Source organism: Serratia sp. M24T3, assembly GCF_000257645.1.
GTDB lineage: Bacteria > Pseudomonadota > Gammaproteobacteria > Enterobacterales > Enterobacteriaceae > Rouxiella.
This window is the reverse complement of sequence record NZ_AJHJ01000008.1, coordinates 1-57,671: the sequence shown is the minus strand read 5'-3', so window position 1 is coordinate 57,671 and position 57,671 is coordinate 1. Positions and strand designations below refer to the sequence as shown.

Annotated in this window: 52 protein-coding genes, 1 tRNA gene and 2 pseudogenes (1 of these 55 running past the window's edge); 11 read left to right on the top strand and 44 right to left on the bottom strand. The window is 50.3% G+C overall.

Annotation, left to right across the window (positions count from 1 at the left end; translation table 11 throughout):
• The 14 genes from SPM24T3_RS09030 to SPM24T3_RS08965 all read right to left on the bottom strand — a co-directional run.
• On the bottom strand, nt 1–51 hold the 5' portion of the coding sequence (locus tag SPM24T3_RS09030) for an ABC transporter permease (RefSeq protein ID WP_009636437.1). The gene continues 666 nt to the left of window position 1, outside the view; only the first 51 of its 717 coding nucleotides appear in the window; the start codon lies at nt 49–51; its stop codon lies off the left edge, out of view.
• The gene (hisQ, locus tag SPM24T3_RS09025) at nt 48–734 is read right to left on the bottom strand and encodes a histidine ABC transporter permease HisQ (RefSeq protein ID WP_009636436.1); all 687 of its coding nucleotides are present in this window, start codon (nt 732–734) and stop codon (nt 48–50) included. Before hisQ ends, SPM24T3_RS09030 begins: the two co-directional genes overlap by 4 nt.
• A gap of 136 nt (nt 735–870) precedes the next feature.
• Entirely contained in the window at nt 871–1,653 is a 783-nt protein-coding gene (locus SPM24T3_RS09020) for a lysine/arginine/ornithine ABC transporter substrate-binding protein (protein ID WP_009636435.1), read from the bottom strand.
• Nucleotides 1,654–2,057: 404 nt separating this feature from the next.
• Nucleotides 2,058–2,630 (bottom strand): UbiX family flavin prenyltransferase, encoded by a 573-nt coding sequence (locus SPM24T3_RS09015; protein ID WP_009636434.1) that lies wholly within the window; start codon nt 2,628–2,630, stop codon nt 2,058–2,060.
• Between the two features lie 172 nt (nt 2,631–2,802).
• The gene (gene purF / locus SPM24T3_RS09010) at nt 2,803–4,320 is read right to left on the bottom strand and encodes an amidophosphoribosyltransferase (RefSeq protein WP_009636433.1); all 1,518 of its coding nucleotides are present in this window, start codon (nt 4,318–4,320) and stop codon (nt 2,803–2,805) included.
• A gap of 30 nt (nt 4,321–4,350) precedes the next feature.
• Nucleotides 4,351–4,842 carry a colicin V production protein gene (gene cvpA, locus SPM24T3_RS09005; protein ID WP_009636432.1) on the bottom strand — a complete coding sequence of 164 codons (492 nt, stop codon included), beginning with the start codon at nt 4,840–4,842 and terminating at the stop codon, nt 4,351–4,353.
• A 357-nt stretch (nt 4,843–5,199) separates the two neighbouring features.
• Nucleotides 5,200–5,967 carry a cell division protein DedD gene (dedD, locus tag SPM24T3_RS09000; protein ID WP_009636431.1) on the bottom strand — a complete coding sequence of 256 codons (768 nt, stop codon included), beginning with the start codon at nt 5,965–5,967 and terminating at the stop codon, nt 5,200–5,202.
• Entirely contained in the window at nt 5,957–7,234 is a 1,278-nt protein-coding gene (gene folC / locus SPM24T3_RS08995; RefSeq protein WP_009636430.1) for a bifunctional tetrahydrofolate synthase/dihydrofolate synthase, read from the bottom strand. The genes dedD and folC overlap by 11 nt, the downstream gene beginning before the upstream one ends.
• Nucleotides 7,235–7,462: 228 nt before the next feature.
• Entirely contained in the window at nt 7,463–8,383 is a 921-nt protein-coding gene (gene accD, locus SPM24T3_RS08990; RefSeq protein ID WP_009636428.1) for an acetyl-CoA carboxylase, carboxyltransferase subunit beta, read from the bottom strand.
• 283 nt (nt 8,384–8,666) lie between these two features.
• A complete protein-coding gene (locus SPM24T3_RS08985; protein ID WP_009636427.1) occupies nt 8,667–9,335 on the bottom strand; it encodes a DedA family protein in 669 nt (222 codons plus the stop codon).
• Nucleotides 9,336–9,355: 20 nt separating this feature from the next.
• A complete protein-coding gene (truA, locus tag SPM24T3_RS08980; RefSeq protein WP_009636426.1) occupies nt 9,356–10,186 on the bottom strand; it encodes a tRNA pseudouridine(38-40) synthase TruA in 831 nt (276 codons plus the stop codon).
• Complete coding sequence (locus tag SPM24T3_RS08975) at nt 10,186–11,196, bottom strand: aspartate-semialdehyde dehydrogenase (protein WP_009636425.1); 1,011 nt, start codon at nt 11,194–11,196, stop codon at nt 10,186–10,188. The genes truA and SPM24T3_RS08975 overlap by 1 nt, the downstream gene beginning before the upstream one ends.
• Before the next feature lie 103 nt (nt 11,197–11,299).
• Nucleotides 11,300–12,427 (bottom strand): 4-phosphoerythronate dehydrogenase PdxB, encoded by a 1,128-nt coding sequence (gene pdxB, locus SPM24T3_RS08970; RefSeq protein WP_009636423.1) that lies wholly within the window; start codon nt 12,425–12,427, stop codon nt 11,300–11,302.
• Nucleotides 12,428–12,561: 134 nt separating this feature from the next.
• The gene (locus SPM24T3_RS08965) at nt 12,562–13,356 is read right to left on the bottom strand and encodes a helix-turn-helix domain-containing protein (protein WP_009636422.1); all 795 of its coding nucleotides are present in this window, start codon (nt 13,354–13,356) and stop codon (nt 12,562–12,564) included.
• 149 nt (nt 13,357–13,505) lie between these two features.
• Here SPM24T3_RS08965 and SPM24T3_RS08960 point away from each other — a divergent pair, with 149 nt between their 5' ends.
• Both SPM24T3_RS08960 and flk read left to right on the top strand, forming a co-directional pair.
• On the top strand, nt 13,506–14,420 hold the full coding sequence (locus SPM24T3_RS08960; protein WP_009636421.1) for a DMT family transporter: 915 nt from the start codon (nt 13,506–13,508) through the stop codon (nt 14,418–14,420).
• Nucleotides 14,421–14,576: 156 nt separating this feature from the next.
• Complete coding sequence (gene flk / locus SPM24T3_RS08955) at nt 14,577–15,614, top strand: flagella biosynthesis regulator Flk (protein ID WP_009636420.1); 1,038 nt, start codon at nt 14,577–14,579, stop codon at nt 15,612–15,614.
• Nucleotides 15,615–15,617: 3 nt separating this feature from the next.
• On the opposite strand, the gene SPM24T3_RS08950 is transcribed toward flk, so the two are convergent.
• Entirely contained in the window at nt 15,618–16,073 is a 456-nt protein-coding gene (locus SPM24T3_RS08950; protein ID WP_009636419.1) for a rhodanese-like domain-containing protein, read from the bottom strand.
• Nucleotides 16,074–16,185: 112 nt separating this feature from the next.
• Between SPM24T3_RS08950 and SPM24T3_RS08945 the strand changes: the two genes are divergently transcribed.
• Nucleotides 16,186–17,790, top strand: a complete 1,605-nt coding sequence (locus tag SPM24T3_RS08945) for a PLP-dependent aminotransferase family protein (protein WP_009636418.1) — start codon at nt 16,186–16,188, stop codon at nt 17,788–17,790.
• Between the two features lie 18 nt (nt 17,791–17,808).
• Here SPM24T3_RS08945 and SPM24T3_RS08940 read toward each other — a convergent pair whose 3' ends face one another.
• The 4 genes from SPM24T3_RS08940 to fabB all read right to left on the bottom strand — a co-directional run bounded on the left by SPM24T3_RS08940 (nt 17,809) and on the right by fabB (nt 22,647).
• The gene (locus SPM24T3_RS08940; RefSeq protein WP_009636417.1) at nt 17,809–18,927 is read right to left on the bottom strand and encodes an SLC13 family permease; all 1,119 of its coding nucleotides are present in this window, start codon (nt 18,925–18,927) and stop codon (nt 17,809–17,811) included.
• A gap of 152 nt (nt 18,928–19,079) precedes the next feature.
• Nucleotides 19,080–20,591, bottom strand: a complete 1,512-nt coding sequence (locus SPM24T3_RS08935) for a PepSY domain-containing protein (RefSeq protein ID WP_009636416.1) — start codon at nt 20,589–20,591, stop codon at nt 19,080–19,082.
• Nucleotides 20,592–20,708: 117 nt separating this feature from the next.
• Nucleotides 20,709–21,242: a DUF2946 domain-containing protein gene (locus tag SPM24T3_RS08930; protein WP_009636415.1), complete on the bottom strand. Its 534-nt coding sequence runs from the start codon at nt 21,240–21,242 to the stop codon at nt 20,709–20,711.
• 184 nt (nt 21,243–21,426) lie between these two features.
• Entirely contained in the window at nt 21,427–22,647 is a 1,221-nt protein-coding gene (gene fabB / locus SPM24T3_RS08925; protein ID WP_009636414.1) for a beta-ketoacyl-ACP synthase I, read from the bottom strand.
• A gap of 169 nt (nt 22,648–22,816) precedes the next feature.
• Here fabB and mnmC point away from each other — a divergent pair, with 169 nt between their 5' ends.
• The gene (mnmC, locus tag SPM24T3_RS08920) at nt 22,817–24,919 is read left to right on the top strand and encodes a bifunctional tRNA (5-methylaminomethyl-2-thiouridine)(34)-methyltransferase MnmD/FAD-dependent 5-carboxymethylaminomethyl-2-thiouridine(34) oxidoreductase MnmC (RefSeq protein WP_009636413.1); all 2,103 of its coding nucleotides are present in this window, start codon (nt 22,817–22,819) and stop codon (nt 24,917–24,919) included.
• 74 nt (nt 24,920–24,993) lie between these two features.
• On the opposite strand, the gene SPM24T3_RS08915 is transcribed toward mnmC, so the two are convergent.
• The 5 genes from SPM24T3_RS08915 to prmB are packed head-to-tail and all read right to left on the bottom strand — an operon-like array spanning nt 24,994 to nt 28,831.
• On the bottom strand, nt 24,994–25,281 hold the full coding sequence (locus tag SPM24T3_RS08915) for a YfcL family protein (RefSeq protein WP_009636411.1): 288 nt from the start codon (nt 25,279–25,281) through the stop codon (nt 24,994–24,996).
• Nucleotides 25,271–25,831, bottom strand: a complete 561-nt coding sequence (locus SPM24T3_RS08910; protein ID WP_009636410.1) for an elongation factor P hydroxylase — start codon at nt 25,829–25,831, stop codon at nt 25,271–25,273. Before SPM24T3_RS08910 ends, SPM24T3_RS08915 begins: the two co-directional genes overlap by 11 nt.
• Nucleotides 25,832–25,876: 45 nt before the next feature.
• On the bottom strand, nt 25,877–26,713 hold the full coding sequence (gene mepA / locus SPM24T3_RS08905) for a penicillin-insensitive murein endopeptidase (RefSeq protein WP_009636409.1): 837 nt from the start codon (nt 26,711–26,713) through the stop codon (nt 25,877–25,879).
• A 43-nt stretch (nt 26,714–26,756) separates the two neighbouring features.
• On the bottom strand, nt 26,757–27,842 hold the full coding sequence (gene aroC / locus SPM24T3_RS08900) for a chorismate synthase (protein WP_009636408.1): 1,086 nt from the start codon (nt 27,840–27,842) through the stop codon (nt 26,757–26,759).
• A 56-nt stretch (nt 27,843–27,898) separates the two neighbouring features.
• Nucleotides 27,899–28,831 carry a 50S ribosomal protein L3 N(5)-glutamine methyltransferase gene (gene prmB / locus SPM24T3_RS08895; protein ID WP_009636407.1) on the bottom strand — a complete coding sequence of 311 codons (933 nt, stop codon included), beginning with the start codon at nt 28,829–28,831 and terminating at the stop codon, nt 27,899–27,901.
• Between the two features lie 300 nt (nt 28,832–29,131).
• On the opposite strand from prmB, the gene smrB reads away from it, so the two are divergent.
• On the top strand, nt 29,132–29,680 hold the full coding sequence (gene smrB, locus SPM24T3_RS08890; protein WP_009636406.1) for an endonuclease SmrB: 549 nt from the start codon (nt 29,132–29,134) through the stop codon (nt 29,678–29,680).
• A gap of 110 nt (nt 29,681–29,790) precedes the next feature.
• Here smrB and sixA read toward each other — a convergent pair whose 3' ends face one another.
• The 4 genes from sixA to SPM24T3_RS08870 form a co-directional block, all read right to left on the bottom strand.
• Nucleotides 29,791–30,276, bottom strand: a complete 486-nt coding sequence (gene sixA / locus SPM24T3_RS08885; RefSeq protein ID WP_009636405.1) for a phosphohistidine phosphatase SixA — start codon at nt 30,274–30,276, stop codon at nt 29,791–29,793.
• 380 nt (nt 30,277–30,656) lie between these two features.
• The gene (gene fadJ / locus SPM24T3_RS08880; protein ID WP_009636404.1) at nt 30,657–32,822 is read right to left on the bottom strand and encodes a fatty acid oxidation complex subunit alpha FadJ; all 2,166 of its coding nucleotides are present in this window, start codon (nt 32,820–32,822) and stop codon (nt 30,657–30,659) included.
• The gene (gene fadI / locus SPM24T3_RS08875) at nt 32,819–34,132 is read right to left on the bottom strand and encodes an acetyl-CoA C-acyltransferase FadI (RefSeq protein ID WP_009636403.1); all 1,314 of its coding nucleotides are present in this window, start codon (nt 34,130–34,132) and stop codon (nt 32,819–32,821) included. The genes fadJ and fadI overlap by 4 nt, the downstream gene beginning before the upstream one ends.
• A 179-nt stretch (nt 34,133–34,311) precedes the next feature.
• Nucleotides 34,312–34,653, bottom strand: a complete 342-nt coding sequence (locus tag SPM24T3_RS08870) for a YfcZ/YiiS family protein (RefSeq protein WP_009636402.1) — start codon at nt 34,651–34,653, stop codon at nt 34,312–34,314.
• Between the two features lie 429 nt (nt 34,654–35,082).
• Between SPM24T3_RS08870 and fadL the strand changes: the two genes are divergently transcribed.
• Nucleotides 35,083–36,360, top strand: a complete 1,278-nt coding sequence (gene fadL / locus SPM24T3_RS08865; protein WP_009636401.1) for a long-chain fatty acid transporter FadL — start codon at nt 35,083–35,085, stop codon at nt 36,358–36,360.
• Nucleotides 36,361–36,411: 51 nt separating this feature from the next.
• Here fadL and SPM24T3_RS25440 read toward each other — a convergent pair whose 3' ends face one another.
• From SPM24T3_RS25440 to ccmA, 12 genes are all read right to left on the bottom strand, one after another.
• The gene (locus tag SPM24T3_RS25440; protein WP_157135280.1) at nt 36,412–36,579 is read right to left on the bottom strand and encodes a hypothetical protein; all 168 of its coding nucleotides are present in this window, start codon (nt 36,577–36,579) and stop codon (nt 36,412–36,414) included.
• 38 nt (nt 36,580–36,617) lie between these two features.
• Nucleotides 36,618–44,048, bottom strand: coding sequence for a hypothetical protein (locus SPM24T3_RS08860; protein WP_083836228.1), 7,431 nt, complete (start codon nt 44,046–44,048; stop codon nt 36,618–36,620).
• A gap of 216 nt (nt 44,049–44,264) precedes the next feature.
• Nucleotides 44,265–45,158: a phospholipid-binding lipoprotein MlaA gene (gene mlaA, locus SPM24T3_RS08855; RefSeq protein ID WP_009636399.1), complete on the bottom strand. Its 894-nt coding sequence runs from the start codon at nt 45,156–45,158 to the stop codon at nt 44,265–44,267.
• A 34-nt stretch (nt 45,159–45,192) separates the two neighbouring features.
• The gene (ccmI, locus tag SPM24T3_RS08850) at nt 45,193–46,413 is read right to left on the bottom strand and encodes a c-type cytochrome biogenesis protein CcmI (protein WP_009636398.1); all 1,221 of its coding nucleotides are present in this window, start codon (nt 46,411–46,413) and stop codon (nt 45,193–45,195) included.
• Nucleotides 46,410–46,868, bottom strand: a complete 459-nt coding sequence (locus SPM24T3_RS08845) for a cytochrome c-type biogenesis protein (protein WP_009636397.1) — start codon at nt 46,866–46,868, stop codon at nt 46,410–46,412. The genes ccmI and SPM24T3_RS08845 overlap by 4 nt, the downstream gene beginning before the upstream one ends.
• The gene (locus SPM24T3_RS08840) at nt 46,865–47,416 is read right to left on the bottom strand and encodes a DsbE family thiol:disulfide interchange protein (protein ID WP_009636396.1); all 552 of its coding nucleotides are present in this window, start codon (nt 47,414–47,416) and stop codon (nt 46,865–46,867) included. Before SPM24T3_RS08840 ends, SPM24T3_RS08845 begins: the two co-directional genes overlap by 4 nt.
• Nucleotides 47,413–49,386 (bottom strand): heme lyase CcmF/NrfE family subunit, encoded by a 1,974-nt coding sequence (locus SPM24T3_RS08835; RefSeq protein WP_009636395.1) that lies wholly within the window; start codon nt 49,384–49,386, stop codon nt 47,413–47,415. Before SPM24T3_RS08835 ends, SPM24T3_RS08840 begins: the two co-directional genes overlap by 4 nt.
• Nucleotides 49,383–49,877 carry a cytochrome c maturation protein CcmE gene (ccmE, locus tag SPM24T3_RS08830; protein ID WP_009636394.1) on the bottom strand — a complete coding sequence of 165 codons (495 nt, stop codon included), beginning with the start codon at nt 49,875–49,877 and terminating at the stop codon, nt 49,383–49,385. The genes SPM24T3_RS08835 and ccmE overlap by 4 nt, the downstream gene beginning before the upstream one ends.
• Nucleotides 49,874–50,137, bottom strand: coding sequence for a heme exporter protein CcmD (gene ccmD, locus SPM24T3_RS08825; RefSeq protein WP_009636393.1), 264 nt, complete (start codon nt 50,135–50,137; stop codon nt 49,874–49,876). Before ccmD ends, ccmE begins: the two co-directional genes overlap by 4 nt.
• Nucleotides 50,137–50,871: a heme ABC transporter permease gene (locus SPM24T3_RS08820; protein ID WP_009636392.1), complete on the bottom strand. Its 735-nt coding sequence runs from the start codon at nt 50,869–50,871 to the stop codon at nt 50,137–50,139. The genes ccmD and SPM24T3_RS08820 overlap by 1 nt, the downstream gene beginning before the upstream one ends.
• A 250-nt stretch (nt 50,872–51,121) precedes the next feature.
• Nucleotides 51,122–51,781: a heme exporter protein CcmB gene (gene ccmB / locus SPM24T3_RS08815; protein ID WP_009636391.1), complete on the bottom strand. Its 660-nt coding sequence runs from the start codon at nt 51,779–51,781 to the stop codon at nt 51,122–51,124.
• Nucleotides 51,781–52,407 (bottom strand): cytochrome c biogenesis heme-transporting ATPase CcmA, encoded by a 627-nt coding sequence (ccmA, locus tag SPM24T3_RS08810; RefSeq protein WP_009636390.1) that lies wholly within the window; start codon nt 52,405–52,407, stop codon nt 51,781–51,783. The genes ccmB and ccmA overlap by 1 nt, the downstream gene beginning before the upstream one ends.
• A gap of 288 nt (nt 52,408–52,695) precedes the next feature.
• Between ccmA and SPM24T3_RS08805 the strand changes: the two genes are divergently transcribed.
• Nucleotides 52,696–53,616: a formate/nitrite transporter family protein gene (locus SPM24T3_RS08805; protein ID WP_009636389.1), complete on the top strand. Its 921-nt coding sequence runs from the start codon at nt 52,696–52,698 to the stop codon at nt 53,614–53,616.
• A 52-nt stretch (nt 53,617–53,668) separates the two neighbouring features.
• Here SPM24T3_RS08805 and SPM24T3_RS08800 read toward each other — a convergent pair whose 3' ends face one another.
• Nucleotides 53,669–54,244 (bottom strand): alpha/beta hydrolase, encoded by a 576-nt coding sequence (locus tag SPM24T3_RS08800; protein WP_009636388.1) that lies wholly within the window; start codon nt 54,242–54,244, stop codon nt 53,669–53,671.
• Between the two features lie 124 nt (nt 54,245–54,368).
• On the opposite strand from SPM24T3_RS08800, the gene SPM24T3_RS08795 reads away from it, so the two are divergent.
• Nucleotides 54,369–54,812 carry an Lrp/AsnC family transcriptional regulator gene (locus SPM24T3_RS08795; protein WP_009636387.1) on the top strand — a complete coding sequence of 148 codons (444 nt, stop codon included), beginning with the start codon at nt 54,369–54,371 and terminating at the stop codon, nt 54,810–54,812.
• 127 nt (nt 54,813–54,939) lie between these two features.
• On the opposite strand, the gene SPM24T3_RS08790 is transcribed toward SPM24T3_RS08795, so the two are convergent.
• The gene (locus SPM24T3_RS08790; RefSeq protein WP_009636386.1) at nt 54,940–55,416 is read right to left on the bottom strand and encodes a glutathione peroxidase; all 477 of its coding nucleotides are present in this window, start codon (nt 55,414–55,416) and stop codon (nt 54,940–54,942) included.
• A gap of 205 nt (nt 55,417–55,621) precedes the next feature.
• On the opposite strand from SPM24T3_RS08790, the gene SPM24T3_RS08785 reads away from it, so the two are divergent.
• Nucleotides 55,622–56,074, top strand: coding sequence for a GNAT family N-acetyltransferase (locus tag SPM24T3_RS08785; RefSeq protein ID WP_009636385.1), 453 nt, complete (start codon nt 55,622–55,624; stop codon nt 56,072–56,074).
• On the opposite strand, the pseudogene SPM24T3_RS24615 reads toward SPM24T3_RS08785, so the two are convergent.
• Together SPM24T3_RS24615 and SPM24T3_RS25875 are read right to left on the bottom strand one after the other, a co-directional pair.
• A pseudogene (locus SPM24T3_RS24615) lies at nt 56,073–56,291 on the bottom strand (ArsR/SmtB family transcription factor); the annotation flags it as partial. The gene SPM24T3_RS08785 and the pseudogene SPM24T3_RS24615 overlap by 2 nt on opposite strands.
• Nucleotides 56,288–56,462 (bottom strand): annotated as a pseudogene (locus tag SPM24T3_RS25875) (amino acid-binding protein); the annotation flags it as partial. The pseudogenes SPM24T3_RS25875 and SPM24T3_RS24615, both read right to left, overlap by 4 nt.
• Before the next feature lie 361 nt (nt 56,463–56,823).
• Between SPM24T3_RS25875 and SPM24T3_RS08780 the strand changes: the two are divergent.
• Together SPM24T3_RS08780 and SPM24T3_RS08775 are read left to right on the top strand one after the other, a co-directional pair.
• Nucleotides 56,824–56,898: transfer RNA gene (locus tag SPM24T3_RS08780), tRNA-Arg, on the top strand.
• A gap of 163 nt (nt 56,899–57,061) precedes the next feature.
• The coding region (locus SPM24T3_RS08775; protein WP_009636384.1) for an integrase arm-type DNA-binding domain-containing protein at nt 57,062–57,671 on the top strand (610 nt) is incomplete at its 3' end.

Sequence of the window (57,671 nt, the reverse complement as noted above, 5' to 3'; positions counted from 1 at the left end):
GCCGTCGCTGTACAGCAGCGACATACCGTATTGATGCAAGATATCAATCATAGCTCGGCCCTCTTCACACCCAGCGAATAGCGGCGGTTGAGCCACAGCAGCACGCCATTGGATAACGTGGTAAATATTAGATAAATCACACCCGCCACGATGGCGAAATAAAACGGTTGATAAGTGCCCTTACCCGCCAGCTGCGTGGCTTTAACCACATCATTCAGGCCAAGCAGTGAAACCAGCGCCGTCGCCTTGAGAATAACCTGCCAGTTGTTGGCAATCCCCGGCAGAGCAAAACGCATCATGGCCGGAAACAGAATACGACGGAATATTTGTGAACCACTGAAGCCAAAAGCGATAGCCGCTTCAATTTGCCCGCGCGGCACAGCCATAAAGGCTCCGCGGAAGGTTTCGGTGAAATAGGCACCATAAATGAAACCGAGGGTGATAATACCGGCGCTAAGCGGGTCAATATCAATCTGGTCCATGCCCACGGCTTCTGTCAGGCTGTTCAAAGCTATCTGCAAGCCATAGAAAATCAACAGCATTAATACCAGATCGGGAACACCGCGAATCAAGGTGGTATAAGCACCGAAAATGCTGGAAATGACACGATTTTTCGACAACTTGCCGCCAGCACCAATCAAACCGATGATGAGGGCCAGCAGCACTGAAGAAAGTGCCAGTTCTAGCGTGACCAACGTGCCCTGGATTATTACGTGGGAATACCCATATAACATGAAAATATCCTGCCTTAGACGGAAATCAGACTGCGTTTCGCAGGTTTTAAAATTCTTTTTTAGTAGCGGCTTGCCGCAATGTGCAAACCGCTGATTCGGAAACGACTACTGTTTTCCTACTGTCTTCAGTTAATGCTTAGCCGCCGTAAACGTCGAAATCGAAATATTTCTTCGCCAGCTTGTCGTAGGTGCCATCTTTACGCATGGAATCAAACGCTTTGTTCAAGGCAGACTTCAGGTCATCTTCGTTTTTACGCAGACCCATACCGGTACCCACGCCAAAGAATTTGTCGTCTTTCACGGAAGGACCGGCGAAGGCGTAACCTTTACCCGCAGCCTGTTTCAGGAAGCCTTCGCTACCCGCAACTTCGTCCTGGAATGCTGCATCAAGGCGGCCAGAAGCCAAGTCAGCGTAAATCAAATCCTGATTCTGGTAAGCCACCACGTTGATGCCTTTTGGCTGCCAGTTGGCGTTGGCGTAGGCTTCTTGAGTAGAACCCTGCAGCACGCCGACATTTTTACCTTTCAGACCGTCAAGCGTTGGCAGAACTTTAGAACCGGCAGGCGCAATCAAACGAGCGTTTGCGGCGTAGAGTTTCTCGGTAAAATCAATTTCCTGCTCACGTTTTTCGGTGATGGACAGTGAAGAGATGATGGCGTCGATTTTTTTCGCTTTCAAAGAGGGGATTAATGCATCGAAATCGCTTTCAACGAAAGTACATTTGATATGCGCACGTTTACACATTTCATTTGCCAGGTCGATATCGAAGCCGACCAGCTTACCGCTGGAATCTTTAGACTCAAAAGGAGCGTAGGTAGGATCTGTGCCGATGTTAATTGCTTTTGGCACCGCAGCAAAAGCGCTGCTTGCGCTGGCCAATACTAATACCAGAGGCAGAACCTTGAACAACTTTTTCATACATTACCCTCAGCCATTAATCGTGTGTGTGGTGGTTTGTTGTGTCTGGTTGCCGTAACAACCGTTTTATTGTTTTAGTTACCGGTCTATGTCGGTAACATTTTTTACTGCTTTCACTGCTTTAATCACAATTTTCAGACTGCTGGCAGGCGAATTATGACTGCCACCAAAAATATGCATTAATTATGCAATAGTTATGCAGCAATCGTGCCGACTTTGCAAAACAGTCTCTTTAGTGAACAAGGAGGCTGAAATTACATCCAGATTAGTCTGCAAAATCGCCGCATCAAGACGCATTGCCAGAAGATTGAAACAGAAATGCACCAAAATAAAACATAAAGAGTTCAATTTTGGTGCATCGTTATCATTCTGTGCAAAATTAGGGCAGAAAGGGTTGCAAAAACTTAATGGCTGCCCTGCCAGCGAACAAACAGGTCTTCGGGAAGTTCAATATCAAACTGGTCGATGACTCGATTAACGGTCTGATCAACGATATCTTCCACGCTGGTAGGGCGATGATAAAACGCGGGCACTGGCGGCATGATGATGGCACCGAGTTCGGCAGCTGAAGTCATCAGGCGCAAATGGCCAAGATGCAAAGGCGTTTCACGCACGCACAGCACCAGACGGCGGCTTTCTTTAAGCACGACGTCGGCGGCGCGGGTCAAAAGCCCGTCGGTATAGCTGTTGACGATGCCTGAAAGCGTTTTAATCGAGCACGGTAATATTGCCATACCTGCGGTCTTGAAAGAGCCTGAGGATATGTTGGCGGCAATATCTCGCGAATCGTGAACCACGTCCGCCAGAGCCTGGACATCGCGTAAACTTAAATCGGTCTCGAGGGCCAGAGTCTGCCGTGCCGCGTTACTCATCACCAGATGGGTTTCGACGTCGGGGACTTCGCGCAGAACCTGTAACAGGCGCACGCCATAGATTGCGCCACTGGCGCCGGAGATGCCGACTATGAGTCGTTTCATGAATACTGCCTCGGGGAGAACGAACTAAAACATTAGCACGTATGAATCGTCTGATGACTTTGCCGGATTGAAAAGCGAATGGCAAGTCACAGCGAAAAGCGGCAGAAATATCAGAAGAGTACCGCCTGCCCCGCCCCGCGTAGCAGGTCAAGACAGGCGGTAAGAAGGTCAATTAACCTTCGTTATGCATTTCGAGGTTTTCCGCTTCCTGCTGGCCGCGCAATGCCTGAGCATCGTCGTTACGCAGAGCGTCGAGGTATTCAAGGTAGTTCTGGTCAACGTCTTTGGTGACATAGATACCGTCGAAAACAGAGCATTCAAACTGCTCGATATCCGGGTTCTCTTCTCTCACCGCGTCAATCAGGTCGCTCAAATCCTGGAAGATCAGCGCGTCTGCACCAATCATCTGATTGATTTCGCTCACTTCACGACCGTGGGCGATCAACTCGTTGGCGGTTGGCATGTCGATACCGTAAACGTTCGGGAAGCGCACTTCCGGCGCAGCCGAAGCCAGGTAAACATTTTTTGCGCCTGCATCACGGGCCATCTCGACGATCTGCTGCGAGGTAGTGCCGCGTACAATGGAGTCATCAATCAGCAGCACGTTTTTATCACGGAACTCGGCGCGGTTGGCGTTGAGCTTGCGGCGAACCGACTTAACGCGCTCCTGCTGGCCCGGCATGATAAAGGTACGGCCAACGTAACGGTTTTTCACAAAACCCTGACGGTATGGCTTGTTCAGGATACGGGCGATTTCCAGGGCGATGTCGTTGGACGTCTCCGGAATTGGGATCACCGCATCAATTTCCAGATCTTCCCATTCGCGAGCAATTTTTGCGCCCAGTTTCTGGCCCATACGGCGGCGCGCGCTGTAAACCGAAATCTTGTCGATGAAAGAATCAGGACGAGCGAAGTAGACATACTCGAACAGGCATGGATTGTACTGAGGATTCTCGGCACACATGCGCGTAAACAGTTGGCCCTTCTCGGTGACATAAACGGCCTCACCCGGCGCTACGTCACGCAGGAACTCGAAGCCCAGCGTATCCAAAGCTACACTCTCGGACGCCACCATATATTCACAACGACCGTCTTCCAGGTCGCGCTTGCCGATCACCAGCGGGCGAATGCCGTGTGGGTCGCGGAAAGCCAGCATACCGTGGCCGATGATCATTGCCACGCAGGCATAAGCACCGCGAATTTTAGTGTTCATCGCCGCTACAGCAGCAAAAATGTTGTCAGCTTCCAGCGGATAATGCTGGAAACGGTCCAACTCGCTGGCAAGAATGTTCAGCAAAATTTCAGAGTCAGAAGTCGTGTTGACGTGGCGACGTGCGCCTTCAAACAGCGTGCTTCTTAATTCGTGTGCATTCGTCAGGTTACCGTTGTGGGCAAGCGTAATGCCGAACGGAGAGTTGACGTAAAAAGGTTGAGCCTCTGAAGCGCTGGAACTGCCAGCCGTAGGGTAACGAACGTGACCAAGGCCCATGTTGCCCTGCAAACGTTGCATATGCCGTGCTTCGAATACATCCTTCACCAGGCCATTCGCCTTACGCAGGCGGAAGTTGTTGTTGCCATCAATGGTGACGATGCCTGCGGCATCCTGCCCACGGTGTTGTAACACCGTTAACGCGTCATAAATCGACTGGTTTACCGGCATGAAACCGGCGATACCGACAATACCGCACATGTTGTCTTTTCCTCATCAGCGCTGCCAAAGTTAAATATGCTTTGGCAAGAAACTCGACGTGCTCTGCAGGTAGTCAAAGAACCACCTGATGATATAACTAAACTGCGGGATCAACTGTGACTGCTTCCAGTCTTCACTCTGCGAAAAGCTGGTAAAGGTGTCGAGAAAGAACAGCCCTGCGGAAACGATTAACACGCCGCGCAGTGCGCCAAAACAGACGCCTAATACCCGGTCGGTACCTGATAGCCCGGTACGCTCGACCAATGAACTGATCACATAGTTGACAATGGCACCTACGATCAACGTCGCGATGAACAAGATACCGATTGCGATCCCGTTTCGGACGACTTCATCTCCGAAACGTGTGAAATAGACGGCGAGGTAAGGATAATAGTGGCTGGCAACAAAGAAAGCGCAACCCCAGGTTACCAATGATAAGGCTTCGCGAACAAAACCTCGAATCAGGCTAACTAAAGCAGAAAACCCGATAACCGCAATAATGACGTAATCAATCCAGACCATCACTTTATCTGTCTCTCATCCAGGATAAGACCCGCTATCTTTCTCGCAAAAGCGACAATGATTTTGGGAACAACTCGCCCGGCATCCATTTCGCGGCGAATTCTAACAGAAAAAGAAAACGTTTGCGTAGGGGAAATCTGCCGGTCAGCCAAATTAATCACAACGGTGAAAAAAACATCAATCACCGCAAAAAGATAACAAAACTTGCGAAAACTTTATTAAATAATAAAGGCACATAACGCTTACTGTATCCCACCTCAAATCGCGTGAGATACCTGTTACTGCCTAGGCCCCGGCCACGCAGATAACTCGCAGACCAGGGCATAGAGGGTGAAGCAATGACTGAATGAAAGCCGTTTAGTGCGCAGCGTAGGAACGCACGACTCCGCTTAATCCGCTGACGTTTTTCAGCTGCGGCAATGAAGCCTCAAGATTTTGCTTATTTGCCTCAGGCCCGACAAACACTCGAGTTATCTGTCCTTGTACCGGCGAGGACGGAACCGTGTAGGCGCGATACCCCGAAAGACGCAGTTTAGCGACGATTTCATTCACCTTGTCTGCGTTTTTCAGCGCTCCCAGCTGAACAACATAAGACTGACCAACCGGCGCTTTTTCCGGCGTTTGCGGTTTGGTTTCAGTCCTGGTTGTTTCTACTGGCTTAGGCTCTGCTTTTTTCGGCTCGGCTTTTTTCGGTTCGACCGGTTTCGACTGCGCCGTTCTGCTCTGCTGTTGCTGGCGAGACTCGGTCATTGTCGGCGGCGTCAGCGTTTTTGGCTGACTGACCATTTTGGGCTGAGAGGTCGATTTTGGCGGCAGTGTGATCTGTGGCGCGCTGCCACCCTGATCATCTTCACCCTGTGCCTGAGCCGCGGCGTGTGCTGCCTCGGCGGCTCCGGCATTGACCGCTTCGCCCGCGCCTTCCGGCGGCTGGGCTGGCAACGACTGGGTCACTGGACCGGCACTGCCCTGCACTTCTGTATCACCCGCTTTTGGCACCAAAGGAATAGAGGCAAACTCATCCTCATAGTGCTTCTTTTTTCCATCAAGCAGCCCGGGAAGAATAATCACTCCCAACGCGACCAGAATTACGGTGCCAACCAGACGATTTTGAAACTTACTTGCCACTGGTATTCCCCGTATCCAACGCAGCCATCACATGCGCTACGGTATGAAATGATCCACAGACTATAACAATATCCTGACTTTCAGCATCCTGCATCGCCTGTTTCCATGCGCTCACCACGTCAGTGAACGAAAACGCACCGGGAAGATGCTCTGTCAACGCAGCAACGTCGGCACCGCGCGGGCCTTCCAGAGGCGCACAGTACCAGACATCAACCTGCGGCTTAAGGCAGTCCAACGTCCCGGCTATGTCTTTATCCAACAACATGCCGATAACTGCACGTACTTTTCCACCCTGCCTTGGCAAATCAGAAAGTTTACCGGCCAGATAACCGGCAGCGTGCGGATTATGCGCTACGTCGAGGATCAGGCGCGGCGCTTCGCTGACCAGCTGGAAACGGCCTGGCAGAGAAGCCTGCTGCAAGCCGTGGCGAATGGCATCAATGGAAACGTTTAGCTCGCAATAATGTAGCGCGGCCAGCGCAGTTGCGGCATTCGCCAGCGGCACGTTTGGCAGCGGCAGGTCGTCCAATGCAACGCCGTCGGCGTCACAGCGCCAGCTCCAACTATTTTGCTCCACCTGATAGTGCCAGTCATGGCCCACGCGATGAAGCTCAGCGCCTTTCTCGCGCGCAACCTCGGCAATAGTGGCGGGCATAGCAAGCTCACCAACCACCGCTGGGCGCTGACCACGGAACACACCGGCTTTTTCGCGACCAATACTTTCGCGATCCGGGCCCAGCCAGTCAGTATGGTCTAGCGCAATACTGGTAACGACGGCGACGTTGGCATCAACAATGTTGGTTGCATCTAAACGACCGCCCAGTCCGACTTCCAGAATTACCACATCCAGCGCCGCCTGTTTGAACAGCTGTAGCGCCGACAGAGTGCCGTATTCAAAATAGGTTAATGACACCTCGCCGCGTCCCGCCTCAAGCAGGGCGAAAGACTGGCAATGCTCGGCTTCGGTAAGCTCCTGGCCCTGAATGCGCACGCGCTCGGTGTAACGCACCAGATGCGGCGAGCTGTAAACCCCGACGCGATAACCGGCTGCCATCAGCACGGCTTCAAGCGTGCGGCAAGTAGTGCCTTTGCCGTTGGTTCCTGCCACGGTGAAAACCTGAGGCGCGGGGGTTAAAAGATCCATGCGGGTGGCGACCGTTTTAACGCGATCGAGACCCAGTTCAATGGCCTGAGAATGGAGATTTTCGAGATAACAAAGCCACGTGACCAAAGGCGACGTGGCTTGAGGAATAGGAGTGTTTTGCATAAGTCCCGCCTAACTTAATCTGTTCAGATTCATAACGATTCTGAAGGACATGCATTACCGGACTTTACGACAGGCAATGCCCCTTTGTCAGTACTTTGCGCACGACGCTGGATAACAGCCCATACAACTTACACCCGCCGTACTTTTACTTGTACATTCCGGGTATAACAAAGGCGGCAAAGAGATTTGCCGCCTTATTTAAACCGCAAAGGCTAAGTTTCCAGCCAGTTATGCACCCTGATCGTTGTCAGATTTTACATCAGCAGCGGCAACTACCGGCGCTTCAACAACTTTAGGCTTAGGACGGCCGGTCAGTTTGGCCAACACGCTGCCCAGCTTGTTACGCAAATCGGCACGGCGAACAATCATATCAATCGCGCCTTTCTCGATCAGGAACTCACTACGCTGGAAGCCAGGCGGCAGTTTTTCACGCACGGTCTGCTCGATAACGCGAGGACCGGCAAAACCGATCAACGCTTTAGGCTCAGCCACGTTGATATCACCAAGCATTGCCAGACTCGCAGAAACGCCACCCATTGTTGGGTCAGTCAGCACAGAGATGTACGGCAAACCGCGCTCTTGCAGTTTCGCCAAAGCAGCACTGGTTTTTGCCATTTGCATCAATGACATCAATGCTTCTTGCATACGCGCGCCGCCACTGGCCGAGAAACACACCAACGGGCAGTTGTCTTCGATGGCCTGCTCGACAGCGCGGACGAAACGAGCACCCACAACCGATGCCATTGAACCGCCCATGAAAGCAAATTCAAACGCAGCTACAACGATTGGCATACCGTACAGCGTGCCCTTCATCACCACCATTGCGTCTTTTTCATCTGTCTCTTTTTGAGCTGCAAGCAGACGATCTTTATATTTTTTGGAGTCTTTAAACTTGAGAATGTCTTTAGGCTCAAGTTCACTACCCAATTCGACCTCGCTCCCTTCATCCATAAAGGTGAACAGACGCATGCGCGCTGACATGCGCATGTGGTGATCACACTTAGGACAAACCATCAGATTGCGCTCTAATTCAGCGCGGTATAACACCTGACCACAGCTATCGCATTTGGTCCAGACACCCTCTGGAATGCTTGCCTTACGGGTTTGCGAGATGTTGCTTTTATTAAGAATTCGTTCAATCCAGCTCATCGATGACCTTTCTGTTTGAACCTGGCAAATGCCAGTTCGCTGTTCATGCTGTAACAAGTCCCCTGCTTTAAAACATATAACCACCCCAGATTCCCCGGAGATTCTATGCAGCAGACGCCACAATAAAATATCCGCCAGAGAGGGTTGTTCGCAGGAACAGACCACAAATGTCGCTCATTAAACCATAACAGTCGAAGACTGTAGATAAAAAACTGGTCTTACCCTTTGGTTTAATGCCTTTAATTTTAATAATTCGCCCTGATTACAAGGATTCCCCTGCCTGTCAGTTTGGTCGCTCTCCAGCTTTGCCAGCGGTTTTACGGTGACGGATCACCTCAATAATTGCTGGCAAAACAGAGACAACGATAATTGCGACAATCACGAATTTCAAATTGTTCTGCACAAATGGCACGTTGCCAAAAAGGTAGCCAGCGTAAGTCAATAACAGCACCCAAAATAGCGCGCCGATCACGTTATAGGTAGCAAACTGTCGATAAGACATACGCCCCATGCCGGCAACAAACGGTGCAAAAGTACGAACAATTGGGACAAAGCGCGCAAGAATAATGGTTTTGCCGCCGTGTTTCTCGTAAAACTTGTGCGTTTGTTCTAAATAACTCCTGCGAAAAATCTTAGAGTTTGGATTTGCGAACAGTTTTGCACCAAACAAACGCCCGACTGTGTAGTTAACCGCATCACCCGCAACCGCAGCAACCACCATCAAGAATGCCATCAAATGAACATCCAGACTGTTGGAAGGCAGTGCTGCCAGCGCACCGGCAACAAACAGCAAAGAATCACCCGGCAGGAACGGCGTAACCACCAATCCGGTTTCGCAAAATAGTATCAGGAACAAAATGGCATAAACCCAGACGCCATAATTAGCGACCAGTTCGGTGAGATGCACATCAATATGCAGGATAAAATCAACGATATAGTGGATGAATTCCATGGTGTTACCTCAAATGTCCTTTAATCGGCAAGAAACAGCGGGCCCAGAGTTACTTTCGGTAAAGCAAATTTCTCTGGATAATCAACGCCAACAAGATATAAACCTTCCGCCTTGGCGGTAGCAGCGGCAAGATTACGATTTTTTGCCGCCAACAGTTCTGCCATCCAGCTTTCTGGCTGGTTACCAGCGCCAACTTCAACCAGACTGCCAACAATATTTCGCACCATATGGTGAACAAAGGCATTGGCCTTGATATCAACCACCACATAATGTCCAAAACGACTCACGTTCAGATGGATCATAAAACGCCAGGGCGTTCTCGACTGACATTGAACGGCGCGAAATGAAGTAAAGTCATTTTCGCCCAGCAAACATTGCCCTGCTCGCTGCATTTTTTCAACATCCAAAGGCATATGGACGTGAGTTATTCCATGACTGAGGATGCCGGGGCGGTAGCGGTGGTTGTAAATTACATAGCGATAACGACGCGCCGTGGCGGTAAAACGCGCATGAAAATCGTCGGCAACGTGACTGACCCAGCGCACCGCAATGTCTTTTGGCAGATGCGTATTCACGCCCATAGTCCACGCAGCATCTTTACGAACAACCGGCGTGTCGAAATGTACAACTTGCCCGGTGGCACTCACGCCCGCGTCGGTTCGACCCGCACACTGCACGGTGATAGGCGTATCGGCCACGCGGCTTAGTGCTTTTTCCAGACATTCTTGAACGCTGCTTACATTTTGCTGACGCTGCCAACCATAATATTGACTGCCGTCATACTCGATTCCCAAAGCAATGCGCTCGGCAATGACTGGCGGGCGCTGCTCGGAGAGTTCCTGCTCAGACATTAGTACCAATACTCCTGGATCAGTTTTTCAGCCGTTTCAACGGCCATCAGCGCGCCACCAAAACGCACGTTATCGGCCACCGACCAGAACTGAATCAGCTCGGGAATACCGTAATCGTTGCGGATACAACCGATGCTCAATGAGGCATTACCGGAAGCATCACTGACCTGAGTCGGGAAATCGTCTTCTTCGCTGACATTGATATCGTCGGCCTGTTCCAGCTCGGTGCGGGCTTCTTCGGCAGACAGTGGACGCAGGCCTTCAAGGTGGACAACCTGCGCATGGCCGTAAAATACCGGCGACTGTACGCAACTGACGGAGATTGGCAAACCGTCGTCCTGTACCACTTTACGCACCTGATCCACCAGGCGGCGCTCTTCAAGCACGCTGCCTTCGCTGTCGTTAAGCAGCGGTAGCAGATTAAAGGCCAGCTGTTTGCTGAAAATACCTTCTTCGGCCGGAATGCCGTTAAGCAGGCGCGCACTTTGCCCGGCCAGATCGTCAACTGCCGCTTTACCCAACGCGGATACCGACAACAGAGAGGTAACGTGCAAACGCGACAACCCGGCCAGCTCAGTCAGCGGTTTGATGGCGGTGAGCAGCTGGCTGGTCAGGCTGTCGGCTACGGCAACAATATTGCGGTTTCGATAATGTGCGAGCACGTCAGGATTCACCCCCGGCACCACCAGCGGAATATCATTTTCCATGGCGAACAGACCGCTGCTGTCGATCACCAGACAACCTTGATTAGCCGCTTCTTCGGCGTATTTTGCCGAGGCTTCTTTACCGGCTACAAAGAACGCCATCTGCACTTGAGACCAGTCGAAATCGGCCGCATCGCGAACCAGAATGCTTTTGCCGTTGTAACGAATAGTTTGTCCGGCGGTGCGCTCACTCGCCAGCGGGAAAAGCTCACCAACCGGGAACTGACGTTCAGACAGCAGCTCCAGCAGCGCGTCACCTACAGCACCAGTGGCGCCAAGCAGCGCAATATTCCAGCCATCAGACATGTTGGTATTCTCCAGAAATTTCAGACTACAGACTAAAAGGGGCGGGGATTAACCCGCCCTCAAATTTTATACGACAGTATAACGAACAATAATTATGAGAAACTTAGGCTACGTCGCTATTAAAGCCGAGTTTTTTCAGCAGGTCTGCCGTGCCCTGATTATCACAGTGCACCAGCAGCGAAGACCACTCACGGCGCTCTTCATAAAACTTGCGCAGGCGGTCAAACTCACCGCTTTTACCCGCCACTCTTCTCAGCGGCGCATCATCGCGGCGCACATCATACACTAAGTGCGCCAGTCGAAGCAGTTTCGCTTCGGTCAACTCACCGGCCAGAGAAACCTCGGCAAACTCTGGCGCAGGAAGCAGGCTGGCCAAAGGCACTTGCTGCGGCTGGCCGATAAACTGGCTGTAGGCTTCGAACACCTGCGTGGTACCGCGCGCCTTGCCTTCAAGGCTGTAACCGGCAATGTGTGCGGTGCCGATAGCCACCTTGTCCAGCAACGCCAGATTGAGATCCGGCTCCGGCTCCCACACGTCCAGCACGGCGGTGAGTTTCTTCTCGCCGTTAAGCGCGTTCAGCAACGCTGCGTTATCTACAACCTCGCCACGGCAAGCGTTGATTAGGATTGCGCCCGGCTTTAAAGCTTCGAGCATCGCCACATCAACCAAATGAAGAGTTTTATCCGGGCCAGACGGGTTCAACGGGGTGTGGAAAGTCAGAATATCGGCTTCAGCCACTATCTTGTCAATTGAGCAGAAGGTTTCGCTGGTATCACGGGCCGCGCGTGGAGGATCGCACAGCAGCGTGCGGATACCCAGAGCAGTCAGGCGAGCATTAAGACGAGAGCCAACATTACCCACGCCGACAATACCAATGGTTTTATCGCGCAGAGAGAAACCGTCGCGCTGGGCCAAAATCAATAGCGAAGAGAAGACGTATTCCACCACGGCAATAGCATTACAGCCAGGCGCCGCAGAGAAACCAATGCCGGCCTGTTGCAGCCAGCCATCATCAACGTGATCGGTGCCAGCCGTTGCGGTACCGACAAACTTGACCGGCGTATCGCTGAGCAAACTTTCATTAACCTTTGTAACCGAGCGCACCATCAGCGCATCTGCAGATGCCAGTGCTTCTTTAGGGATCGGACGACCGGGAACGGCCTGAACTTCACCCAATCGGCTGAACAGCTCGACCGCATAAGGCATATTTTCATCAACCAGGATTTTCACGCTTGTCTCCGCTTGCCATGCTAAAAATAGAAAAATATCGGCGGCCATTTTGCCATAGCTCGCGGGCTAGTTATACCCAATAGCTGCTCAGCGATTTACAAAGACCCTGGTGAATCAAACTATTCTTTATTACCTTATTGTTCAGTGCGAAAACGCTGTGGCGTAGTACCAGCAATTTGCACAAACATGGCAATAAACGCGGATGACGAGCTGTAGCCGACATCCAGCGCGACCTCGCCGACGCTTTTACCCTGCTCAAGCAGTGAAATCGCGTGAAGAAAACGCAATCTTTGCCGCCATTCGCTAAACGCCATGCCCAGTTGTTGCTGACAGCGGCGCGATAAAGTGCGTTCAGAGGTATAAACCTGCTTCGCCCATTCGGCCAACGACTGATTATTCGCCGGGTCCTTTTCCAGCGCCGACAATACCGGGGCCAGCAATTTGTCCTGCGATCCTGGCAGATAGGTACTCAGGCGCGGGCAAATAGCGATTTGATCCAGCAATACCTGGCACAAACGCATGTCGGCCGCGGTTTGGGGCACCGACAAATTGCGCGAGAAACAGTCTTCGGCAATGGCATTAAAGACTGGCGTAAGATTCAGCAGGCAGGCAGTCTTCGGCAAATCTTTATCAAAACTGTTCGCAATATCAATGGCGTAAAAGCGAGTGGTTTTACGATTGTAGCTCGAGTGTTCCGTACCGGCGGGCAGCCAAAAAGCGAATTCTGGCGGTGCCAGATAACGCTGGCCCGACACCTCCATCGTCAACACGCCTGATTTTACGCAGATAATCTGGCTCCAAGGGTGCGAATGAGTAGCATACTCGGTATTGGCGCTGACGGTTTCACCCCGAAAGAGCAGGGTTTCAGGTATCAGCGTCGAAAGTGGAAAAGTATTGGGTGTCGTGCGTCCGCGCCGTAAAGAGGTCATATTTTTTCCGGTAATTCTGCCTTTCCACAATGCCTAATTAAACAATTCAGCAGGTTGGCTGATTAATGCGTAAAGATGTCTGATTATCGGTATATATAACAAATCAGACAGCACTACACTAGCCGGACAATTTTTTCTGGATGGAACTCATGAATCTCCTTTTCCCTCTCTTCGCGGTGTTGATCTGGTCATTAAATGCCGTAGTCAGCAAGGCCGCGGCCGGTGCTATTGATCCCGCCGCCATTTCTTTTTATCGCTGGCTGCTGGCGCTGGTCACCCTGACGCCGTTTATTTTGCCGGGCGTTTGGCGTAATCGGGTCGAAATCAAGAAATATTGGTGGAAGTTTATGATCCTCGGACTGCTGGGCATGGTGCTTTATCAAAGCCTGGCTTACTACGCAGCCCACAGCGTCAGCGCGCTGTTTATGGGGATCATCGCCTCTTTAATTCCGCTGCTTACCGTGTTGATAAGCCTGGTGGTCCTTTCCGTGGTGCCGACTGTCGGCATTGCCTTAGGTAGTTTGATTTCCTTGGGTGGACTGATTTGGCTGGTCAGTTCCGGCCATCCGGGGCTGCTGTTGCAACAAGGCATTGGCACCGGGGAAGTGATGATGTTTGCCGCTTCGTCGTCCTATGCTCTCTACGGCGTACTGACCAAGCGCTGGGCGATTCCGGTTCCAAACTGGCAATCGCTTTATATCCAGATTATTTTTGGCGTTGTGATGCTAGTGCCTAATTTCCTGATGGCCAGTAATGTAGAATTAACTGCGCACAACATCCCTCTGGTGCTGTTTGCCGGGATACCGGCATCGATCATTGCGCCATTTTTGTGGATCAAAGGCGTACAGCATCTCGGCGCAAACCTGGCCACTATTTTTATGAACCTGACGCCGATTTTCACCGCTATCGTCGCAGTGATTTTCCTGCATGAGCAACTGCAAAATTACCACCTGATAGGTGGCGGAATTACCCTGTTTGGCGTGGTTCTGGCGCAGAGGCTACGCACACCACTGTATGGACGCCGCCGACCTGCCACTCTGGTCGAGAATAAGCAGGAAAATTAACGGAAAGAATCTCTGCTATAGAGGCAATCACGGTGTCGATTACCGGGTTTTATCTGTATGATGTCGGCCTTGTGCGTTTGACGCCGTGATTAACACTCCTATCTGCCCGCCAATTTCATCGGTGGGAGATAAAACCTCTTAGCAAGGACTGGTAATATGCAACCTTTGAGTGGCCGCTCACCCGATGACAACAATCGGGAACAGACTGATGGCCAAACAGTCCCTGCCGGAGCAGGTGAAAATCACCCTCTTACTCCTGCTCAGCGCACCACTCTGGAAAAGCTGATCGTTAAACTCATGGTATTGACTGCCATGAAATCCGCTGAGATTTGGGCCAACTTGCGGCACGATCTTGCCTTACCTCACGATGCAGAAATCAGCGCCAGCCAATATAGTCAGGCTGAAACCTTACTGTTGGCCAAACTACATCAGGCTCAGAACAGCCATGCGACGCGCCAATTGATGCAACAGCTGACCGAGCTTTTGCCGCAGGGTAACAATCGGCAGGCGGTAAGCGATTTTATTCGTCAAAACTTTGGCCACACCGTGCTTAGCCAACTGAGCCACGAGCAGCTAGAGAAAGTGTTGTTGCTGATTCAGTCGCGTGAAATGACTATTCCTCAGCCACAGCAAACCGCCGTGATGGACCGACCTTTGCTGCCCGCCGAACACAATAGCCTGCAACAGTCAGTGACCAAACTCAGCGCGGCAACCGGTGAAGCGCCGACAAAAATCTGGCACGACCTGTTTGTGATGGTCGGCGTTAAAGTGGGAGACCCCATTCCAGCGAAACATTTCCAGCTGCTAACGCAGTTTGCGCAGGTGAGAATTACCATCAGCCAGCAAACTACGCCCACGCTCGCCTCATTGCTGGGCGTGCTAAAACAGCCTGCGAGCGAGCTGGAACTGCACCGCCTGAAAGATTATGTTGCCACTAATTTCCATGCAACGCCGGACACTCCACTGTTACCGGGGCAAGTCAACACCCTGATCAGCGTGCTCTTCAACCAGCGCGTTGACCGCCCCACTCGCAGTTATCGCGTCGAAGAAAAATCGACCCGAATCTCGCGCAGTGAATCTCGCGGCAACCCGTTTGTGGCAATGCTACCTGCTGCAATGCAGCCAAAAAGCGGCGTGTGGATCACCGTTATCCTGCTCGTTCTTCTGGCTCTCGTGCTGTGGTTAGTGGTTTAGTCTTTACTCGCAGCCGCAGTCCTGTGAATGCCAAGCGGCCGGATAAACCCCGGCCTCATCGCCTTTAGCCAATGGATGCCCATCGCGTATCCAGAAATCCAATCCGCCAATCAGCTCCTTGACCCGAAATCCCAATCTGGCCAACTTATACGCGCCCTGCGTTGAGCCGTTGCAGCCGATTCCGTCACAATAAGTGACATAGACTTTGTCACGATCCAGCGCGGCAGTGCTCGCTTCATCCATCAAGCGATGGGGAAAACTCACCGCACCCGGAATGTGTCCAGCCTGATACAGCGACTCTGCACGGGTATCGATGACCACAATCTCGCTAACCTGCAAGCGAAGATCCTCGGCCACGTCCCAGGCATCGGTATAAAAACTCAATTTTGCGTGCAGGTACTGCTCGCTAACGTTTGGCGACGGCGGTGGAAAAGCCAGAACTCTTGACTGTAGCTGCATCGGTTTCTCCTAATCGATTGTAATTCAATGCTGTTGTAAGCCCTGTTGATTAAATTCTTCAAGGCTTCGCGTATTTATTCTCAACCTGAACAGATCAATTTCTGCGGTGGAGATGCATATCTTGCCGCTTTTTGGTCTTATAATTGATACCAATTTAATTAAAACTATAAGACCCATTTTGAGCGAAAAAAATTTGGTTGCGGCTAAAAAACACTACGGTGCGCTTATTCAGCTGTTTGAACAGTCTGAAGCACCGTTGTTTTCACTGCGCGACAGACTCTGCGCTGCGCTTAGGCTAGCTATTGGACAAGGTGCGCTGGCACCACTGCAACGCCTGCCCTCTTCACGCCTGTTGGCGGCCGACCTTGGCATCTCGCGTATCACCGTTGAGGCGGCTTATGGCCAAATTGAGGCCGAGGGTTATATCACTCGCCAAGTGGGTAAAGGAACATTTGTCAGTGTCGGCGCAGCCATAGCGGCAATGCCCAAAGTCTCGAGCAAAGCAAAAACGCTTAATAACCACGCTCGCTACAGCGAGGCTAATCCGCCTGTGGTGCTATCCGCGCGAGGTGCCGCTATTATTGCCACCGGAGGATGCAAAGAGCCGCTTACTCCGCTGCCGTTTGCTGCAGGTTCTCCCGATCTACGCGTTTTCCCGCTCAAACTTTGGCGCCAACTGACCAACAAAAGCTTAAGGCTTAAGGGCGAAAAGCTGCTCGGCTACGGCGATCCACATGGGTATCTTCCACTGCGCGAGGCTATCGCCGGATATTTGCAGCAGTCACGTGGAGTTGCCTGCCATGCGGCGCAAATCGTCGTCACCACCAGCTCGCAGCAATCTTTACAGCTGCTGGCCACGCTGCTGATTGATAATGGCGACCCATTGTGGCTTGAGGAGCCGGGTTATCTCGGGGCGCGAAACGCGTTTACCAGCGCCGGAGCCACCATTCACGCCGTGCCGGTTGACCCGCAAGGAATGAACCTTGATGCCAGCCTGCCCATTCCGCGACTGATTTATCTGACTCCCTCGCACCAATATCCGACCGGTGTCAGCATGAGCTTGTCGCGACGTATTGCCATGCTTGAGTACGCCAGATTCAATCAAAGCTGGATCATTGAAGATGACTACGACAGCGAATTGCATTACGACGGCCGCCCGCTGCCTGCCATGCAGGGGCTTGATCACCACCAGCGAGTCATTTACGTCGGCACCTTTTCCAAGGTGTTGTTTCCTTCTTTACGACTGGCATATATGGTGCTGCCACCAAGCCTGGTTGAACCCATAATTCAGCTGCGCACAGTATATGACGGGCATTCTGCCCAGCTAATGCAGGCAGTCACCGCCGAGTTTATCCAGCAAGGACATTTCGCTGCTCACCTGCGCTATATGCGACAGCTTTATCAACGCCGCCGCGATCATCTGCTTGAACAAATAAACGACAAGCTGGGTAGCTGGGTTGATCCTCTGCCAACAGCGGGGGGCTTGCAGTTGGCGGTGAAGTTGCCCAGCGGGCAAGAGGCCGAATTAACCCGGCAGGCGCATCGATTTGGAGTAATCACTCCGCCACTGTCACCGCTTTACCTGTCGACTCAAGATATTACCGACACACCACACGACGGTTGGTTGCTCGGATTTTCGGCCCTGACTCCGCCAGAAATCACAGCCGCCGTTGACCGTTTGGCATTGATGCAACAGCATTTAGGCCATGATAAATAATCATCTTTTCAAGATTCGTTAAAGCAGCTTTAGCAACACCCAGCCTGCCCCACCGCTAAAAATTAAAAACGGGAACGAGTAATAGTGAAAGGTCAGCCAGATCCCCTTATCCCCAGACATGCGCAGTGCGATGAGATTAGCCAGTGAGCCGATTGCCAATCCAAAGCCTCCGGCATTCACGGCATAGGCCAACAGCGTATTGGCCGGAACATAGTTAACCAACAAAATAGTGGCTGGAACGTTGCTAATTACCTGAGAAAGCCCCAATCCCAGCAGGTAATGCCCGTATTCCGGCAGACCTGCGATACTGGCAAAAGCCTGCTGCAACGGCCCAAGACTGACAATCAGCCGAACATCCACAAACATGGCGATAAAAACCAGGATCAGCGGCCAGTCAATGCGCAGTAATACCTGTCGTGAAAGTAATAGAAAACCAATAAACACTGCCGCCAAACCATACATCGCCAGTCCAAAATCAACGCAGACAATAAACAGTAAGTAGAGCACCACGCAGGCAACCAGCAGCCGTTTACTAAAGCCGCTACTTTGCTGCTGCTCCTTTTTTTGCAGCGTCAAAGATGGAAAGCTTATCCAGGTGACGACTAACAGCGCCAACATGGTGACCAACGCCAGCGGTGTCATCTGTGCAATAAAATGGATAAACGATTGCCCCGAACGGTTCCACAGCAGAATATTTTGCGGATTGCCCACGGGTGTCAGCAAAGAACCTGCGTTAACCGCCAACGCCTCAAAAATGATCAGTCGATTCACAGGTAAAGCCGTGAGTTTCTTCAGGGTAATGGTGAGCGGGACAACAATAAACAGCGCCACATCGTTGGTCATAAAAGTCGAAAGCACTGCTGCCGCCGTGACCAGAAACAGTGCCAGCCAGCGCTCATTGTCGAGCGCGTTAATCATCTTGCGGCCGACAAAATCAAAATAACCACTGATTTCAACGCCCTTGGTCAGCATCAATAGACCTAACAGGGTAACGATAGTGTTCCAATCCACGAAATCGACAAACTGAGTCACTTTGCCGGGCTGAAACAGGCTCAGCCCAATACAAAGCAGCAAAAGAATATGTAAAAATCGGTCATGCAAAAAAGGACGAAACAGCACACCCAGCGTTTTAGTCATAAGAAAAATACCGCAAATTCAAGGACCGATAAATGATTTGCCGACGTTACCCTACAGCCATGCTTTTCGCCAGAGCAGGCGCTCAACTCTCCGCGATATCTCGCAGAAAAGAGAAAAAAAGGCGCAACCATTGCGCCTTTTCAGCGCAGTTTTTACGACTGCCCGGCCGAGGTTATCGTCTGTGATTTAGTTGCTCTGGCCTGCAACAGCCAGCGCAACTGGTCCACGGTCAAAAACAGCAACAAACTCACGCCCATTACCGGCAGGCTGAAAGCCAGCGCCACTACCAAGGCCAGAAAAAGCCAGCGCAGTAACATTGGCAACGCACGCCAGGTTTGAACAAGCGTGGTTGAAGGGCTGCGCGAAGCGGGCATTTTTGGTCGGCGTTGCCACCACAGCACGTATCCCCAGGCAATTAGCGCGCAGGTACCGAGCCCAAAGAAGACTAAAGCGACCTGATTCCATACGCCAAACAGCACGCCCATGTGGGCGTCAACGCCCCAACGCGTCAGCTTGGCAAGCAAGGGAAATTTAGCGAAATAAACGTGATCGACAATGCTGAAACTGTGCGGATCCACCGACACTGCATCTACCTGCGTTGGCCAGCTGCGATCAATTTCACTGACGGTCCATGCCTTATCTGGGCGATAAGCAGGACGAATCTCGATTTTGGTCGCGTCAATACCAGCCTGACGCGCCGCAGCAACGACACCATCAAAAGTTACGGAGTTAACGCCCACCGAGGTCACGGAGTGTTTGTTTAGCGGCATATCGCTGTTCATTTCGGGCATGTCCGGCATCGCCATTTTCATCGCGCCCATTCCCATCATGGAAGACCCACGATGTTCGGCATGCTCGTCGACCGGCTGCGCGGGTTTTTCCTGGCCTAGCTGCGTGTTGACCGAGGGGGTAAGCCAGCCCATTTCGGCGCGCAAAATGCCAATATTATTCCCTGCCCACTGCGACCAGGTTAGGCCAGTGGCAGAGAAAAACAGCAGCCCGCCCAGTAAAATCAGCCCCAGCGAGGTATGCCATAAACTCCCGCGTCGCAGGCGCGCGCCCTGCTTAGTCACTTTGCGCACCGGCTTGTTGTCAGAGCGAGTCAAGGCCCACAGCAATATACCGCCAAGCGTAGCAATCCACAGCCATGAGGCGGCTAACTCACTGTAATTTCTTCCTATATCGCCAAGCAATAAGCCCCGATGCAAGTCATCCAGCCAGGTTCGAAACGGCAAAACACCGCTGGTGCCGTACACCACCAGATCGCCCTTCACGTCGAGTGTCACCGGATCGACAAAAATTGCCCGGCTTTTTGAAGCCCCTAATCCCGCCTCGGCAAACTGCACTCGGGTGGTTTCACCCTTGGTGGGAGCCGGGCGGATGGCGTAGATCTCCGCCTTTTCCCCGACCACGGCTCTGGCCGAATCTATCTGTCGAGAAAGGGGCTGTGCATCGCCAATAGATGAGGTAAACAACTGATCGGCATAAATTTTATTCTCAATCTGCGGCGTTGTGACATACAGCACGCCAGTTAATGCAGCAATAAAGATAAAAGGTCCAACGAATAAACCAATGTAAAAATGGATGCGCTTGAGTAAAGCCAATGCCGCGGCTTTGCTGGCGGGTTCACCACGGGAATACTCGCGGCTTGCAGAATAACTCATAGAAAAAGTCCTGAACTTATCAGCATAAAAATCAATAGCTTCGCAGTCGGACAAATTAAATCTCGCCGACAGCAGCTTATGTTGTAGAAAGCAGATTTTTTATGACTTCAGTGTGGATTACGCTTTGAAAGGTAAAACCACTGAGGCAAGGACAGGCGGTGCACGAGGTTGAGAATCTTTAAAGATTAGCGCCGAGGCTGGGCAGGCAATGGCCCGCGGTGGCGAAGGTCGAACAACAATGGCCCGCGACCACAGCATTGGCAGGATCAGCATCGCCAGTAGCGGCAGGTGCATCAACAGCACACAGTAGCCACAGGCGGCGTCCATCATGTCGCTGGCTGACATGGTTGCAGGCGAGGACGAGTCCGCAGTTGTCGATTTATCATGTCTGACATGATCAGACTCAGCTGGGGCTGACATATTCATTGATGACATATCGTCAGTCGATGGCATATTTATCGATGATGTATTTATTGATGGCGACCCCATCTCAGACATATCCATACCGGCCATCATCGGCATTGGCACGCCCTGCGCCACCAGCGTTTTCGACACAATCGGCGCAACAAATAGCATCAGGATCGCGAAAATGCCCAACCAGGCAGGAAAGCGAAGACGTGAATGAGCTATCTGATTAAGTGAAGCCGTCATGTTTGAAATCATTAAACGATTGGGATGCTGGACGCGTGAGATTGTATATGAAATGTTGATGAATTGCAGAGGAAAAAGGGATGGATATTATACACTTCAGGCTACAGCGATTTACGGATAAAACAAAGCCCGCAGCGAGGCGGGCTTGGAGAAGTTTTAACTCACGTTATGTCAGCGATGACAATTAACGGTCGTTAGGCATCTTACGCATCACCAGAGTGGCGTTGGTGCCACCAAAACCGAAGCTGTTGGACATGACGGTAGTCAGCTCACGCTTGGTTGGTTCGGTAATAATGTTTGCGCCAACCACGTCTTCATCGAGGTTTTCGATGTTAATGCTCGGAGCAATAAAGTTGTTTTCAGCCATCAGCAGCGTGTAAATCGCTTCCTGAACGCCTGCGGCACCCAGTGAGTGACCGGTCATGGCTTTGGTAGAAGAGATGGCCGGAGTATTTTCACCGAAGACTTCGCGAACGGCACCGATCTCTTTCTTGTCGCCGATTGGCGTAGAAGTCCCGTGTACGTTCAGGTAGTCGATTGGGGTGTCAACGCCCTGCATCGCCATCTTCATGCAACGTACCGCGCCTTCACCAGAAGGAGCGACCATGTCAGCGCCGTCTGAGGTGGCACCATAGCCGATGATTTCAGCGTAGATGTGCGCGCCGCGAGCCAATGCATGCTCGAGCTCTTCAACGACAACCATACCGCCGCCGCCTGCGATAACGAAACCGTCACGCTCGGTGTCATAGGTACGGGAAGCTTTTGAAGGATTGTCATTGTACTTGCGTGACATCGCGCCCATGGCGTCGAATTCGCAAGCCATTTCCCACGAAAGCTCTTCACCGCCGCCAGCAAAGACTACGTCCTGCTTGCCGAGCTGAATCATTTCGTAAGCGTTTCCAATGCAGTGTGCAGAAGTTGCGCAAGCGGAGCTGATGGAGTAGTTGACGCCACGGATTTTGAACGGCGTAGCCAGACAGGCAGACACGCCAGAAGCCATCGCTTTAGTTACCATAAACGGACCAACACCTTTCAGGCCGGTCGCGCGCATCGCGTCTGAACCAGCAACCTGATTGCGTGGAGAACCGCCGCCAGAACCGGCGATCAGGCCAGTACGATCGTTAGAGACCATTTCAGGAGTCAGACCTGAGTCTGCAATTGCCTGTTCCATCGCAAGGTAAGCGTAAATAGAAGCATCACTCATGAAACGCACAATTTTGCGATCGATAAGACCGGCTGTGTCCAGTTTCACATTACCCCAGACGTTGCATTTCATCCCGGCATCTTCAAATTCTTTAGAGAAAGTTATGCCTGAGCGCCCTGTTTGCAGAGACTCAAGAACTTCTTCTTTGGTGTTACCGATGCTCGAGATAATGCCCAGGCCAGTAATCACAGCACGTTTCATTTAATACCTCTTTTACTATTAACTATTCGGGATTTCGTAAAGCACTTTAGCGTACAGTTGTACGCCGAACAAGTCCGATCAGCAATTCGTTGTGTAAAGAATTGAAATTTGCGCACAGACTAGCAGACAGTTAAACTTCGCGCACAGCCTAGAATCAAGAGAGTTTTACGTGGATCACATCGCTATCCAACCCGCCGAATTAAGCTGGAACGAACAGGGTACACCTGTTTCCCGACAGTTCGATGACATCTACTTTTCGGAACAGGGTGGCCTGGATGAAACCCGCCACGTGTTTCTAAATGGCAATCATTTTCCACAACGTTTTAGCAGCCATTCCCGCCCGCTTTTGATTATTGCCGAGACCGGGTTTGGTACCGGCTTAAACTTTCTGACTCTTTGGCAATCCTTTAAAGAGTTTCAACTCTCGACGGCAGCGGAATCGCAACAGCAGCTTCATCAGACAACGGTTAAGCGATTACATTTCATCAGTTACGAAAAATTTCCACTTTCGGTCGATGATTTGGAAAAGGCCCATCGCCATTGGCCAGAATTAGCGGTTTATGCTGAAGAACTTAGGCAACAATGGCCTTTACCTTTTGCTGGCTGTCATCGACTGTTGCTTGATGACGGGAGAATTACCCTGGATTTATGGTTTGGCGATGTCACTCACCTGCTGCCTTCCAGCGATCCGAGCCTTTATCAGCAGGTTGATGCCTGGTTTCTCGACGGCTTTGCCCCTTCGAAGAATCCAGAGATGTGGAGCGACCCACTGTTTGTCGCAATGGCCAGACTGACTCGCCCACAAGGCACTTTTGCCACATTTACCGCTGCCGGATTCGTAAGGCGTGGATTGCAGGCTGCAGGATTTAACGTCAGCAAGGTTAAAGGTCATGGCAAAAAGCGCGAGATGCTTAGCGGTTGGCGAGAAATCGCTGAAAAAGCGCCGCATGCTATGCCCTGGTACCAGCGCCCGGCGGCGGATAATCCGCAGGATGTGGCAATTGTCGGCGGCGGCGTGGCCAGCGCCCTGCTCTCGCTGGCGCTGCTGCGGCGCGGTTATCAGGTCACACTGTATTGCGAAGACCCTCAGCCTGCGCAGGGCGCTTCGGGCAATCGTCAAGGCGCAGTTTATCCGCTGCTCAACGGCAGACACGACGCCATCGAGCAGTTTTTTGCCCACGCGTTTACCTTTGCCCGCCGTCAATACGCTCTTTTCTCTGCACAAGGCCTCGTATTCGATAACGATTGGTGTGGCGTGGCACAATTGGCTTATGACGACAAGAGTCAGAGCAAAATCGACAAGATGCTGGCGGGAGATTGGCCGCATAGTCTGGCAACAGCGCTTGATGCGGCACAGTTTGGCGAAGCGGTTGGGCTAGATACCGGCCATGGCGGCGTGGGTTATCCGCTGGGGGGCTGGTTATGCCCTGCTGAACTGACGGCGCAGGCTATCGAGTATGCGCAATCGTTGGGTTTAGAGGTGCATTATCAGCATCAGGTGACCCGCATTGGCGCTATCGCCGGTGCTGAAATCGATAACGTCGAAAACGAGAGTCTCGAAACCGATAACACTGGCTGGAAGCTAAATTTCGCCGCGGGCAACGGGGCTATACATGCAACATTAGTGCTGGCAAATGGCGCGGCAATCAACGGGTTTGAACAAACCTCGAAACTGCCGGTTTACGCGGTCAGTGGTCAGGTTTCACATATTCCAACCACCCCGCAGCTGAGCAGGCTCAAACAAGTATTATGCTACGACGGCTATCTGACGCCGGTTAATCCCGCTAACCAGCAACACTGTATTGGCGCCAGCTATCACCGCGCCGAGCAACATCCGCTTTACCGTGAGGAAGACCAGCAGCAGAATCGCCAACGTCTCATCGATTGCCTGCCCAAAGAACAGTGGCCGCGGGAGGTGGACGTCAGCGGGAGAAAGGCGCGTAACGGTGTGCGCTGCGCCACGCGCGATCACCTGCCGATGATTGGTAGCATTCCAGATTATGATGCTCTGCTTGCTACCTATGCTGATTTGCCGCAGCAGATCCAGCAGCAACAGGCCGTTGTGCCCTCGCCGGTTTACCGCAACTTATTTATGCTCGGCGCTTTAGGTTCGCGTGGCTTAAGTTCGGCACCGCTGGCCGCTGAGATACTGGCCGCACAAATTGCGGGAGAGCCGCTGCCCGCGGAATCCTCGACACTGGCGGCGCTAAATCCAAACCGCATGTGGGTCAGAAAACTGCTCAAAGGTCGCCCGGTCACCCATCTCGATTGAGTCTGAAATCACGAGCTACGGGCGTAAAAAAGGGCCGTAATGGCCCTTTTCTGTATTTGCAGTGAATGCAAAAATTAACGCTCGGTTTCTGGCAATGCTTTTTGATAAAGGTTTTCCCACATCCCGAGAACCAGAATCTGGTCACGCGGAGAAAGCTCTCCTGCCTGAATCGCCTTGTCCAGACTCGACTGCACTCGCGCCTTGAGCTGCTCGGAAGTGTTCTCGCCGTGGGCTTCAGCCTCGGCGACAGAAACGGTCAAATGGCCTTGCAGATAACCGCTGGCAAACAGCTCATCATCGGTGGCGCTTTCAACCATGTCTTCAATTAGCGCGAAAATACGCCCTTCAAATTCAGCAATCATCCTCTTCCTCTTCCTTAAACGACTCTGCGCTCAGCGGCGCGGTGTGGTAATACGCTTGTAACGCATTGATAAAACGCGCCGGGCGTTCAGGTATCCCCTTTTCAAGCGTCCTCAGCACCTCTTTGCGAACTTTACGTTGAAAACCAAGGCGGTCAGGTTCGCAATCGCCGCTCAGATTGTCACAGCTCACATTAAAGTTAAAGCCCGCAGCTGCACAGAACATCCATTCATATGACTGAGGTTTTATTTCGACCTTTTCAAATTCGCCTTGCGTCTGTGCATCGCGGCCATCCGGACAGTACCAGTAACCGAAATCCACTAGCTTGCGCCTTTCTGCTCCGGCCACGCACCAGTGGGAGATCTCGTGCAGCGCGCTGGCATAGTAACCGTGTGCGAAAACGATGCGGTTGTAGTCTTCCTGCTCATCTGCCGGAAGATAAATCGGCTCGTCATCGCCGCGGATTAAACGCGTGTTGAAATCCTCGCTGAAACAGCGGTCAAAAATATCAATAACTTCCTGATAATGATGCTTTTCAATTAACTCTGACATAGTGACTGACTAACTCAAAATAAAGCGATAAATACAAAATGCTGATTACAGCTGACCGGCATGGTGATCGAGCAATGACTGACAGATAGCCGGCAACGGTGGCGGCTCGCGCTTGACGGGAACACCGCTGCCCGGTTTCGGCGGCAGGAACCAGCTCTGCAGCTCGGCACCGCAGCCGTCACCTGGAGGAGGCGGTGGCTGGTTTTCGCAGTTGTGGTCACCGACAGGGCAACGTAGGCGAACGTGCATGTGCGCGCGATGACCAAACCACGGTCTGACCTTGTGCAACCACTCGCGGGAACTACCCGCATCGGCGCAAAGCTGCTGTTTAATCGCAGGATTTACAAAAATGCGCACCACGTCGGTATCCTGTGCCGCCAGTTTAATCAGCGTTTCGATTTGCGGCTGCCACTGGTTTTTAACAATGCTTTTGCCATCACGGCTGACTAAATCGATCGGCTGCGGCTTTAACAGCTGTTGTTCGGTCCAGCGTTTGCGCGGCATTTGCAGCCAGATATCCACATCCAGACCAGACTGATGACTGGCGTGACCGCTGCTGAAACGCCCGCCCGCAGGCATCGCCATATCACCAATCAGCACGGTGCCTAGCCCTTCACGATTGGCCTCGGACGACAGGCGTTTGATAAATGTCAGCAGATCCGGCTGACCGAAGAAACGGTGCTGATCCGTGCGCATCACCTGATAATCTGGTGAGTTGAGCGCAAGCGGTTTCGCACCAATCTGGCAGCCATTCGCATAGCTGCCCACGGCCTGAGGTGCTCCGGCGATAGGCTGGGTAATTCGCTGCCACGGCGTCACGGCTAACGCAGGAAGCGCGGCGGCCAAAGCCAATAACCCTATCAAAACATTGTTAATTCGCATTGTTTACAAGCACCCCTGCGCTAACCGGTTTTTACTCGAATCGTTACCAGCGAGGAACGCTGGAATTGACATCTCCGCACTGTGCTCGCTGGCGCAGCAGGTGATCCATTAACACGATAGCCATCATCGCTTCGGCAATCGGCACGGCGCGAATTCCAACGCAAGGATCATGACGCCCCTTGGTGATCATCTCGACCTGCTCGCCTTCGCGATTAATGGTGCGACCCGGCACGGTAATGCTCGAGGTTGGTTTCAACGCCAGGTGTGCCACAATCGGCTGACCGCTGCTGATACCGCCAAGAATGCCGCCTGCGTGGTTGCTTTCAAAACCCTGCGGCGTGATTTCGTCGCGGTTTTCGCTACCGCGTTTGTTCACTACGGCAAACCCATCGCCAATTTCAACGCCTTTCACCGCATTGATGCTCATCAGCGCGTGGGCGATGTCGGCATCCAGACGGTCAAACACTGGCTCGCCCAGCCCCGTTGGCACGTTTTCTGCCACCACGGTTATTTTGGCACCGATAGAGTCACCGGCCTTTTTCAGCTCGCGCATCAGTTCGTCGAGCGCGACCAGCTTAGATTCATCCGGGCAAAAGAACGGATTGGTTTCGACCAAGTCCCAGTCTATTAGCTCACAGTCGATATCACCCATCTGCGACATGTATCCGCGCACCTGCACGCCAAACTTCTGCGCCAGATATTTTTTTGCCACCGCACCGGCCGCGACGCGCATCGCGGTTTCGCGAGCAGAAGAACGACCGCCGCCGCGATAGTCGCGAGTGCCGTACTTTTGCTCATAGGTATAATCGGCATGACCAGGGCGGAATACGTCTTTGATTGCGCTGTAATCCTGTGAACGCTGGTCGGTATTTTCGATCATCAGACCAATGCTGGTACCAGTCGTCACGCCTTCGAATACGCCGGACAAAATTTTCACTTCATCGGCTTCGCGACGCTGGGTGGTGTAACGTGACGTGCCGGGACGGCGGCGATCGAGGTCGTGCTGAATATCTGCCTCGGTCAGTGGAATGCCCGGAGGCACGCCGTCAATTATACATCCCAGCGCAATACCGTGGGATTCACCAAAAGTAGTGACGCGGAAAAACTGCCCAATACTGTTCCCTGCCATCACGGCTCCTTAACGATTAGTTAAACTGTTTAAAATCAATAGAATTCTGACGACGGCTACTTGCGGAACATGCTGAAATGTTCAGCACAGTCGATTAGCTGCTGTTTGGTCAGCATAAATACGCCTTCGCCGCCGTTTTCGAACTCCAGCCAAGTGAACGGGACATCTGGATATTGATCCATCAGATGTATCATGCTGTTGCCCACTTCACAAATCAGCACGCCGTCATCGGTCAGGTAATCCGGGGCACAGGCCAAAATACGGCGAGTCAGCTTGAGGCCATCGGAACCCGATGCCAGACCCAGCTCAGGCTCGTGACGATATTCGTCAGGTAAATCGGCCATGTCATCTTCATCGACGTATGGCGGATTGGTGACAATCAGGTCGTATTGCAGCTGTGGCAAATCGCGGAACAAATCGGAACGGATAGGCGTGACCCACTGCTCGATACAGTGAGTATCAATATTTCGCTCAGCCACCGCCAACGCATCGGCAGAGATATCAACTGCATCGACTTCGGTTTCAGGGAATGCGTAGGCACAGGCGATTGCGATACAGCCGCTGCCGGTACACATATCCAAAATATGAGCAGGCTGATGCTGCAAAATGCCCGCGAAACGGTTATTGATCAACTCGCCGATTGGCGAACGCGGCACCAACACGCGCTCGTCAACGTAGAATTCCATGCCGCAGAACCAGGCTTTGTTAGTCAGATAGGCCACCGGTACGCGCTCGTTAACGCGGCGGATCACGCGTTCAACGATACGGTGGCGCTCGCTGGAGGTCAGGCGCGCGGTGTGCATGTCTTCAGGGATGTCGAGCGGTAAAAACACGCTTGGCAGCACGAGTTGTACGGCCTCGTCCCAGGGATTGTCCGTTCCGTGGCCGTAATAAACGTTAGCGGCATTCAGGCGGCTGACGGTCCAGCGCAGCATATCCTGAATGGTATGCAGCTCACTGACGGCTTCGTCGACGAATATTTTGTCCAATTTTCTCTCCTGGGGTACGGCGGGTGGCCTTGTGTTGCAGCCATAAAATTTCCGCATAGTTTGCCACGAAGGCGGCAACAAATCAGTAATAATCCCGCCAAATCGATACCCAAAGCAATTGGCATTATAGCAAGGCGGCAAGTGCGTGAATCCTGAGGACTTACTAAAGCAAGTGACTGCGATGAGTAAACGTAACCAGCATGGCCACGGCTTCAATTACCCAAGGTATAAGAGTTTTATTTAGAAAGGAGGACGCGAGCAGGTACACTACAAAAATGTGCGACGAATGATGATATTACGATGAAGAAAAAATATTCACTGAACAAGGAAGATCTGGCCTTGTTTCGTGAGGCTGTGCCGGGCACCAAGCGGTTGAAAAACGACACAATTACACACAAGCCGGTAAAAAAACCTCAGGTTATCTCTTCTCCGAAGCGTTTGCTTCAGGAGCAGGTTGATGCCACCTATTATTTCTCTGACGAATTCCAGCCGATGCTGGATAACGAAGGGCCGGTGCGCTATGTCAGGCAAGACGTCAGCCATTTTGAACTTAAAAAACTGCGTCGCGGAGATTACTCCCCCGAGCTGTTTTTAGATTTGCATGGTTTAACCCAGCTTGAGGCGAAAAAAGAATTGGGGGCGCTGGTTGCCGCCTGCCGTCGCGAACACGTGCACTGTGCCTGTGTAATGCACGGGCACGGTAAACACATTCTAAAGCAGCAAACACCGCTGTGGCTGGCGCAACATCCTGATGTTGAAGCTTTTCATCAGGCACCTCGGGAATTCGGCGGCAATGCGGCGCTGCTGGTACTTGTGGAGCTTGACGATAAAACCCCTCAAGATTTATAGCCAGAAACCATTCCCCAGTCTGCTCTGACACTTGGCTGAAATATTTCATCGGCACAATAGCAAAAGGCACAGCAAGCTGTGCCTTTGAGCGGTGGGCCAGACTGAAATCATCAGCAGGCTTTGGCAATTACCTGAGAAGGGCTGTACTGCCAATCAAAACTGCCCTGCCCGGTGTCGGCGTTGATTTCAACGCTGGCCATTGCAGAGGTAGCAAACATTGGAGGGCAGTGCCCTGGGCACAGTTCAGCCACCAGGTAACCTACCAGGGGTAAGTGAGACACCACGAGTACGGAGCTTACCCCCTCTTTTGCCAAGGCTTGAAGCTCTTCTGCAACCTGAGCAGGATCGCCGCTCGGCGTCAGTTCGGACAACACATCAACCTTTTCGGGAAGCGTGATCGCCTGACGGACTTTTTCCAACGTTTGCTGCGCCCTGAGATAAGGACTCACCAGCACGCGCTGAATTTTTACCGAACGCCCATTAAGCCAGGACGCCATACATACTGTTTCGTCACATCCACAATCGGTAAGAGGTCTTACTGAATCGCTGGCCGCATCAAGAGCAGCCTCACCGTGACGCATAATTACAACTTGCATATTGCACCGCTTTTGTTAACAAAAATAGCGCTATACAGAAACGCTTCGCGTGCTGTATTACCCTTCTGCCCACATCCTAGCAGGGCACTACACCAACACCAACATCTTCAAAATGAGCGGTCTGTATTGCGGCCGGGCATTTTGCCTGAAAGTCTTTGCAAATAAAACGCTGTTTTTTACACCAACTATTAAAAGATGTAAATAGGCTCTTTCATTTCACAGCCTGGCTGCCGAGTCGTTAATCGATGCTGCTTTTAATGGCGAACTATCGCTCAACAATTACCAGAATCGATGAATTAAGCCGTGATACAGATCGCATTAACATTCTAAAATTTAGGCGGCGGACTGCGACAAAGACTGACTATTTTACGCTCAATTGATCAGCTATACAATTTTTGTCCATTTTCAGCCCTGGAGACCAATCCTTGGCAGGGGGCAAAACGCTCACCAAACTGCTGCTGCAAAGCCTGCAAGTTTTTCAACAGGCGGTCTGCTCCCAGGCTGTCGATATAACGCATTGGGCCGCCCAAAAATGGCGGGAAGCCGATGCCGAAAACGGCACCAATATCGGCATCACGCGGGCTATGTATTGTGCCATCGTCAAGGCAACGCAGCGCTTCGTTTAGCATCAGCGCGACGCAGCGATCGGCGATTTGTTGAGAAGTTTGTTTATTTTTAGGCGTGACATTTAAAAGCCCATAAATAGAAGGGTCAGGCTGCTTATTACTCTCTTTTCGCCCCTTCGAGTTGTAAAGGTAAAAGCCCCGACTGTTTTTACGGCCTTTCCTGTCATCTCTGATAATGGCATCAAGCTCTTTTGGCGCAGCAAAACGCTCCCCGAAAGCGGCTGCAAGAATTGGAATGATTTTAGTGCCGACATCAATCCCGACCTCATCCAGCAGCTGTAACGGGCCAACAGGGAAACCAAAATCCATTAGCGACTTGTCGATATGTTCGATAGTTTCCCCTTCAATCAAGCAGCGTGTCGCCTCATTTATATAGGGAGCCAAAATACGATTGACGTAAAACCCGGCGCTGTCACCTACCACGATGGCCGTTTTGCCCTGCTTTCTTGCAAAGGCCACGGTGGTAGCGATAGTTTGGGCACTGGTTTTAGCGTGAGGGATAATCTCCACCAGCGGCATTTTATCGACTGGACTGAAATAATGCAGACCAATGACCTGCTCGGGCCTTGCGGCAGTGCTGGCAATCTCATGAATAGGTAAAGAAGAGGTGTTTGAGGCAAAAATAGTATGCTGGGCAGCATTTTCCTCAACCTCGCGGATCATCCTTTGCTTGAGTTCTAAATCTTCAAATACCGCCTCAATGACGAGATCAGTCTGATTAAAGCCACTGTAATCGGTTGTACCTGAAAGCAGCATCATCTGGCGTTGCAATTCTGCGCGTTTCAAATAGCCACGCCTGGCTTTTTTCTGCAGTAAATCCCAGCTATATTTCAGAGAATGGCTAATGCCTTGCTGATTAATATCTTTGATTCTCACCGGCAAGCCAGCCTTGGTTATCGTTACGCCAGCAATCCCCCCGCCCATCAATCCGCCCCCTAAAACCGCCACTTTATTGATGGTTAATGGCTCAGCCTCGGCACCAAAATCTTTTTTCAAGGCGGTAGTCGCGAAAAATATGCTGCGCAAAGCGGCAGATTCAGGCGTCATTACCAGTTCGCCAAAAGCCTTCGCTTCAGCGGCATATCCGTTACCACTGCCCTGAGTTAGCCCGATGTGGACGACATCAATGATCTTTTCTGTCGCTGGATAATGCCCTTTTGACTTGGCCCGCGTTTGTTTGCGCACCAGATGGAACAGCACAGCTCTGCCCAAAGGTCCCTGCATAATGCTGTCTTTATAAGACAACCCCCTTTCGGCCTGATGCCCTTTTCGGACCCGCTCAACTGCCGTTTGCAGCAAAATGGATTGCGGCACCACGTCATCGACCAACCCCATTCGGCGTGCCTGTTTTGCACGCAGACTTCGCCCGGTTAACATCAAATCCAGGGCTTTGGCTGCACCAATTAATCGCGGCAACCGCTGAGTCCCGCCGGAACCAGGCAGCAGTCCAAGTTGAACCTCAGGCAAACCGAGCTGAGTTTTATCATCCAGCGAACAGATGCGGCTATGGCAGGCCAGCGCCAGCTCAAGGCCGCCACCCAGACACGCGCCGTGGATCGCAGCCACCACTGGCAGTTTAAAGCTGGCAATTTGCGCCATCACCTGTTGCCCTTTTTTCGCCAGCGCTTCGGCTTCACTGGCCTGCTGACAGCGGGCAATCATGCTGATATCAGCACCGGCAATAAATGAATCTTTTTTACCGGAGACAAAAATCAGCCCTTTGAGATTGGCGTGCTGCTGGGCGGTGTGCAAGATGCCGTGGATTTGCTCGGCAAACTCCGCCTTTAGGGTATTCACTTTTTCATCAGGCACATCAATAGTAATGATGCCAATATCATCGGCAGTGAAATATAAGGTAAAGGCTGAAGGTGGCGCACTGTCGGTGAGTTCAGCCGGAGAAATCAGCATTTTTTGAGTCATTCTTCCACCTCCAGAATCATCGCCGCACCTAATCCTCCCGCCGCGCAGGCGGTGGTTAAACCAAGTTTTCCTCCCCGGCGACGCAGTTCGTGCAGAGTTTGCGTAATCATGCGTGCGCCCGTGGCGGCAAAAGGATGACCATAGGCCAGCGAACCGCCCAGTACGTTGAATTTTTCCCAATCAATTTCGCCGATTGCCTGCTCTCGCCCCAGCTTATCCCTGGCAAACTGCTGACTGGCAAACATCTTGATATTGGCCAACGTCTGCGCGGCAAATGCCTCATGCATTTCTATTAAATCCATATCATTCAGAGCCAACCCTGCGCGCTCTAGCGCCAAAGGCGTGGCGTAAGCAGGTCCCAACAGCATGTCTTCCCAAACGTCGATGGCTGCAAAGGCAAAACTGCGCAAATAACCCAGCGGTTTTAGCCCCAGCGTTTTAGCTTTCGATTCGCTCATCAGCAAAATCGCCGCCGCTCCATCGGTCAGCGGTGTGCTGGTTGCTGCGGTTACCGTGCCGTGTTTTCTGTCAAACGCCGGACGCAGCCGGGCATATTGTTCAATGCTGGAATCAAAACGAATATTGTTATCCCGCTCCAGCACCTCTTTATAAGGCGGAACGTGCGCACTCATCACCTGTGAATCGAGCCATCCCTGCTCCCAGGCTTTGGCCGCCAGCTGATGTGAACGATGAGCCAACTCATCTTGCTGTTGACGGGTAATGCCGTGCGATTTTGCCATCTGTTCAGCCGTATCCCCCATTTTTAAGCCGGTGGAATACTCGGCGACCGCCGGAGGAACCGGTAACAAATCGCGGAATTTAAGTTTGGAAAATAGCGCCAGGCGTTGCGAGAGCGTTCGGGCTTTATTGACATCAACCAGCGTACGCGCCAGGGATTTACTCACCCCGATAGGCAGCACCGACGACGAATCTGCGCCACCGGCAATCCCGACGCTGATGGTGCCAGCCATGATACTTTCCGCCACGTTGGCTACCGCCTGAAAACTGGTGGCACAGGCTCGAGAGACGCTATAGGCATCCGTTGATACGCGCATACCGGTACCCAACACAATCTCGCGCGCGATATTCGGTGCTTCCGGCATTTGCACAACCTGCCCAAATACCAGCTGATCAATCTCGGCGGGGTCGATTCCACTTTTTGCCAGCAGTTCGCTGACCACCATTTTGCCTAAATCAACCGCCGGAATACCGTGAAACGCCGTCGCTTGCTTGGCAAAAGGCGTACGCAGGCCATCAATAATGGCAATGCGGCTGCCCTCTCGCGTAACCAATGGAATTGCCTTATTCATGATGACTCCTGATTAAATCGACGCGTCAACAGGTCTGACCTGATGATGTAGTGTTAACCATAGCAGAGCCGTTGGCAAAGTCTAAGACGTTGAATTGAGAGCAACAGCAAATTTTGAGGATAGCGATAAAGCGAGGAAATCCGCAGCCTTTCAAGACTACGGATCAAATGGAGCAGTCATTAACGCAGAGCAAGCTGGAAGTTGATGGATTCAATCTGGCAGCAAAAAGTAAAGTTGACCTTCAGTTCGACGCCATTTTCCACATCTTTAAACTCGCTGTGGATATCGCAAGCTTCAGATTCAACTCGACGCGCCCGCTGGATCAAATCTTCTAGCGCAGATTCGGCGTCAGCACGGCTGGCAAAGACGTTTTGATAAGATGCCGTGCAATCGGTGTTGTCGATAATCGTGCCGACATCAACACAGCAGCAGGCTGCGGTTTCCTGCGCGCTGCACAATGAGCTGGCAGAGTTAGGCGATTTGGAGGTAGGTAAATCCGTTTCGGTATTGAAAATTGACATATTTTCTCCTTTCGGCACATTGATGCACCTATTAACAGCGCTAATCAATCATAAAAAAGTCGTGATTTAACTTGCCGCCATCTTACTCCTACCCTTAACAGGACGATAGACCATGCTTTTAATATGGTTTTTAAGTGACTCAAATCACAGGATTAAAAAGCTGATTTATTTTTCCGATCAATAGTTCAATCGCCATCGTAGGTTTTATGAATCTAATTTGTAGTCTTTTTGTTAAGCGGATCTAATTTTTAAAATCTAAATACCAATAAGTGTGAAACAACGTTGCAACATGTGTACAGGTCGGACCTATACTTCGCTCACTGGTCTGATTAGTTGGCCCATTCCGGCCCCACAATCTGCCGCGCACGTCCTTCATAAACACTCCTGCCTGTCAGGATGTTCTATAAAACATAAAATGAGGTTTTGGTCATGAACCAGAAAAACCTGTTTACAAGATCGGCTGTGGCAGCCGCAATGGCACTGGTTTCCACCCAAGTTTATGCGGCAGGATTTCAGTTAAACGAGTATACGGCAGCCGGATTGGGCCGCGCATTTTCCGGTGAAGGCGCAATCGCCGACACCGCCGCTTCAGGCAGTCGCAACCCGGCGACCATGACAATGTTCGACCGCCCTTCATTTTCCGGCGGCGCTATATTTGTCGATCCAAATGTTAAACTGCGCGGTAATTCTCCAGTAACCGGGCAAAGCACAGACGCCGATAACATTGCTCCTACGCAGTGGATACCAAACCTGCATTTCATCATGCCGCTGAATGAAAGCTGGGCAGTAGGTGCGTCTGCGACCTCCAACTACGGCTTGTCTACCGAATTTGATAAAGGATATGCTGCCGGTCCGTTGGCGGGTAAAACCGACCTGCTTACCGAAAATCTTAACCTCAGTGCAGCCTATCGCCTTAACCAGCATTTCAGCTTTGGTCTCGGATTTGATGCGGTCTATGCCAAGGCGAAAATCGAACGCGATGCCGGTGAACTGGTGGCGTTGCAGAGTCGCGGGACCATTCCTGCCGACACTACCGCCGCGCGACTTAACGGTAATCAGTGGGGCTTTGGCTGGAACGCCGGTATTCTCTATGAAATAGATGAAAATAACCGCTACGGTTTGACTTATCGCTCAAAAGTTAACGTCGATTTTAACGGCAATTACCGCAGCGATTTACCGGTTCTGGCCGGTGGCACGGGCGGCAGTACTGAATCAGGTCATTTGAAACTAAATCTGCCAGAGGTTTGGGAAGCATCGGGTTATAACCGCGTCGCGCCGAAATGGGCCGTGCATTATAGCTTGACCTACACCAGCTGGAGCCAATTCCAGCAGCTGAAAGCCACTGGCAATGATGGCAGCACCCTGTTCCAGAAAGAGGAAGGCTATCACGATGTCTACCGTATCGCGTTGGGTACCACTTATTATTACAACGATCAGTGGACATTCCGTACCGGCGTAGCCTTTGATGACAGCCCGGTTCCCGCCGATAACCGCACTATTTCGATTCCAGATCAGGACCGCGTATGGGTCAGCGCCGGTGCAACCTATGCGTTTAACAAAGACGCCTCGGTCGATCTTGGCGTTTCATATATGCACGGTAAGTCAGTACACATCAGCGAAAAAGTCGCCAATGGCGTACCTAATTACGAGTTTGACGCCAAAGGCACCGCGATGCTGTATGGGATGAACTTTAATTACGCATTCTAATGAATGCTCAAGCCGTTTGAATAAAGGGTAATCGCCCGCCGCGCTTACCCTTTATATACTTTCCCGAGTTCCGTCATAAAGAGTGTAAATATTTTCTGGCATTTTGGTAGGCGACGAGAAATAGACATACAACTGGCCTTTTACATCTCTTACCGCACGCAGTTCAAGATAGGCATTGGGTTTTACGGCGACATGATCGGGAAAGAATGAATTTGACATAATTTTTTGATCCACCCGCTCATCGAAAATATAAACCACTAGAAACTGTGTAGCAGAGGAGCCTCGGCCATAGACATTTCACCGCTCTTAGCAAAAGGATCAGCATAATTATATTCTTTATACATAAACCTTCTTTTTACCATCTCAATTTCAGCCAGCAGTTTTGCCAAATTGACTCGGGTATCGATGCCGTATTTATACTTACCATTAATCTGAGTGATTAAATTTGTTTTTACGTCAGCGTAGAGCGTACTAAGCGCATAGCCCTTCGCATTGGCTGACATTTTGGCAAAAGCGGCTTCATTAATGTTCTCGAATCTATCCAGCAAAATTTTGAGATCGTCTACATTCCTGGGTTTAAAGGGCACTACATTATTCAACCCAAAATCTTTGCTTAACGCCTGCTTGTTCCTCATCCCCAAAAAGTTAATTTCTCCTTGATCCAGGTCGAAGAAAAAATCGTTATCGCTAATTTTCTTTTCTGCTAGCCGGGTTAATAGCTTCTTATCAACGGCTACCTGCACGTTAGCACGCACATTCAGCAAAGCATTATTGTAAAGCATTTCTCTGCTCATTTTTCTTTTGAACCAATTTGGTTGATTCAATGTGAGACCTGGAACGTCGCTCGGGGTGCCGATGGCATAAACTATGTTCTTTAATAAGCGCCCATTTTTCGAGATCTGAACTTTTAGCAGCGCAGCTTCCTCTGCCTCTTTCATTAACTTAAACCAAGCATTGGCAGGGCCAATATACACTTTCTGGTCAAAGACCTCCTGCCCTGAACCGATAATTTCGTTATTAAGGATTTTGCTTTGCAAATAGGTATTCTGCGTAAGGGTAGTGTCCAGCACATATTTTTTGCCGTTCACCTCAAACTGAAGCGCGTAGTGATTGGTTGCCCCCTTCAACTGTTTATTCCAGCTCAGTAATTGAATGATTTCCGACGGCAGGTTGATATTCCTGGCGATTTCCAGCGTTTTTTGCGTGGCTTCGCGACATTTTTCCAACGGTTTTTCCATTAGGGCCTGTAAAAATTTATCGTCCCTAATGGCCTTAATCAGTTCAGTTTCAGCCTGAACAAACTTAGGGTCCAGCTGACTGACAAGGGACGGAGTGGATAAATCCATCAATGACACAAGGCTCGTGTGCTGAAGGTAGTCGCCATTGGCCAAATCCATGAAATAGAGTTTCGGATTATTAGTGTCTATTATTTGAGTATCACCCAGCCCTTTAGTATCAGTTATCTCGATAAGTCTAAATTGAGGCTTAACCTTGCCTAAATCGTTCTCTATCTTACTTTTACCAATAGTGCTTTCCATTGCAGCGAGCATATCCTTGCTCTTGGTATATTCGGCCATGGAAACACTGGGATCAATAAAGTAGAAATGCTTCTTGTTATCTTTGTTGATTTTAACCGCCACCGTCATCGAATGTGATTTGGTTTGCAGCAGAAAATAGCTGGACTTCTTACATTGCTCGAGCTTGTCAATAATTTCGGGGAGATTGAGTTCCCCCAAATCATTTTGAAAAGCAGCATCAATCTTCTGATTGTAAATTTTAAGATGGTCTTCCATATAGGCTTTACCCTGCTCGAGTTTACCATTAACCCTTGCGCCTTTACGTGGACTATTGCTTTTCAAAATATTAGAGTAATTCTTCGCCCAAGGTTTTTCTATGTCATTGGCCAACGCGACAATCCCGATGTAAGACATAGGCAGACAAACACCGTTGGTATAATGCATATCGAGGGAGGCGAGCAGGCTTTCCTGATCGAGATCCAAAACATAATTGGCATTTTTTCTGATGATGTTTTTACGCGATCCCGAGGCAAGGAGAGCAGTTTTGATAGTCTGTATTCTAACAAACATATCTTTACGCCGATTGATAATTTCGAACAGAATACCACGATGATAATGTGAGACAGTTCCATGTGAAGTTGTGCCGGTAATGATTTCGTTGTACCGATTAATCAGCGTAATATCGTCAACGTCGAGATAGTTTTCTGGCAATAAAGTTTTGACCTGCGCTATCGCTTTGTCGGTATCCGATTTAAAGTATGTTACTCCCCTGCTAAATTCTTCCGCGTTATACTCATGATCTTTGGTCTTACTATATTCGTAGTTCGTTTTGATTTCGGAGAAAGCTACGCGTAAAGAGTTTTGTTTCTGTTTATCCCCAAGCTGCCGGTTTCTGAGGATGGCAGCCTGCTCTTTCGCCTCGTTAAAGAGCTCTCTGAATTTATCCGCCATGATATCGAGTTTGAATTGCGGTATGGGCATGCCAGGACTATTTACCTCGGCACTATCGAAATTAGTAATGAGGATTCTTTTTTGGTTGCGATTAAAGTTTGCGTTAAACATTGTGATTTCAGGATGAAAAATATTCATCTCTTTCATCGCCTCTACTGAATTTTTAACGATAGTGTCAATATCGCTCTCGGCGAGTTCATTGAATAAGGCTTCAATTTTCGCAGAAGCTACATATTTTTTGACAATATTGTCAAACGATTGCCCTGTCGCTTTCGAAAATGTCACCGTTATTTTTTGTAGTCCATTCTCATAATAGCGGTAAATTTTGGCAAATCCCGGATAATAATAGCGATTAAGCAACTCTACGTTTTGTTCGGCTTTCAAAAACACATCCGGGTCATGATTAATTTTATAATCTTTGGCAAAAAAATTATTTTCATTGTGATAATAAACAGTGCTGTCGTTGTCATCAGCAATTTTTTGCCCTTTTCGATAATCAATATTCGCTGGGGCGTTGCTATATTGATCAAAGGGAATAATCAGATTGTCAGGGTGATAATCTGGAATATCGACAGGCTTGAAATGATAGCCTCTTTTCAGCAGTATAATGCCATAAGTTAATCTTGCCATAATACCGTTGGCATCCGGAAAGAGCTGGAACATCGTCATAGCATTTAGGTTGAGCTCCGGGAAGTCGCTCCGCGTGGTGTCTACAGACCTCAACCACTGGCTGTAACCTTCCATGCCTGCTCTATTGCTGAGGAAAAGATTGTCACCCATGTAGCGGTTCAAGGTCGGCGTCTCGGGATGATAAATATCCCGATATAACTTATTTAAATTATTTACCTGCGTTAAATCGATATTGGAATAGCGATTTATCATATTTTCAATTAAGTCTGGCGACAGGTTAATACTTTCTGATCCCCCGACAGAGGTCTGTATCCAGTGTTGAATACTTGTAATGGTCGAAGGGATATTTATTATTTTTTTCGAACGAGATGACGAATTTTCCTGAGCCATAAGCGCTAACGTGCCTTTAATATTTCTCAGTCTTCTTGACTCAATTTTTAATTCCACATCCAGTGTTCCTTTATGGATGTTCTCTGTTTGCCAGTTAAAGGCCGACTTTGAACGGCCAAGGGAAGTTAAACTGAGTCTGTCATCGACCAACTTGTTAACCAGCGATGCACCTTGCGGCCCAAACTCGATCGCTAACTCTTTACCCGAGGCAGAATTGACGCTGTAATCCTTCAAATAGGCGATTTTGGTGTACGTGTCCATTGCGGTAAATCTTTTGGCAATACCCTGATTGGTCAATGGCTTAAGCTTTTCCAGCACATCACAATAAGCATTCACAAATCCGCCTTCTTCAAGACGATGAGGATTACGCGTGATAATGTCTTTGACTTTCTGGCGAATCTTGTCGGCAGGGATGGTCTGAAGCTGGCTAAAGACTTCATCCGTTTCCATGATTTTTTCAGTCAGCAGCTCAATTTTATTTATTGATGAGCTTTGATCGAAATGCTGACTAAATTCACGAAGATTTTTTCCCTTAACGGCAGCAAACCCTTCAAAAATAGGTTTCAGCACTAATGGATTAATGCCATTGCGTAGGTTTTTGACAATTTTTTTGACGACCGGTATCAACAATTTATCCATGCCAACATCAGCAAGTAATGAGAATATGACCTCATATTTAATGCCAGCAAAGGCGGCCTTTCTTTTTTCCTCATTGGTTTCAGCATTGGCTTTCAGCAGTTCCTCAGCACCGGAAACGCCCGCCGATGCTAGAGTCTGCAAAGCCCATACAAATTTGGGGCCAAATTGTAAGGTAGCTCCGACCACCCCCATGGTCAGTCCTGTTGCCGCTCCCAAAGCCAGTGAAAGCAAAAACCACCCAGTCTCGCGCCACTGCTCCTGACTTAATTCTGCCTGATTTTGCACACGTAAATCAAAGGTATGAAAACCCGAGAGCATGTTGCCGAAAAGATTTTCAGAGACAGTGTCTATCAAGGGCTGATTCCTCATTTTTCTGGCCCCTGTTTTGACAACAATTTCTTTGCCCTCGTCAGGATGAAGGTTGGCATAAAGTAAAAGGGCATTTTTAAAATCTTCAGGGCTATTGGTCATAACACTGATGATATTTTTGTATTTATCGTAGTCTTTATGGTCTTTATAACTTTCCTGCAAACCGTGTTTGATAAAATTAACGCGGGTTGCATATTGATGCCATAGACTTTCTTTAAGACCATAATTCATACGGCTCCCTTTCACTAAATCCTCATAATCCTTTAGAATCTGCTCCATACTATTACTATTCTTAATTGTGGCATCCTGAAGTTGCTGAGGATCCATATGGGAAATAAGAAATTCATAGACGTCATGAGGTAATTGGTCTGTCATTGAATGGTCATGAAATTTTAAGTGTGTCGTAGCAGTAATCATTACGATTTCTGCCGTTTTTAATGAGAAGATGACCGAGTTAGTCTGACTTATCGGCAGCAGTATGATGTCGGGAATAACAACATCACCCGTTTTAGATTTAGCAATTATGGTAGTGTGTTCAACCGGCTCGCCATTTAACAGAGATATTAAAATTTTATCGGCCGAAATATTTCCACTGTTTTCATAAATCGATTCTGGCGCAATGCCCAATTGTATTTGCTCTTTTACGACTCCGGCGGCCTGTAACCCCTGACGTGTCTTTCCTCTTTGCATCACCTCATTGATTTCTTTATCGGCATAAAGGGAGAAACTTTCAAATTCGAAGGCCTCTTCATTAATATCCGCAGTAAGAATAGTAATTTCCTGCGGTGTTAGCGTCTTGGTTCCATTAAGGAAAGCCTCTTTAATGATCGACGTATAATGTGCGAGCGGGTCGATAATTTTGGCTAGAAAACCAAGTTTAGCAGCATGCTCTGTGCGCCAACTCCCTGAAACGAGTCCACTCAACGTCGTTTCAATGCTATCTAAATCTCCAAAAATAGAATTGTACACCATAACCAATAGATTTTTATTATCCATCCAAGACCCATGTTCCAACACAAGTCTTACAGGGGTATCTTCTGTCGGGCGGGTATATTTTTGATGAGTTAAAGAAATACCCGACTTATCGATACGCTGACGGGTAATATCATCCATAGCCTTGTCAGGGTCGGTGTATTTTTCGGTGGCAGCTAATAGATAATTGTCGAAGGCTTTCTGTGAAGAGGATTTCTGAAACTCCGTAGCCTGTGTATAGAGGTTTATTTCTCGAAGCAAGATACTGTTCGCCGAAACATCGGGTGGTAAAGTTGCTCCCTCGGTTCCCGACTTTATTACTTTAATGGCAAAACCGATATCCTCCATTGAGATATCGACATGCTGGGAGGCCAGATTTTTAGCCACCTCTTCTTCAGATAAATGCAGCATGTCGTTAATAGGGATAAATCGCCCCAGGCCATTCTTGAAGTCATTGAATTTTTTTTGAGTGTCTAAAGTTACGCCCTTGCTGGTTAATATTTTTGCCATCTCTTTATGAGAGGTATCATACTCCTGACCATGGATTTTATTGAACCATTGTTCTCTTGATATTCCATCACTAATTGCCTGCAGTGTTATTTTTGAGGGGATTGAGGTGGCGGCAATTTTATTCTTGTCAATCCATTGATAGGCATCACGACGTTTTGTTTCAACGCGAGAACTTTTCAGCAGTGTCTCGACGAATTTTGAATTTTTAAGCCAAGCATCCAGCTCGTCAATTCCAGTCGTACTATTTCCCGCTTTATCGTTTATAAGGTCTACCGACATACGATAGCGGTCAATTATTTCAATTAACTCTGCGCTAAAACTCGCCGGATACTCTACCGGATATTGAATATAGTGTGCGGCAGAATAAAGGTCATAAGGTAACTGTAAAAAGCTCTTCAATGGTAAACTATGAATTACTGCTACTAATTCTGTCGAGTTATCCTCACTCGGCAATAAGGGGAGATACACTTCTGGATTATTTTTTAGTTCCGTGCCATGCACCTTGCGAAGAAGACCTATGAACTCGTCGGCAGGCAGACTATAAGCATAATCATTGATAGTCTCTTTAGTACTTTCATGCTGATTTACCAGCAGTGTACCGCTGAGTTTGACGCGCGGGTTGTCTGCCACATGATTATCAAGAACCTGTTTTTCTTGTGCTGCAGATTCATCCTGTTGTTCAGAGGGCACTAGAGTAAAACGGGTACCCGTATCGGGAATCGGACTCGCTGCCACGCCAAACCATGAACTACTGCCTTGGTCAGAATGAGAAAGCGAGGCGTCACTCGGCACCACTGACGATGCAAAGAAGTTGCCTAGCTGATAGATTTTACTGATAAATTCGTCAGTGAGACTCATCCCGAATTTATCGAGAGATTCTCCTCCAAGTGGCTCGGCGACATCAGGCTGCTTCAGACTGAAGCCAGGATGTGGTTTCAAATCCGCGACGCCAAGTCCCAAACGCACTCCGAATAGCGCTTTCTGCACTACACTCAGTTCGCGAAAACCTCGTCCCAGTTCCCGAGGAACCATATTTGGCATTGTTTGAGAGGCATTGGCCTCTCCCTCTTTTCCTGGTTTATTTTCCTCCCGCCAGCGTAACACTGCCTGATCTACAGTGAGTGCATCGTAAGGGTCTGAGCTATCTTGCACGGCATGCGGTCTATTATGATCGCCCTCTGCGCTATAAGAAGGTTGCGATGAGACACCTAATTGTGAAAACTCCCGTTCGAAATGAGCCAGAGCAATATTGGCTTCGCGTGAAAGCGCGGCTACTGTTAATTTTCCCAGACGGACTTGGGAGCGCCATTTAAGATGGGCCGCTTTCATGTCATGCAGCAGGACTTCAAAAATACCAAATGCTGGATGCTGACGGGATGCGGCATCCCCCTGTAATTCGATGAAGATATCAGCATATTTCTGCATCACATCGGTCCATTTCTCCTTCATAACCTGCAAAATATCCACTGCTTCATGTCCCGCAACCGCCTCATGAAGCCTGTTTTTTCTGGCGTTAGTGGCCGTCTCGCCCTTATCTCGATAATGTTGTATGAAATAATGAAACCAGGAGGACTCCTCATCCTGAGGAGCCGATGGGGGAGGTGACGATAAGGCCGCAGATTGCGTAGCAGATTTTCTGGCAGTCAACTTTTGAGGTTTATTTTTGCCCGCTTCATCCGAATTCTTATTGTCATAAACTGCCATTGACATGCTCCATCACCTGATCGTCATTTACCTTAGGTATAACGCGAGCCATGCCGTAAAAATAGGTGGAAGATTTCAATCAGGACTGGGGATGGCGCAGACAGGTATGCTATTTGCCTGCGAGTAAAGCGCAAAAAAAGAGGCCGGACTTTTTCAAGTCTGGCCTCACGGATTATTCTGCAAGAGAGATAATTTCTAAGCTACAACGGACGCTTTTTAGTATCAGTTAGCTGAATCGATACTGTCGAGATCGCCCTGAATCGCTGCTGCGTTCGGGTTGACGACTGGAGTCAGCTTGCCGCCGGACGCCAGGAAGTCATGATGCTGGAAGTACGCGGCGCGAACAAACTCATACGGGTCGGAAGAGTTTTTCAGCAGGCCGTCTGAATCCAGCAACTGAGCACGGGTTTCGATGCCCTGCAACGCCCATTTACCGGCCGTCATCCACCATGTCAGGTAGTTAAGCGGGAAGTAAAGGTCGTCAACAATGCCACCGACGTCTTCACGAGGTGTCGCGCTGCCATAACCTGGCAACACAGCGTAAGGACCGTAGCCCACACCGTAGTGACCCAATGTGCTACCAAAGCGCACAGGATCCTCTTTAGAAAGCTCTGGATTCGCCATTGATGCAACGTCGATCAGGCCGCCAACGCCCAGGATGGTGTTAATGAAGAAGCGGGTAAAATGCTTGGCGCCGTCATTAATATTCCCTTCCAGGAAACTGTTGACCATCGAGGATGGCTCACTCAGGTTGTCGAAGAAATTGCTCAGTCCGTTGCGCGCGGGCTGTGGCAGGTAATCACGCCATGCCACTGCCACCGGACGGAGAACGTAAGGATCCAGCACGTTCATGTTGAAGTTGAACATTGAACGGTTAAAACCTTGCAGCGGATCCGATCGGCCACCGAGCTGCGGATCAACCGCTTCTGGAGCCGGTGGATGCGCTGCATCTGCTGCCGTAGGCGCTACGCCGAGTGTAGTCGCTTTAGCATTGGGCGCTGATATTGAAGCCGAAGTCGTTGGCGGCGTAGAAGGCGTAACCAGTGATTTTGGTTTATCCGCACAGCCGACCAATAATAATGTGGCAACCGCCAGCCCAGTCAGGCGAAAGTCCATCTTGTTCTCCCTGTTTATGCTTCGGCTCCATTTTTTATGGAACCTGCTGATTAATCTCTATATTGACTTGTCCAGTGCCCGAGAAATCGGTCAGTGGGCTGTCGCCGTACCAGTCGCCTGATGCTGGCGTCGCCAAGCCAGTCTGTGAAATACGCACTCGTACTTTTAATTGGTGTAATGAAGACAGTAAGCGTTCAGGCATCATGGCATTGGTATCATCCACGGTAACGGACAGCGGGAAACGGCTCAGAGGCAGCTTTTTAACTGCAACCGGCACCGGGCTGCTACCATCCGTCACTGAAATAAATACTGTACCCTGCTGCGGTAGCTGATGCTGCGCACGCGGCGACAGCGTTACGGCAACGCCCAGTTTCACCTTATCCATTCCCGATTTGGCTTTAGCCTGCTCAATGCTCGCTTTAACCATTTCAGTACGCTTGTCACCGGCCGGCAAGATCTTCAACATCACCTGCCACGCCCCTATCGCCTGCGGATAGTGACCCTGTTCATATTCATTATAAGCCAGCAAACTCAATACTTGCAGATTACCTTGATTATGCTCAAGCATATCACGCAACATATTGCCACCGTTGATATTATCCTGCGGATCGGTGGAGCGGGTAAGCACGTCAGCATAACCCAGTTTAATATCCATATCATTTGGAGAAAGTGCGTAAGCGCGAGCAAAAGCCTGGGTCGCGGTGCTGGCGTTATTTAATGCCATCCCTACGCGGCCCAACATCAGCCAATCTTTAGCGTTATCCGGGTTATCCTGCAAATCAGTGCGCAGGCCCAAACCAAGATCCTGAATATCCAACATATTAAGCGGTTTGGCATTAACGTCGGCTACGCGGGCGCGTAAATCGGGCATTCTGTTCATTACCTGATGCCAGGCGCTAACCTGTCCGAAACCACCGGCATAGAAATAAAAACCCAATGTCACGACTACCAGCATCACCACGCCAGGCACCAGCGTCCAGCGCGGAATAGGTTTACCCGCCTTGCTGGCCTGCCCCGGAATATCGCTGAGCAGGTTTTCCTGCAATTCCTGAACGAAGATAGGACGCTCGGGCGCAGACACTACGCCCTGCTGCTCGTCTTCTTCCAATTCGGTCAAACGATGATGATAGAAAGCTTTGTTCAGATCGTCACGCGTGTTTGCGAGATCGTCACGATCGCCGCGAATAACAGGAACAATAAACAGCGCGATACCTACCAGCACCAGCGCAATAATCACCAGCCAAAAAACAATCATGATTCTTTCCTGTCATTTTCGCCGATCAACCGCGCCAGTCGCTGTTGCTCTTGCGAAGACATCTGCTCGCCTGTCTGACGACGACGGGCGCGTAAAATAATGACCAATGCACCTACGATCACAAACAGCGCAGGGCCAACCCACAGGATCACGGTTGACGGTGTCACTGGCGGTTCGTAGGTCACGAAGTTGCCATAGCGCGCGACCATGTACTCGACGATCTGCTTGCTAGACTGACCTTCGTTCAGCAATTCGAGAGTCTTTTTGCGCATATCCGCAGCAATGATCGAATCTGAAGCGGCAATATTGGTGTTCTGACATTTCGGGCAACGCAGTTGCTCGGTCAGTTGGCGATATTGCTGCTCCTGCTGCGGAGACTTGAACTGATAAGCATCTATGGCGGCAAATACGCTGAAACTCATCATCAAGCCAAAGATTAACGATAGAATTCTCATGCGTTGCCTCCGTACTTGTTGTACAGCGGGCGAACTTCTTTCTGCCAAACCTGCTCGTTAAGGTCTCCGGCATGGCGATAACGCACAATACCGTTGCCGTCGATCAGGAAAGTCTCTGGCGCGCCATACACGCCGAGATCCAGTCCCAGCATGCCGTCACCGTCGTAAAGACTCAGTGCATAAGGGTTACCCAGCGTGTTCAGCCAATTAACCGCTTTGTTGCGATCGTCTTTATAGTTCATGCCGATCACGTGCACGCCTTTTGCGGCAAGCGTGTTGAGATAATCATGCTCGGCGCGGCAGGTCGGACACCAAGTCGCCCAGACGTTCAGTAAAATCGGCTTACCGGTGTGGAAAATCGTCTGATCGTAAGTCTTGCCCGGTTCAAACAGCGATTCCAGCTTAAACACGGGCACCGGTTTGCCCACCAGCGCAGACTCGAGCAGCGTCGGGTCATCGCCGTGCGCATTTCGAGTCAGCTGTACCAGGAAAGCCGCCGCGAGCGCCAGAAACAGAAACAGCGGAATAAATAGGATTTTACGGTTCATACTTCCTCCGCCGCCTCTTTGCCCTGACGTTTCAACTTCTTGGTCATGCGATAGCGTGGGTCAAGAATACACAGGATGCCGCCGACGGCCATAAAGATGCCACCCAGCCAGATCCAGCGAACAAACGGTTTGTAATACAGGCGCACGGCCCATGAACCGTCGTCCAGTTCTTCGCCCAGCGCAGCGTAAAGATCGCGCGCCAGATTCCCGTCAATGGCCGCTTCGGTCATCATGCTGTGCGACACGCTGTAGTAACGTTTTTCGGCATGCAGCACGGTAACGAATTTGCCATTGCGGGTGACGTCGATATTGGCTTCGCCGCCGGTGTAGTTTGGCCCGGTAATGTCGGTAAGATCGCGGAACTCGAAGTGATAACCCTGAATATCCACGGTATCGCCCGCTTTCATGCGCACGTCACGCTCGACGCTGTAGTTCTGACTAAATGAGATACCAATAACGGTCACTGCCACGCCAAGATGCCCCAGGACCATGCCCCAATGGCTGCGAGACAGATGCGTCAGTCCGCGCAAGAAGGTGTGACGATGGATCGCGCGCTCGTGCAACTCCATCAGCGTGAGCAGAATAACCCACACTGACATCAGCATTCCGACAACCGTCATGCCGACAATTTTGTCCTGCAACAGCCATGGCAAGAGAATCGACAGCAGCAGCGTAACGACCAGCGCGATACCCAGGCGACGCCACAGTTTGCTCGGCTCGTCACGACGCCAGCGCACCAGAGGACCGATTCCCAGCAGCAGCGCCAGCGGAGCCATCAACCAGGTGAACATGGTGTTAAAGAACGGTTCGCCGATAGAAATACTGCCGAGGCCCAGCTGTTTGTGTACCAGCGGCAACAGTGTACCGAGCAGCACCACCAGCATGGCGGCAACCAGCAATACGTTGTTGCCGAGCAGGAAACTTTCACGCGAGTAAGGTTCGTGGCGGCTTGGCGCACGCACCGAATTTCCTTTAATTGCGTAGAGCAGCAGCGAACTGCCAATCACAATCACCAGATAGGCGAGAATAAACATGCCACGCGCCGGGTCTGAGGCAAAGGAGTGTACGGAAACCAGCACGCCAGAACGCACCAGGAAAGTACCCAGCAGGCAGAGTGAGAAACAGGTGATCGCCAGCAGCACGGTCCAGGCTTTGAAAGTGCCGCGTTTTTCGGTCACTGCCAATGAGTGGATCAGTGCCGTACCGGCAAGCCACGGCATAAACGAGGCATTTTCTACCGGATCCCAGAACCACCAGCCGCCCCAGCCTAATTCGTAATACGCCCAGGCAGAGCCAAGCACGATACCTACAGTCAGAAATACCCAGGCGGCCTGCGTCCAGGGACGCGACCAGCGCGCCCAGGCTGTATCCAGACGACCGGCCATCAGTGAAGCAATGGCGAAGGCAAATGCAACAGAGAAACCCACGTAGCCCATATAAAGGATAGGTGGATGGAAAATCAGGCCAATATCCTGCAATACAGGGTTCAGGTCGCTGCCGTCAATCGGGAAGTTTGGCAGCGTGCGCAGGAACGGGTTGGAAGTCAGCAAAATAAACAGCAGGAAGCCAGTGGTGATAAGCCCCATAACTGCCAATACGCGCGCAACGGCATCGTTTGGCATACGGCGGCTGAACAGCGCCACTGCCGTAGTCCAGCAGCTCAGCAACAGCACCCACAGCAACAGAGAGCCTTCGTGCGCCCCCCATGTTGCCGCCATACGGTAGTAAACCGGCAAATGAGTGTTGGAGTTGTTGGCCACATAGGCCACAGAGAAATCATTGACCACAAATGCGTGGACCAGAATGATAAACGCCAGCAGGATGCAGCCGAACATGCCGTAAGACAGCGGACGAGCCATCGCCATCATTCGCTCATCCTGACGCGTAGCGCCCCACTGCGGGTAAATGCTCAATAATGTCGACAGACCCAATGCCAGACAGAGCGCAAAAGTACCAATTTCAGGGATCATGACTGGCCGTTTCCTTTGGCGGGAGCAACATATGCCGAGGCAGGCCCGGTATGATTATCTTTCATTGCGTCTTCAACTTCTGGTGGCACGTATTTCTCGTCATGCTTGGCAAGAACCTGCTTCGCCATGACGACGTTGTCAGATTCCATCACGCCTTGCGCCACCACGCCCTGCCCTTCACGGAACAGGTCTGGCAAGATGCCGTAATAAGTCACGGCAATAGCGCCACGGGCATCATAGATTTTAAAATGGACTTCAAGGGTTTTGTCGTCGCGTTTTACGGAACCGGGCATCACCATGCCACCGATACGCAAACGCTGGCCAACAAACGGCAATTCATGGTCTTTGCCTTTGCCCTGCAAAATTTCACTTGGTGTATAAAATAAATCAATATTGGAACGTAACGCATACATCACCAATGCAGTTGCCAGCCCCAAACCCACCAGGACCATCAACGCAAGGTACATGCGATTTTTACGACGAGGATTCACGATAACTTCTCCCGGGAGGAGTCCGGCGACCTTACTGCGGCAGTTTTAGCTGCTGCGCTGGCCTGTTTTTTAGATTGACGGATCCGCTGTTCGCGGGACTGACGGCGGCGAATGTCAGCTAACAGCTGACGGCGATACCAGAGGGTATGAATAACAATGCCAAATAAAGAAATCAGGGTAACGATGACCGAGAGCCAGACATAAAACGCGTAGCCACCCATCTCGAAGAAGGCTTGCCAGGTAGGGAATGCAGCGTTCATTATCCGCGCTCCTTATTAACCAGCGACGACACCCAGGGGCGTGTGCGCTCCTGATTGATGATCAGATTGCGTAAACGCATCAGGGTCAGGGTAATAAAGAAGAACAGATAGCCGAATACCGCCCAGAACAGCGGATAGCGCATGCTTGGATCGATAGTCTTGCCAAAGTCGCTTGAACCCTGATGAAGCGTATTCCACCATTGAACCGAGTAATGGATGATTGGAATATTCACCACGCCGACCAGCACCAGAATTCCGGCAGCACGTCCGGCGGTACGTTTGTCTTCAAAAGAGTTATAGAGAGCAATCACGCCAAGATACAGGAACAGTAACACCAGCTCGGAGGTGAGACGCGCGTCCCAGACCCACCAGGTGCCCCACATCGGTTTGCCCCAGGCCGAGCCGGTGACCAACGCGATAAAGGTAAATACTGCGCCGACCGGCGCCATCGCTGCCATCGCCAGTTCCGACATTTTCATCTGCCAGACCAGGCCGATAAACGCAGCAATGGCCATTGAGCTATAAATGCCCATGGACCAGATAGCGGCAGGAACGTGGATGTACATGATCCGGTAGCTGTTGCCTTGCTGATAATCAGGAGGTGCGTAGCCAAAGCCCCAGATCCAACCGACCAAAAGGCAAACAATACCCGCGATGGCCAGCCAGGGAATAAAACGGCCGCAGACGTGGTAAAGCCGCTCAGGCCTTGCGAGTTGATGTAACCATTTCCACATTATTTGTCATTGCTCACGTTAAAATTACACTAAATTAAATGCCGTAAACCTTTAAATGGGTCACATTGGCGGTCAGGTCCATTGCAGGTGCCTTCCACTCTTTTAGGCATTGCCCCTATTGTTCCCTATAGAGAAGTGTGATGTTAGTCAAAGGTTGCGTTTTTTCAGGCGTATTGTAACCACAAGTAAATTCATTACTCTATTTATGGTTATTAATCACCAAGCGTACACAGATGTAAATCTCAGGCTGCTAGTGAACACTCACCCTAAGCGCCGCCGAGGTGGCAAAAGGAGCCAAAGTAATGCTTCCCGCCAACATCGCGCCCAGGATCGCCAGATAACCGCCGATCGGCATCCCCATCGAGGCCGCATCAATCGCACCGGTTGAAAAAATCAGCACCGGAATGTAGAGCGGCAACACCAGCAAACTCAATAATACTCCGCCCTTGCGCAGCCCAACTGTGAGCGCAACCCCGATCGCCCCGATAAAACTCAGCGTCGGCGTTCCAAGCAGCAACGTTAACGCCACTGCTTCCCAGGTTTTAAAATCCAGTGACAACAACAGCGCCATCAGTGGAGAAATAATTAACAACGGCAGCCCGGTCACTATCCAGTGAGCACACACTTTGCCGATAACCGTTAGGGTCAGCGGTGCGGGCAACAGCATATGTTGCTCAAGCGACCCGTCGAGATAGTCATCACGAAACAATCGCTCTAGAGAAAGCAGTGACGATAACAGCGCCGCCACCCAGACAATCCCCGGCGCAATGCGAGCCAGCAGCTTGGGTTCAGGACCAATACCCAGCGGGAACAGCGTGATAACAATCAGGAAAAACCACAGCGGGTTAATAATCTCGGCGCTTTTTCGGAAAGCGATTTTCAGCTCGCGGCGTAAAACTTTAATAAACATTAGGCCAACTCTGCACTGGTCAGACGAATTTTACGCACTGCGCGAGTGACGCCCGGTAAATCCTGATGAGTGGTTAACAGCACCATGCCGCCGTTTCGGGCATGACGTTCAAATAGTTCGATTAGCGTGCTGACGCCCTGTTTATCGATTGCAGTCAGCGGCTCGTCCAAAATCCACAGCGGCGCCTGGCTTATCCATAATCGGGCTAATGCCACCCGACGCTGTTGACCGGCAGAAAGCTGAGCCACCACGACGTCTTCATAACCTAACAGACCGACCTGCTCCAGCGCATCGTAAATAGCCGTTTGCGCCTCTCGACCACCAGCAGTTTGATAAAAAGCCAGGTTTTCGTAGGCAGTGAGCACGGATTTAATCCCCGGATGATGCCCGAGAAACAGCAAATGCTGATGGAATATCTCGCGCTGACGACGGGTATTTTGCCCCTGCCACTGAACTTCGCCCTCGTCCGGTGAAGAAAGACCGGCTAAAATCCGCATTAAACTGGTTTTGCCTGCGCCGTTTTGACCCTCAATCTGGACAATTTCGCCCGGTTGGATGGTGAAACTTAAGCCGCTAAACAGGGCTCGCTCATCGCGAACACAACTGAGGTTAAGCGCTTCTAACATGGGCGAGTCTCTTATCTTTCAGGAAAAGGCATAATATCATAAGCCTTACTAACCATGTAGGCTCTGGCTGCGCAGTTTACCTCTATATAACTTCCAATTTACAGAAAAAATACAGCCTTTAGCACCTAACAACAAAGTGTTAATAAGTTGTTATTTTTCTCATTTCGTTCTCAAAGCGCGCGAAAAGCCCAAAAACTCACCTATGCTTGTAAATAATACAAAATGTAAACGCTGTGTTTTTTAATAGTTCCTCTTTAGTTATTGGGTGATTTTATCTGGGGGTAATAAATGAATAATGGCGACCAAGCAGCAGATAAAGATAAAAAAAAGGGTCCGGAAGTTGAGAGCGAAGAAAGCGAAGATGGCAGTGAAATAGAGGTTGATGAAGATCGTCTGCCCTCTCGCGCCGCCGCGGTACATGAACAAATTCGCCAGGAGGGCGAAAAAGAATTAGAGCGCGACGGGCTGGCGTTAATGTGGTCGGCGATTGCTGCCGGTCTGTCAATTAGTGCGTCGCTAGTGACTAAAGGTATTTTACACGAGCAGCTTGAAGACACTCCTGCGAGATTTTTTTTGGAAAATCTCGGTTATACCGTCGGCTTTATTATTGTCATTATGGCGCGCCAACAGCTGTTTACTGAAAATACTGTTACCGCTGTGTTACCAGTAATGCACAAACCAACGCTGAAAAACTTCGGCATTCTTTTTCGACTTTGGGGCGTAGTTTTGGCAGGTAATATCGTGGGGGCGGCGCTTGCTTCATTAGCCTTTATATACCTGCCGCTGTTCGAGCCTTCGGTGATGCAGGCGTTCAAGACTATCAGCATGGAAGTCATGGCAAAAGATCCGGCGCAGATGTTTGTCGGCGGCGTGGTTTCCGGCTGGCTGATTGCCACTATGGTGTGGATGCTGCCAAGCGCCGGTGCGGCTAAAATCTGGGTAATACTGCTGATGACCTACCTGGTATCAATTGGCAACCTGACTCACATCGTCGTCGGCTCGGTGGAAGTACTGTATCTGGTGCTCTCTGGCGCTATCCCGTGGTATCAATTCCTGTGGCCTTTCGCTTTGCCGACGCTGGCGGGCAACATTATTGGCGGCACTTTTATCTTCGCGCTGATAAGCCACGCCCAAATCAGGAATGATTTAAGCAGTGAACGCCGCAAAGCCCGTAACGCCGGCAATAAACCGCCGAAGACCGATAAGTGATAAAGGAATCAAGTATGGGTGCCTGATTGCTGGTTTCGGGCGCGATTGGCGCTCAAAGAGACGTGTTGCGGTAATGCGCGAGGTCTGGTGATCGTCGAGCTGCAAGCTCTTTTAACCATGCTCGCCCCTGAGGCCAGTCACCAAGCCCGCTGGCTGCGTTGATATGCCCTCGATCACCGATATTGACCAGACAACTGCCCCAGGCATCGGCACGGCGCTGGCTGTAATCAATATCGGCATAAGGATCATTGGAACTGGCAATTATCGTGCTCGGAAAGGCGAAAGGCTTTTCACTCCGGGGAAAACCAAACCCCTTCGCCTGTTCGGGAAATGCCTCGCGGGCGGGATCGGGCACCGCGACCAGCAAAGCGCCTCTCACAACCGTGCGGCTATAATGTGCCCAGTTCGCAACCTGCAGGCAGCCAAGGCTGTGGGCGACCAAAATGACGTCTGGACCGGTTTTTCTGACGGCAGTTTCTAAATTTTCGACCCACTCCTCGCAAATCGGATGATCCCAGTCTTGTCCCGAAATTAGCGCCATTGACGCGTCGGCCTGTGCCCATAGCGTTTGCCAGTGTCCAGCGCCCGAGTTGCCAATTCCCGGCAGAAGCAATATTGAAGATGTCATGTCTTGATTCCCAAAGAGGTGTTCACATAATGTAGGCGAATAACACATCGTTCCTGAATGGCAAATCATCGAAATTGAGCCCGATTAGCCGATGATTCATCTACGTTTTACGCAAAGGACTCGCATGGAACTTGACAGTAAAGATCGGCAAATTTTGGAAGCACTTCAAACCAACGCCCGTCAGAGTCTGGCCTCTTTGGGCAAACGCATTGGACTTTCGCAGCCAGCAATGAGCGAGCGGGTCAAAAAACTCGAAAGCGCAGGCGTCATTGAAGGATACGGCGCGCGTGTCAATTTGCGAGCAGTAGGGCTGGGATTACAGGCGATCCTGCGAGTACGCACAACTCACCAATACATCCAGCGATATCTGGCATTGTTTAAAGATATCCCCGAGGTGATAGAAGCTGACAGGATCACAGGAGAGGACTGCTTTATAGTACGCTGCGTTTTTTCTCAACCGACTGATTTAGAGGCTATTGTCGATGCTCTGGCGGTTCATGGTTCAGTAACTACATCGTTAGTTCTGTCTAATGCAGTGCGCAAACAAGTACCTGTGCGGGCGAGGTGACCGGCTCACGTTGACAGACCCGTTGAATGTCTCAGCGCGTGAAGCGGGCGTTGACCTCACACGGATATAATCAATTTTTCGGAAACTCTCAAAAGATGAATGGCTGGGATTGCAGAAACACTTTGTTTTAAAGTGCCGCAAGAATTGCAGCTTCCATTTTCTCGGGGGTAGAGATCGGTGCAAAACGCTTGAGCGGTTTGCCGTCGCGTCCGATCAAAAACTTGGTGAAGTTCCATTTGATCCGCCCGCCCAGCACGCCGGGCAATTCATTCTTCAGGTAACCAAACACCGGGTGCGTTGCAGCGCCGTTTACCTCTACTTTATCGAACATCGGGAAACTCACACCGTAATTGATGTGACAGGTCTGCGCAATTTCGTCGGCACCGCCGGGTTCCTGTTTACCAAACTGGTTGCAGGGGAAACCCAGTATCATCAGACCCTCGGCGGCGTACTTCCTGTAGAGCGCTTCAAGGCCTGCGTATTGTGGCGTGAATCCACAATGGCTGGCGGTATTGACCACCAGAACCAGCTTGCCAGCGTAATCAGCCATAGAAATAGTTTGGCCACGCAGGCTTGTAGCACTTAGTTGATAAAAGGTAGTCATGTCGGGTTCCTCGGAGCCTAGTGCTTATGCTGTTTTTTGTGTGATTAAATCGTGTGCTATATGTGTTTAAAGAGTCTAACAAAAAAGACAACAAACCGGCGACTTTTGCCCTGCTCCTCATTGATTAACATACCATGGTGGTAATCGTGTTCGTTTTCGGCACGAAATTTACAATTTCCGCAACATTATCTGAACAGGTATGAACATGAGCATTTCAGCGATACACGAATGGCGTGAGAATAACTTTCTGGTGAGCACCGACAGAGAAAAGCTGGATGTACCCGCTATATATCAGTATTTGACGCGGTCTACATGGGCTAAAGGAATCGATCTCGACATCGTCTCTGCCTCAATTGATAACACCCTTAGTTTTGGCGTTTATCAAAATGAATCTCAGATCGGCTTTGCACGTCTGATAACGGACTATTCTACCTTCGCTTACCTGTGCGATGTCTACATACTTGAGGAATTTCAGGGCGAGGGACTGGGAAGATGGCTGATAGAATGCATTCATAAACATCCAGTTTTTGTGAAACTTCGTAGGATAATGTTGTTCACAACAACGGCTCCCTGGCTTTATGAAAAACTCGGCTATGCCCCCGTCAATAAAGAAAATGGTGCATGGGCGATTACACGACCGGATATATACCTCAAGTGAGCCCGTGGTTGAGAAGCCGGGTAAGATGCCCGCTGGTAGTGGATGCGACAATGTCTGCAACCGCACTGAGTTCCGTTGCTGTCCACGCACCTCCATCCATCAGGGCACACAAAATACTGACCCTTTACGGGTCAGATAGGGCAGAAGCAACCAGTGACATGGATTTTTCAAGAGAATCATCCGACTTACAGTCATATTCTGTTTTCAGAGAGTTCATTCAGAGGGTAATGCCGATTTTCTGGTTTCTTCAGCTGCCTGAATGTCATCATCCGTCAGCAGAATCAGTCGGTTACTGTGGTCGCTGTACTGTACCAGAATGTTAATTCCATTCCTGGCAACTGGTTTCAGCTAGCTCCCCCAGTTCTCTCTGGCGTAACAGAGGCAATTTTAGCCTCGAGTTTCGCCTTGAAGCTGCCCAACTCGTACAGCATTACACCGCTGCTGCTGTTGTGGAAAAATTCTGAAGCCGTGGCCACTTTTTTGACCACTACACTTCAGCCGGACCGGTGTAAAACTTAACATTGATGCTTCTACGTTTATATCGTTCAGTACCATGCTAAGTATCCTGCACACATTATTTGAATTAATTCAGTACTCAATGCGTATGCATTTGCAATTAAACGAACCTTTTTGAAAACCAATGAAGAAACACTCAAAAGGAAGAAAAAAAACGTAAGGCTTGTAAAAACATGAGCATTTACGCTAGGATACAGCCCCAATGCGAACTAGCCAGGCTAGCGCTAGGTAAAGTCTCCTTAGTTAAACGGATATAACAAGCCCCTCCTAAGGGCTAGTTACAGGTTCGATTCCTGTAGGGGACACCAATAACTCATAACCCACCGCTACTCAGTATAACCAAAACCCTTGCAGCACAAGCCTTTCTTAGCATAACTCATTACCCTATAGCACCCAGTCTAACTTGACTACACCGATATTTTGCGGGCATATTGCGGGCATAAGATTAAATCACCCTCGGATTATACCCGCATGCTAAACATCAAACAGGTTGAGGCTGCAAAGCCTAAAGATAAAGCCTACCGTCTGGCGGACTCGGGGGGGCTGTTCCTTTATGTGCCTCCGTCTGGAAAGAAGGTGTGGCGGTTGCGCTACTATTTCGAGTCCAAAGAAAAGGTGCTTGTAATAGGGCCATACCCTCAGATATCGCTGACTGAAGCTCGATCTAAACAAAGTGCGGCCAAAATGCAGCTTCTGGTAGGCATTGATCCTGCTCGGGAAAAGCAGGAAATAAAAAAGCAAAAAAGCACTGATTCAGGCGATACTTTTGCAGGAATCTTTTATGAATGGCATAAGCATAAATCTAGTGTTTGGTCGGCAGGGTATCAATCTGAAGTAAAAAGCATGTTCGAGGATGACATTATCCCAATCATTGGTTCGCTAAAACTGGAAGAGATTGAACCGAAGCTTTTAATTAAGGTAATTAGGGTATTCGAAGATAGAGGGGCAATGGAGCGTGCAAATAAAGCGAGGAGGCGCTGTGGGGAAGTATTTAAATACGCAATTGTTAATGGATGGGCTAAATACAACCCGGCTGCTGATTTAGTTGGCGCGATGAAGGGGTATAGAAAGAAAAACTATC

What these genes read in the sequence shown, in the direction of transcription:
- hisQ (WP_009636436.1), bottom strand. Translation starts at nt 734, where the DNA reads ATGTTATATGGGTATTCCCACGTAATAATCCAGGGCACGTTGGTCACG.
- SPM24T3_RS09020 (WP_009636435.1), bottom strand. Translation starts at nt 1,653, where the DNA reads ATGAAAAAGTTGTTCAAGGTTCTGCCTCTGGTATTAGTATTGGCCAGC.
- SPM24T3_RS09015 (WP_009636434.1), bottom strand. Translation starts at nt 2,630, where the DNA reads ATGAAACGACTCATAGTCGGCATCTCCGGCGCCAGTGGCGCAATCTAT.
- purF (WP_009636433.1), bottom strand. Translation starts at nt 4,320, where the DNA reads ATGTGCGGTATTGTCGGTATCGCCGGTTTCATGCCGGTAAACCAGTCG.
- cvpA (WP_009636432.1), bottom strand. Translation starts at nt 4,842, where the DNA reads ATGGTCTGGATTGATTACGTCATTATTGCGGTTATCGGGTTTTCTGCT.
- folC (WP_009636430.1), bottom strand. Translation starts at nt 7,234, where the DNA reads ATGCAAAACACTCCTATTCCTCAAGCCACGTCGCCTTTGGTCACGTGG.
- accD (WP_009636428.1), bottom strand. Translation starts at nt 8,383, where the DNA reads ATGAGCTGGATTGAACGAATTCTTAATAAAAGCAACATCTCGCAAACC.
- SPM24T3_RS08985 (WP_009636427.1), bottom strand. Translation starts at nt 9,335, where the DNA reads ATGGAATTCATCCACTATATCGTTGATTTTATCCTGCATATTGATGTG.
- truA (WP_009636426.1), bottom strand. Translation starts at nt 10,186, where the DNA reads ATGTCTGAGCAGGAACTCTCCGAGCAGCGCCCGCCAGTCATTGCCGAG.
- SPM24T3_RS08975 (WP_009636425.1), bottom strand. Translation starts at nt 11,196, where the DNA reads ATGTCTGATGGCTGGAATATTGCGCTGCTTGGCGCCACTGGTGCTGTA.
- SPM24T3_RS08965 (WP_009636422.1), bottom strand. Translation starts at nt 13,356, where the DNA reads ATGACCTCTTTACGGCGCGGACGCACGACACCCAATACTTTTCCACTT.
- SPM24T3_RS08960 (WP_009636421.1), top strand. Translation starts at nt 13,506, where the DNA reads ATGAATCTCCTTTTCCCTCTCTTCGCGGTGTTGATCTGGTCATTAAAT.
- flk (WP_009636420.1), top strand. Translation starts at nt 14,577, where the DNA reads ATGCAACCTTTGAGTGGCCGCTCACCCGATGACAACAATCGGGAACAG.
- SPM24T3_RS08950 (WP_009636419.1), bottom strand. Translation starts at nt 16,073, where the DNA reads ATGCAGCTACAGTCAAGAGTTCTGGCTTTTCCACCGCCGTCGCCAAAC.
- SPM24T3_RS08945 (WP_009636418.1), top strand. Translation starts at nt 16,186, where the DNA reads ATGCATATCTTGCCGCTTTTTGGTCTTATAATTGATACCAATTTAATT.
- SPM24T3_RS08940 (WP_009636417.1), bottom strand. Translation starts at nt 18,927, where the DNA reads ATGACTAAAACGCTGGGTGTGCTGTTTCGTCCTTTTTTGCATGACCGA.
- SPM24T3_RS08935 (WP_009636416.1), bottom strand. Translation starts at nt 20,591, where the DNA reads ATGAGTTATTCTGCAAGCCGCGAGTATTCCCGTGGTGAACCCGCCAGC.
- SPM24T3_RS08930 (WP_009636415.1), bottom strand. Translation starts at nt 21,242, where the DNA reads ATGACGGCTTCACTTAATCAGATAGCTCATTCACGTCTTCGCTTTCCT.
- fabB (WP_009636414.1), bottom strand. Translation starts at nt 22,647, where the DNA reads ATGAAACGTGCTGTGATTACTGGCCTGGGCATTATCTCGAGCATCGGT.
- SPM24T3_RS08915 (WP_009636411.1), bottom strand. Translation starts at nt 25,281, where the DNA reads ATGATTGCTGAATTTGAAGGGCGTATTTTCGCGCTAATTGAAGACATG.
- SPM24T3_RS08910 (WP_009636410.1), bottom strand. Translation starts at nt 25,831, where the DNA reads ATGTCAGAGTTAATTGAAAAGCATCATTATCAGGAAGTTATTGATATT.
- mepA (WP_009636409.1), bottom strand. Translation starts at nt 26,713, where the DNA reads ATGCGAATTAACAATGTTTTGATAGGGTTATTGGCTTTGGCCGCCGCG.
- aroC (WP_009636408.1), bottom strand. Translation starts at nt 27,842, where the DNA reads ATGGCAGGGAACAGTATTGGGCAGTTTTTCCGCGTCACTACTTTTGGT.
- smrB (WP_009636406.1), top strand. Translation starts at nt 29,132, where the DNA reads ATGAAGAAAAAATATTCACTGAACAAGGAAGATCTGGCCTTGTTTCGT.
- sixA (WP_009636405.1), bottom strand. Translation starts at nt 30,276, where the DNA reads ATGCAAGTTGTAATTATGCGTCACGGTGAGGCTGCTCTTGATGCGGCC.
- fadJ (WP_009636404.1), bottom strand. Translation starts at nt 32,822, where the DNA reads ATGACTCAAAAAATGCTGATTTCTCCGGCTGAACTCACCGACAGTGCG.
- fadI (WP_009636403.1), bottom strand. Translation starts at nt 34,132, where the DNA reads ATGAATAAGGCAATTCCATTGGTTACGCGAGAGGGCAGCCGCATTGCC.
- SPM24T3_RS08870 (WP_009636402.1), bottom strand. Translation starts at nt 34,653, where the DNA reads ATGTCAATTTTCAATACCGAAACGGATTTACCTACCTCCAAATCGCCT.
- fadL (WP_009636401.1), top strand. Translation starts at nt 35,083, where the DNA reads ATGAACCAGAAAAACCTGTTTACAAGATCGGCTGTGGCAGCCGCAATG.
- SPM24T3_RS25440 (WP_157135280.1), bottom strand. Translation starts at nt 36,579, where the DNA reads ATGTCAAATTCATTCTTTCCCGATCATGTCGCCGTAAAACCCAATGCC.
- SPM24T3_RS08860 (WP_083836228.1), bottom strand. Translation starts at nt 44,048, where the DNA reads ATGTCAATGGCAGTTTATGACAATAAGAATTCGGATGAAGCGGGCAAA.
- mlaA (WP_009636399.1), bottom strand. Translation starts at nt 45,158, where the DNA reads ATGGACTTTCGCCTGACTGGGCTGGCGGTTGCCACATTATTATTGGTC.
- ccmI (WP_009636398.1), bottom strand. Translation starts at nt 46,413, where the DNA reads ATGATTGTTTTTTGGCTGGTGATTATTGCGCTGGTGCTGGTAGGTATC.
- SPM24T3_RS08845 (WP_009636397.1), bottom strand. Translation starts at nt 46,868, where the DNA reads ATGAGAATTCTATCGTTAATCTTTGGCTTGATGATGAGTTTCAGCGTA.
- SPM24T3_RS08840 (WP_009636396.1), bottom strand. Translation starts at nt 47,416, where the DNA reads ATGAACCGTAAAATCCTATTTATTCCGCTGTTTCTGTTTCTGGCGCTC.
- SPM24T3_RS08835 (WP_009636395.1), bottom strand. Translation starts at nt 49,386, where the DNA reads ATGATCCCTGAAATTGGTACTTTTGCGCTCTGTCTGGCATTGGGTCTG.
- ccmD (WP_009636393.1), bottom strand. Translation starts at nt 50,137, where the DNA reads ATGAACGCTGCATTCCCTACCTGGCAAGCCTTCTTCGAGATGGGTGGC.
- SPM24T3_RS08820 (WP_009636392.1), bottom strand. Translation starts at nt 50,871, where the DNA reads ATGTGGAAATGGTTACATCAACTCGCAAGGCCTGAGCGGCTTTACCAC.
- ccmB (WP_009636391.1), bottom strand. Translation starts at nt 51,781, where the DNA reads ATGTTTATTAAAGTTTTACGCCGCGAGCTGAAAATCGCTTTCCGAAAA.
- ccmA (WP_009636390.1), bottom strand. Translation starts at nt 52,407, where the DNA reads ATGTTAGAAGCGCTTAACCTCAGTTGTGTTCGCGATGAGCGAGCCCTG.
- SPM24T3_RS08805 (WP_009636389.1), top strand. Translation starts at nt 52,696, where the DNA reads ATGAATAATGGCGACCAAGCAGCAGATAAAGATAAAAAAAAGGGTCCG.
- SPM24T3_RS08800 (WP_009636388.1), bottom strand. Translation starts at nt 54,244, where the DNA reads ATGACATCTTCAATATTGCTTCTGCCGGGAATTGGCAACTCGGGCGCT.
- SPM24T3_RS08795 (WP_009636387.1), top strand. Translation starts at nt 54,369, where the DNA reads ATGGAACTTGACAGTAAAGATCGGCAAATTTTGGAAGCACTTCAAACC.
- SPM24T3_RS08790 (WP_009636386.1), bottom strand. Translation starts at nt 55,416, where the DNA reads ATGACTACCTTTTATCAACTAAGTGCTACAAGCCTGCGTGGCCAAACT.
- SPM24T3_RS08785 (WP_009636385.1), top strand. Translation starts at nt 55,622, where the DNA reads ATGAGCATTTCAGCGATACACGAATGGCGTGAGAATAACTTTCTGGTG.